General features: G+C 56.0%; 46 protein-coding genes, 1 tRNA gene and 1 pseudogene (1 of these 48 only partly in view). 29 read left to right on the top strand and 19 right to left on the bottom strand.

What is annotated here, in order from left to right:
• On the top strand, positions 1 to 120 hold the 3' portion of the coding sequence (locus GA0061077_RS05375; protein ID WP_091847899.1) for an ABC transporter ATP-binding protein. It extends 675 nt beyond the left edge of the window; 120 of the gene's 795 nt are visible here — the last part of the coding sequence; its start codon lies beyond the left edge, outside the window; its stop codon occupies positions 118 to 120.
• A gap of 42 nt (positions 121 to 162) precedes the next feature.
• Here the strand turns inward: GA0061077_RS05375 and GA0061077_RS05370 are convergent, their stop codons facing one another.
• Together GA0061077_RS05370 and GA0061077_RS05365 are read right to left on the bottom strand one after the other, a co-directional pair.
• Positions 163 to 2,526, bottom strand: coding sequence for a YhgE/Pip domain-containing protein (locus GA0061077_RS05370; protein WP_091847898.1), 2,364 nt, complete (start codon positions 2,524 to 2,526; stop codon positions 163 to 165).
• A complete protein-coding gene (locus tag GA0061077_RS05365) occupies positions 2,523 to 5,102 on the bottom strand; it encodes a YhgE/Pip domain-containing protein (RefSeq protein WP_091847897.1) in 2,580 nt (859 codons plus the stop codon). Before GA0061077_RS05365 ends, GA0061077_RS05370 begins: the two co-directional genes overlap by 4 nt.
• 135 nt (positions 5,103 to 5,237) lie before the next feature.
• Between GA0061077_RS05365 and GA0061077_RS06885 the strand changes: the two genes are divergently transcribed.
• Both GA0061077_RS06885 and GA0061077_RS05360 read left to right on the top strand, forming a co-directional pair.
• A complete protein-coding gene (locus GA0061077_RS06885) occupies positions 5,238 to 5,405 on the top strand; it encodes a hypothetical protein (RefSeq protein WP_159426921.1) in 168 nt (55 codons plus the stop codon).
• Positions 5,406 to 5,433: 28 nt separating this feature from the next.
• The gene (locus tag GA0061077_RS05360) at positions 5,434 to 6,780 is read left to right on the top strand and encodes a putative ABC transporter permease (protein WP_091847896.1); all 1,347 of its coding nucleotides are present in this window, start codon (positions 5,434 to 5,436) and stop codon (positions 6,778 to 6,780) included.
• A 182-nt stretch (positions 6,781 to 6,962) separates the two neighbouring features.
• Here GA0061077_RS05360 and GA0061077_RS05355 read toward each other — a convergent pair whose 3' ends face one another.
• The 5 genes from GA0061077_RS05355 to GA0061077_RS05335 all read right to left on the bottom strand — a co-directional run bounded on the left by GA0061077_RS05355 (position 6,963) and on the right by GA0061077_RS05335 (position 12,578).
• Complete coding sequence (locus GA0061077_RS05355) at positions 6,963 to 8,090, bottom strand: ribonucleotide-diphosphate reductase subunit beta (RefSeq protein ID WP_091847895.1); 1,128 nt, start codon at positions 8,088 to 8,090, stop codon at positions 6,963 to 6,965.
• Positions 8,091 to 8,233: 143 nt separating this feature from the next.
• A complete protein-coding gene (nrdE, locus tag GA0061077_RS05350; protein ID WP_091847894.1) occupies positions 8,234 to 10,420 on the bottom strand; it encodes a class 1b ribonucleoside-diphosphate reductase subunit alpha in 2,187 nt (728 codons plus the stop codon).
• 134 nt (positions 10,421 to 10,554) lie between these two features.
• Complete coding sequence (gene nrdI / locus GA0061077_RS05345) at positions 10,555 to 11,178, bottom strand: class Ib ribonucleoside-diphosphate reductase assembly flavoprotein NrdI (protein WP_260281767.1); 624 nt, start codon at positions 11,176 to 11,178, stop codon at positions 10,555 to 10,557.
• A 60-nt stretch (positions 11,179 to 11,238) separates the two neighbouring features.
• On the bottom strand, positions 11,239 to 11,517 hold the full coding sequence (gene nrdH / locus GA0061077_RS05340) for a glutaredoxin-like protein NrdH (protein WP_091847893.1): 279 nt from the start codon (positions 11,515 to 11,517) through the stop codon (positions 11,239 to 11,241).
• Between the two features lie 275 nt (positions 11,518 to 11,792).
• Positions 11,793 to 12,578: a TetR/AcrR family transcriptional regulator gene (locus tag GA0061077_RS05335; RefSeq protein WP_143249616.1), complete on the bottom strand. Its 786-nt coding sequence runs from the start codon at positions 12,576 to 12,578 to the stop codon at positions 11,793 to 11,795.
• Between the two features lie 290 nt (positions 12,579 to 12,868).
• Here GA0061077_RS05335 and GA0061077_RS05330 point away from each other — a divergent pair, with 290 nt between their 5' ends.
• Positions 12,869 to 14,632, top strand: a complete 1,764-nt coding sequence (locus tag GA0061077_RS05330; protein WP_234696521.1) for an MFS transporter — start codon at positions 12,869 to 12,871, stop codon at positions 14,630 to 14,632.
• 545 nt (positions 14,633 to 15,177) lie between these two features.
• Here the strand turns inward: GA0061077_RS05330 and GA0061077_RS05320 are convergent.
• The gene (locus GA0061077_RS05320) at positions 15,178 to 15,390 is read right to left on the bottom strand and encodes a hypothetical protein (RefSeq protein ID WP_091847890.1); all 213 of its coding nucleotides are present in this window, start codon (positions 15,388 to 15,390) and stop codon (positions 15,178 to 15,180) included.
• Between the two features lie 679 nt (positions 15,391 to 16,069).
• On the opposite strand from GA0061077_RS05320, the gene dnaK reads away from it, so the two are divergent.
• The 5 genes from dnaK (at position 16,070) to GA0061077_RS05290 (ending at position 21,932) form a co-directional block, all read left to right on the top strand.
• Positions 16,070 to 17,938 (top strand): molecular chaperone DnaK, encoded by a 1,869-nt coding sequence (gene dnaK / locus GA0061077_RS05310; protein ID WP_091847888.1) that lies wholly within the window; start codon positions 16,070 to 16,072, stop codon positions 17,936 to 17,938.
• Between the two features lie 230 nt (positions 17,939 to 18,168).
• Positions 18,169 to 18,894, top strand: coding sequence for a nucleotide exchange factor GrpE (gene grpE / locus GA0061077_RS05305; RefSeq protein ID WP_375773985.1), 726 nt, complete (start codon positions 18,169 to 18,171; stop codon positions 18,892 to 18,894).
• Between the two features lie 130 nt (positions 18,895 to 19,024).
• The gene (locus GA0061077_RS05300; protein ID WP_091847948.1) at positions 19,025 to 20,044 is read left to right on the top strand and encodes a DnaJ C-terminal domain-containing protein; all 1,020 of its coding nucleotides are present in this window, start codon (positions 19,025 to 19,027) and stop codon (positions 20,042 to 20,044) included.
• 92 nt (positions 20,045 to 20,136) lie between these two features.
• Positions 20,137 to 20,709: a heat shock protein transcriptional repressor HspR gene (locus GA0061077_RS05295; RefSeq protein WP_091847947.1), complete on the top strand. Its 573-nt coding sequence runs from the start codon at positions 20,137 to 20,139 to the stop codon at positions 20,707 to 20,709.
• Between the two features lie 428 nt (positions 20,710 to 21,137).
• Positions 21,138 to 21,932 carry an HAD family hydrolase gene (locus tag GA0061077_RS05290; RefSeq protein WP_234696520.1) on the top strand — a complete coding sequence of 265 codons (795 nt, stop codon included), beginning with the start codon at positions 21,138 to 21,140 and terminating at the stop codon, positions 21,930 to 21,932.
• A 38-nt stretch (positions 21,933 to 21,970) separates the two neighbouring features.
• Here the strand turns inward: GA0061077_RS05290 and GA0061077_RS05285 are convergent.
• Positions 21,971 to 22,043 (bottom strand) — tRNA-Ala (locus tag GA0061077_RS05285).
• Positions 22,044 to 22,310: 267 nt separating this feature from the next.
• Entirely contained in the window at positions 22,311 to 23,279 is a 969-nt protein-coding gene (locus tag GA0061077_RS05280) for a sugar-binding transcriptional regulator (protein WP_091847887.1), read from the bottom strand.
• Positions 23,280 to 23,604: 325 nt separating this feature from the next.
• On the opposite strand from GA0061077_RS05280, the gene GA0061077_RS05275 reads away from it, so the two are divergent.
• From GA0061077_RS05275 to GA0061077_RS05250, 6 genes are all read left to right on the top strand, one after another.
• Positions 23,605 to 24,594, top strand: a complete 990-nt coding sequence (locus GA0061077_RS05275; RefSeq protein ID WP_091847886.1) for a phosphotriesterase family protein — start codon at positions 23,605 to 23,607, stop codon at positions 24,592 to 24,594.
• Between the two features lie 5 nt (positions 24,595 to 24,599).
• Complete coding sequence (locus GA0061077_RS05270; RefSeq protein ID WP_091847885.1) at positions 24,600 to 25,265, top strand: 3-keto-L-gulonate-6-phosphate decarboxylase UlaD; 666 nt, start codon at positions 24,600 to 24,602, stop codon at positions 25,263 to 25,265.
• The gene (locus GA0061077_RS05265; RefSeq protein WP_200754450.1) at positions 25,265 to 26,119 is read left to right on the top strand and encodes an L-ribulose-5-phosphate 3-epimerase; all 855 of its coding nucleotides are present in this window, start codon (positions 25,265 to 25,267) and stop codon (positions 26,117 to 26,119) included. Before GA0061077_RS05270 ends, GA0061077_RS05265 begins: the two co-directional genes overlap by 1 nt.
• Before the next feature lie 171 nt (positions 26,120 to 26,290).
• Positions 26,291 to 27,241, top strand: coding sequence for a sugar kinase (locus GA0061077_RS05260; RefSeq protein WP_091847883.1), 951 nt, complete (start codon positions 26,291 to 26,293; stop codon positions 27,239 to 27,241).
• A 71-nt stretch (positions 27,242 to 27,312) separates the two neighbouring features.
• On the top strand, positions 27,313 to 28,689 hold the full coding sequence (locus GA0061077_RS05255; protein WP_091847882.1) for an MFS transporter: 1,377 nt from the start codon (positions 27,313 to 27,315) through the stop codon (positions 28,687 to 28,689).
• A 241-nt stretch (positions 28,690 to 28,930) separates the two neighbouring features.
• Positions 28,931 to 29,623: an L-ribulose-5-phosphate 4-epimerase gene (locus GA0061077_RS05250; RefSeq protein WP_091847945.1), complete on the top strand. Its 693-nt coding sequence runs from the start codon at positions 28,931 to 28,933 to the stop codon at positions 29,621 to 29,623.
• A 6-nt stretch (positions 29,624 to 29,629) separates the two neighbouring features.
• Here the strand turns inward: GA0061077_RS05250 and GA0061077_RS06965 are convergent, their stop codons facing one another.
• The 3 genes from GA0061077_RS06965 to GA0061077_RS05240 all read right to left on the bottom strand — a co-directional run bounded on the left by GA0061077_RS06965 (position 29,630) and on the right by GA0061077_RS05240 (position 31,193).
• Positions 29,630 to 29,851 (bottom strand): hypothetical protein, encoded by a 222-nt coding sequence (locus tag GA0061077_RS06965; RefSeq protein ID WP_200754449.1) that lies wholly within the window; start codon positions 29,849 to 29,851, stop codon positions 29,630 to 29,632.
• Between the two features lie 124 nt (positions 29,852 to 29,975).
• The gene (locus tag GA0061077_RS07265) at positions 29,976 to 30,209 is read right to left on the bottom strand and encodes a heterodisulfide reductase-related iron-sulfur binding cluster (protein WP_375773995.1); all 234 of its coding nucleotides are present in this window, start codon (positions 30,207 to 30,209) and stop codon (positions 29,976 to 29,978) included.
• A gap of 273 nt (positions 30,210 to 30,482) precedes the next feature.
• A complete protein-coding gene (locus GA0061077_RS05240; RefSeq protein ID WP_091847881.1) occupies positions 30,483 to 31,193 on the bottom strand; it encodes a DedA family protein in 711 nt (236 codons plus the stop codon).
• Positions 31,194 to 31,657: 464 nt separating this feature from the next.
• Between GA0061077_RS05240 and GA0061077_RS05235 the strand changes: the two genes are divergently transcribed.
• The 7 genes from GA0061077_RS05235 to GA0061077_RS05210 all read left to right on the top strand — a co-directional run bounded on the left by GA0061077_RS05235 (position 31,658) and on the right by GA0061077_RS05210 (position 38,578).
• Positions 31,658 to 31,867 (top strand): LacI family DNA-binding transcriptional regulator, encoded by a 210-nt coding sequence (locus GA0061077_RS05235; protein ID WP_091847880.1) that lies wholly within the window; start codon positions 31,658 to 31,660, stop codon positions 31,865 to 31,867.
• A gap of 37 nt (positions 31,868 to 31,904) precedes the next feature.
• Positions 31,905 to 32,870, top strand: a complete 966-nt coding sequence (rsmI, locus tag GA0061077_RS05230; protein WP_091847879.1) for a 16S rRNA (cytidine(1402)-2'-O)-methyltransferase — start codon at positions 31,905 to 31,907, stop codon at positions 32,868 to 32,870.
• Positions 32,871 to 32,996, top strand: a complete 126-nt coding sequence (locus GA0061077_RS07140) for a hypothetical protein (protein WP_267886421.1) — start codon at positions 32,871 to 32,873, stop codon at positions 32,994 to 32,996. It begins immediately after the preceding gene.
• Positions 32,997 to 33,770: 774 nt separating this feature from the next.
• Positions 33,771 to 34,040, top strand: coding sequence for a hypothetical protein (locus GA0061077_RS06765; RefSeq protein WP_143249615.1), 270 nt, complete (start codon positions 33,771 to 33,773; stop codon positions 34,038 to 34,040).
• A gap of 138 nt (positions 34,041 to 34,178) precedes the next feature.
• Positions 34,179 to 35,135: a TatD family hydrolase gene (locus GA0061077_RS05220; protein WP_091847877.1), complete on the top strand. Its 957-nt coding sequence runs from the start codon at positions 34,179 to 34,181 to the stop codon at positions 35,133 to 35,135.
• 324 nt (positions 35,136 to 35,459) lie between these two features.
• Complete coding sequence (locus tag GA0061077_RS05215; protein ID WP_091847944.1) at positions 35,460 to 37,679, top strand: KUP/HAK/KT family potassium transporter; 2,220 nt, start codon at positions 35,460 to 35,462, stop codon at positions 37,677 to 37,679.
• Positions 37,676 to 38,578, top strand: coding sequence for an HD domain-containing protein (locus tag GA0061077_RS05210; RefSeq protein WP_091847876.1), 903 nt, complete (start codon positions 37,676 to 37,678; stop codon positions 38,576 to 38,578). The genes GA0061077_RS05215 and GA0061077_RS05210 overlap by 4 nt, the downstream gene beginning before the upstream one ends.
• Positions 38,579 to 38,710: 132 nt before the next feature.
• Here the strand turns inward: GA0061077_RS05210 and GA0061077_RS05205 are convergent, their stop codons facing one another.
• Complete coding sequence (locus GA0061077_RS05205) at positions 38,711 to 39,889, bottom strand: ATP-binding cassette domain-containing protein (protein WP_091847875.1); 1,179 nt, start codon at positions 39,887 to 39,889, stop codon at positions 38,711 to 38,713.
• Complete coding sequence (locus tag GA0061077_RS05200; RefSeq protein ID WP_159426920.1) at positions 39,886 to 41,277, bottom strand: ABC transporter permease; 1,392 nt, start codon at positions 41,275 to 41,277, stop codon at positions 39,886 to 39,888. The genes GA0061077_RS05205 and GA0061077_RS05200 overlap by 4 nt, the downstream gene beginning before the upstream one ends.
• Positions 41,278 to 41,719: 442 nt before the next feature.
• Here GA0061077_RS05200 and GA0061077_RS05195 point away from each other — a divergent pair, with 442 nt between their 5' ends.
• Positions 41,720 to 43,564 (top strand): DUF6541 family protein, encoded by a 1,845-nt coding sequence (locus GA0061077_RS05195; protein WP_091847873.1) that lies wholly within the window; start codon positions 41,720 to 41,722, stop codon positions 43,562 to 43,564.
• A gap of 565 nt (positions 43,565 to 44,129) precedes the next feature.
• Here the strand turns inward: GA0061077_RS05195 and GA0061077_RS05190 are convergent.
• Both GA0061077_RS05190 and GA0061077_RS05185 read right to left on the bottom strand, forming a co-directional pair.
• On the bottom strand, positions 44,130 to 44,456 hold the full coding sequence (locus GA0061077_RS05190) for a helix-turn-helix domain-containing protein (protein ID WP_143249613.1): 327 nt from the start codon (positions 44,454 to 44,456) through the stop codon (positions 44,130 to 44,132).
• A gap of 19 nt (positions 44,457 to 44,475) precedes the next feature.
• Positions 44,476 to 45,969, bottom strand: a complete 1,494-nt coding sequence (locus tag GA0061077_RS05185) for an MATE family efflux transporter (protein ID WP_091847871.1) — start codon at positions 45,967 to 45,969, stop codon at positions 44,476 to 44,478.
• Positions 45,970 to 46,242: 273 nt separating this feature from the next.
• Between GA0061077_RS05185 and topA the strand changes: the two genes are divergently transcribed.
• The 3 genes from topA to GA0061077_RS05170 all read left to right on the top strand — a co-directional run bounded on the left by topA (position 46,243) and on the right by GA0061077_RS05170 (position 52,148).
• Positions 46,243 to 49,194: a type I DNA topoisomerase gene (gene topA, locus GA0061077_RS05180; protein ID WP_091847870.1), complete on the top strand. Its 2,952-nt coding sequence runs from the start codon at positions 46,243 to 46,245 to the stop codon at positions 49,192 to 49,194.
• A 1,008-nt stretch (positions 49,195 to 50,202) separates the two neighbouring features.
• Positions 50,203 to 50,817, top strand: a complete 615-nt coding sequence (gene tmk, locus GA0061077_RS05175) for a dTMP kinase (RefSeq protein WP_091847869.1) — start codon at positions 50,203 to 50,205, stop codon at positions 50,815 to 50,817.
• A gap of 179 nt (positions 50,818 to 50,996) precedes the next feature.
• Positions 50,997 to 52,148 carry a DNA polymerase III subunit delta' gene (locus GA0061077_RS05170; protein ID WP_091847868.1) on the top strand — a complete coding sequence of 384 codons (1,152 nt, stop codon included), beginning with the start codon at positions 50,997 to 50,999 and terminating at the stop codon, positions 52,146 to 52,148.
• Positions 52,149 to 52,158: 10 nt separating this feature from the next.
• Here GA0061077_RS05170 and GA0061077_RS05165 read toward each other — a convergent pair whose 3' ends face one another.
• Positions 52,159 to 52,722 (bottom strand): substrate-binding domain-containing protein, encoded by a 564-nt coding sequence (locus GA0061077_RS05165; protein ID WP_091847867.1) that lies wholly within the window; start codon positions 52,720 to 52,722, stop codon positions 52,159 to 52,161.
• 20 nt (positions 52,723 to 52,742) lie between these two features.
• On the opposite strand from GA0061077_RS05165, the pseudogene GA0061077_RS05160 reads away from it, so the two are divergent.
• From GA0061077_RS05160 to GA0061077_RS05150, 3 genes and pseudogenes are all read left to right on the top strand, one after another.
• Positions 52,743 to 53,153: pseudogene (locus GA0061077_RS05160) on the top strand (PTS transporter subunit IIC); the annotation flags it as partial.
• A gap of 204 nt (positions 53,154 to 53,357) precedes the next feature.
• Positions 53,358 to 53,915 carry a YbhB/YbcL family Raf kinase inhibitor-like protein gene (locus GA0061077_RS05155; protein WP_091847866.1) on the top strand — a complete coding sequence of 186 codons (558 nt, stop codon included), beginning with the start codon at positions 53,358 to 53,360 and terminating at the stop codon, positions 53,913 to 53,915.
• A gap of 42 nt (positions 53,916 to 53,957) precedes the next feature.
• Positions 53,958 to 55,574, top strand: coding sequence for a C69 family dipeptidase (locus GA0061077_RS05150; RefSeq protein ID WP_091847865.1), 1,617 nt, complete (start codon positions 53,958 to 53,960; stop codon positions 55,572 to 55,574).
• Positions 55,575 to 55,895: 321 nt separating this feature from the next.
• Here GA0061077_RS05150 and GA0061077_RS05145 read toward each other — a convergent pair.
• A partial coding sequence (locus tag GA0061077_RS05145) for a BspA family leucine-rich repeat surface protein (protein ID WP_143249619.1) occupies positions 55,896 to 57,671 on the bottom strand: 1,776 nt, incomplete at its 5' end.

The following is a 57,671-nucleotide window of genomic DNA, read 5'->3' as shown; positions in this document are numbered from 1 at the left end:
TATGAAGCTGCGGGAGGCAGGCCGGCTTCCACCGGTGCGCAGGTTGAAGGTGCGCAGAGGCAAGGTGACGCCCCGATTCCATTTGCGGATCCAACCAAGGCCGCCAAGGTCAAGGGATAAGCGAGAATGCTTGTCGCTGATGTGCTCGTATGCCGGTTCAGGTCAGATCAGTTTGGTGCGGGAAAGCTGATTGCTAAACCATTCGTTGAACTTCGATGGCTTGGGCAGGATCAGGCCGATGACAAGCATGATGACGGCGTAAAGCACCACAATGCCAAGATGAATCCAGAAGTCACCTTGATAGATACCGGCAATGGCTGCGCGCGCTGCTTGTATCGAGTGGGAGGCGGGCAGGAACGGGTTGATGACCTGCACAAACTTGGGCAGTACCTGCAACGGGTACGTTCCCGATGATCCTGAAATCTGCATGACCAGGATGATGACGGACACAGCCTTGCCGATGGTGCCGAAGCAAGCCACCAAGGTGTATATGACGAAGGCATAGACCAAACCGGAAACCCATCCGGTAAGCATGAAGAGCATCGGATGGACCGCGTGTACCCTTAGGAACAGCAGCGTACCGGCGCAGGAGAAAGTGCTTTGCAGCAGTGAGATGAGCGCGAAGATTCCGAAGCGGCCCAAGAAGAGCTGGTAAGGCTTGGGCTCATCAATGAAACGTTCGGTTTCATCAACGGTGTCGGATTGCATGTCCGTTGTTATGGGCGGCAGAGGGAGGGTATCGGCGAGGTCGTTGTCGATCTCACCGGTTTCGTCGGACACATTGGCTGACATCGCCGCCTCGGCAGCTGGTGCAGATGGTGAAATCTTGCGGACAACACTTCTACGCGGCTGTTGCCGATCCGTGCTTGCCATGCTGAGTTCTCGCCGCGTTTTACGTGAGACATCGGTTTTAATGGTCAAGGCAATCAGCAACGAACTGACCCACAGCGGAATGAACGTGTAGAACGGCGTTAGTGATGCACCGAAACTTTCAACCGGGAACACGGCATTGCGCTGCAATTTTACCGGCGCGGCGAGGGTATCGGCGAGGGTGTCGGGATTGCTGGACAGCAGCTCTTTGACCTTGTCCATGTCGTTGCTGTTCAGTGCCGTGGTGAGTTGCTCGCTAAACGCGCTCAGCCTGCTGCTGGCTTGGGAAAGTGTCGTTGCAGTGTCGCTGAGTGTCTGTCGGGCCAGTTTGAGTTTGTCGTTTGCATTCTTGGACGTGTCATTGAGCGTCGAGAGACTGCTGTTGAGGTCGTTGGTTCCGGTGGTCAGCGCCCCAGAAATAGAGGAAAGCGACGAAGCGATGCTGGTTATTTGGGGCTTAAGCGTGTTATTAAGATCGGTATTAAGTCCGTCGATTGACGTTTTTGATTGGTTGGCAAGGCTGACGATCTGGTCATGCTGCTTTTGAGCGTCTCCGGTTTTGGTGTCGAGATCGTTCGCTGCGGTGTTCAGTGCGGACTGCAGTTTCTGCTGGCGGGTGATGATGCTGTCAATGGTGTTGAGTGTTTCGGAAGGGATACCGGGGAGGGTTGCCAGTAAATCGCGGATTTTCTGATATTGCGTGGCCTGATTGCCGACGGCATTCGCTTGTGAGCGCAAACTCGAAGAAGCATCGGCAGAGGATTTGCCCGCACTGTTGAAGGCGTTGTCGATGTCTGCGGCAATGGAGCCGTTACTGGCGCTGCTGGCCTTCAGCGATGTCGAAAGTGTTGACATCGCTGTGTTGAGTGAGCTGGAGACGTTTTTGAGGCTGCCTCCCGCATTTTTCAAGTCCTTTTTGGATTGATCGGCGGCTTTGGAAGCGTTGCCCAGTAGAGCCGACGAGCTATCGAGCAGGGTTTCCGATACGTCGATGAGGCTGCCGTATGTTTCCACATTCGTTGAGGCTTCGCTCAATTGGTTCGCCAGATCGTTGATGTTGCCGTTGAACGAGGTCAGGCGGTCGCGGGAGTTTGAGGAATCGAGTTGTTTGGACAAACCGGAGGCAACGCTCAGCGCCGTACTGGTGATGGTGCGGGCGAACGTCTCGTTGACCTCTTTTGAAATTTTGTCCGCTCCCTGGCCGGTTACCTTGGGCGCGACGGCATTTTTCTTTTCGTTGGTGTAATACTCGAGTGTTGCATGCTTGGCGTCGTTTGAGAAGAAGGTCATCATGTTGCGGCTGAAATCCTTGGGAATGATGACGGCAGCGTAGTATGTTCCGTTTTTCGTGCCTTCGATGGCCTTGTCCTTGGTGGTGAACGTCCAGTCAAGCTGGCTGTTGGCGCGCAATTGGCCAATGACCTGGTCGCCAAGCTTCGTTTTCACGGGCATGAGGTCGCTGGTGTAGCCCTCGTCGACGCTTGCAACTGCGAATTTGAGGTTTTTGGTGTTTCCGAATGGGTCCCAGCTGGCAGTAACGTTGAACCATGTGAACAGCGCAGGGATGACGACCAAACCGATAAGAATGATGATCGAGATGATGTTGCTGGTGATTCGTCGTACGTCACCAGTGAAGAGTTTCCATATCGTTCTCATCGTGCCTCTCCTCTTTTCAGTAGGCCCGCGGTCTTTTTGCGTGGTTTCTTACGTTCATAAAGCAATGTGCGTACGGCATCGTCATCGAGATTGCCTAGCCGTACCTGCCTGTCAAGGCTGTCGCGGATGGATTCGACGGATACCAGGAAGATGATGATGGCTAGGAACCAGATGACCCAGGCCGCCAGTGCGACTACTTTGGTGCCGGTGGTCAGGGAGAAAGTGATGGCCATAATCGCCGGAACGACGATGCCGGCAATCAGTGCTCCATGCATGAGCTTGGGATACAGAAGCGCGAATTTGCGCGCGCGCTTTTCGATGCTCTTGCGGTATTCCTCTTTGTTTGCGAGCAGGCTCAGGGCTTGTGTCAGGCGGTATTCGTGGCTCTTGTGCGACGGTGGTTCGTTGGTGATGATGTCGCTGGCCTGGAGCTGACGGTCCACCAGACGCCGCAGATTGCCCATGTGTGGCTTGACGGCAAGGCCAAGGATGAAGAACAGGAGTGCAAAGATCATCAGTTTGCCCATGTTGACGAACCAATCGGCATGGTAGAAGCCCGCGATGGTCTCGCGCAACGCGTTGATGGAGTAGGTGAACGGGAAGAACGGGTACATGACGCGGAAGAATTTCGGCATCATTTCGATGGGGTACATGCCCGAAGAGCCGGGAATCTGGATGATGATGAGCGCAACGCACAATGCCTTGCCAACGTGCATGAACGACGTCGAAAGTGCATAGGTGATGCTGACATACACCATCGAGGCGAGTATGGCGGTAATAATGAATACCGGAACATTGTGACATTGCACGCCAATGATGAGTTCGCCCAATACTGTCACGATAGCTTGCGTCGAGGCGATGAGTGCCAGAAGAATCCAACGGCCCCAGTAGCGTTGCCCCGGCGTCGGGTCGCCCTCCAAACCTTCGTCGTCCACTTCCAACTTCAACAGCACGACCAGCATGAACGCGCCTACCCAAAGCGTCAGGTTGGTAAACAGCGGCGCCATTCCGGAGCCGTATGTGCTCACCGGATAGACTACTTTCGTATCGAGGACAGTGGGCGAAAGCATGAAATCAGCTATTTTGGCGGCATCGAGCTTGCCGTCGCCGCCGATGGACTGTGCCAATAACCCTGAATTTTCAAGGGTTGACGAATTCGATAGCGCTGTGATGTCGGTGGTGAGCGTCGATAGGTGGTCCTGCAGCCCAGCTAGTCCCTTGTCGGTGCCGGCCAGCGCTTTCGTTGTGGTGTCGGCGGCTTGGTTGAGTTGGCTGAGCACCAAGGAGGATTGGGTGATCAGCGAGGTCTGTGAAGTCAGATTCGCGGAGGAAGTTGCCGCGACCGTCGACAGACCGTTGAGTCCGGTGTTGAGTTGCGGCAGAGCACCGGTACCAAGGGTTGTGCGGGCATTCGAGAGGTTGTTCAGCGTTGTTTGCGTTGACGTGTTGATGCCGTTGGCGGCGTTGACCGTGCTGTTTGTGGTCGAGCCAAGATTGGTGTTGAGGTCGGTAAGAGCTTTGATTGAGTCGCCGAGGGTCTTGTTTTGCTGTTTCAGATTGTCGATGGCGGTGTCGCTGCCAGGCAGGCCTGCTGACTCCAGTTCGTTGATGAGGTTGGCGGTGTCCTTGTTTATTTGCTGTGCGGTGGAAAGGGCGGAACCGGCGTCACCGTTGGCCTTTGTGAGCCCCGCGGCTATGGAGTTGATGGCGATGTTGGACTGCGAGCTTGCTTGTGAGAGCAGTCCTGAGCCCTGATCGAGGCTCGCTCCGGTGTTGTTAATGAACGCATTGAGGGTGCCCTGAGTCTGGGTAATTGTGCTTGAAGCGTCGTTGAGCTGTTTCGAAGTGTCTGCAGCGGCTTTTTGGGTCTTGTTGAGCGTGTCCTGAGCGGCTTTGGTTTTGTTCGGCACATCGTTCAGTGTCGTCGTAAGGTCCGTGATGCTGCTGCGGATATCGGCAATGGACTGCTGCGCTTTGTTGAGATCAGCGAGGGTATCGGCGGTGGCGGTGTTCGTTTTTGCGTGGATGTCGTCATCTGCTTTGTTGACAATGCCGGAAATCGTTTTGCTTACCGTGGAGACAAAGGTCTCGTTGACCTGGCTGTCAACTGTGGATGCACCGGTGTCGGTCATACGTGAGGCGAGTGCGTTCGCCTTTTCGTTGACGTAATATTCGAGAACGGGTTGTGTGTTGTCTCCATCGATGATATCCGCGACGCGGCTGCTGAAATTCTTCGGTATGACGATGGCGGCGTAGCTCTCGCCTGATTTCACACGCCTCATGGCTTCGGACTCGTCATCGAACCGCCATCCGAGTTTCTTGTTGTTTTTCAGTTGTTTCACGATCTGCTTGCCCAGATCGATGTTGCCGAGGGTTTTGGAATCGGTGCCTTTGTCGTTGTTGACTACGGACACTTCGATTCCTTCGGTATTACCGTAAGGATTCCAGAAACCGGCTATATTGAACCATGCATAGAGCGGTGGGATGAATATGAGCCCGAACAGGACCACCCACGCCGCTGGTACGCGCAGTAAACGTTTAATATCGCGCAGCACGATTTCCAGTACATTGCTCATCCGTGCCCTCCGGGATTCCCTTGCACCGTCTCAGCATCAAAATACGGTGAGAACATCGCTTCCGCGTCCTCACCGCACCGTCTACCGTCATACATTACAAGCAGGCTCAGCCACCGGCGGCCTTATAACGGATCAATGAGCGACAAGCGAACAGAGGTTGAAGGCGAAACGCCGTCATGGTGCGCACTGTTATGGAGACGGTGCATGGATGTACAGGCCAGGCAAGAAGAGACTTTGCACAGTCTGGTTTCAGGAACAGATTTGGATGTCGCTTCTGCGCAGGGTAGCCTTGTGGAGTCGTGAATGTCTGTGTCGGAGGAGGAGTGGAGCCATGAAGACTGCTCCGGATCGCGAAAAGTCCAAGAGCGCAGTGGCTGATGGGCAATCGTCGCATTCTGCGCAGTCGTCGGCAATCGCACTCCATGAAGTCGCAAGGTCCACAGCGGATGCCGTGGCACATTCGGCAACTCGTGCGGCCGAGGGGGTAGGCGGCGTTTCCCGCGACTTGGCGAACCGTGCATCTCGCCATCTCACTGCCATCAGTCGGATTTACGGCGTGCTGGTTCTGCTCGTTGGGCTTGTCGGTGTGCCATATATCGGCTATGTGATTGTTAATGGGATGCATAAATTTTTTACGGGTCTACTTCATGTCGATTTTCTTGATTTGACGTTCCTTCTGACCTGCTCGGGAACCGTGATCTCACTAATCGATGCCGGCGCACTGATTGTGTTCGGAGTGATGCTGCTGCGCGATATGCGTAAGTATGCGGCGCGATGGGCATACGCGCTGATGGCTGTGACTGTGGCACAGGGCATGCTTTCGCTGGCTTTGCAGGGCTTGGGAATCGGTGTTGGCCTTTCCGTTCTGCAGATTGTGATTCTGGTGGCGCTCGCCATTGCGCTCGACCCAGGGCTGATCGGGGAACGTGCCGTACGTCGCAAACTCAAGCGCATGGATGAACATGACGAATATGTCGAGGCGAAAGCACGGGGCATGCTGGGGCGCGATCCAAGTGGTAAAGGGTACATCGAGCTCAATGTTTTCAATGTGTTTTGGCTGTTTATGGTTGGTTGCGTCATTGGTTTGGTCGTTGAGGAAATCTACCATCTCATTTTCTTCAACGAGTGGCAGGACCGTGCCGGACTCGTTTGGGGGCCGTTCTCGCCGATTTACGGTTTCGGCGTCGTGGTGCTGACCATGTGCCTGAATCGGCTTTGGCATGCGAATGCCGTACTGATTTTTTTCGCTAGCGCGCTGATCGGCGGAGCGTTTGAGGCGTTCGTCAGCTGGTTCATGCAGGTGGCGTTCGGCATTATCGCGTGGAATTATGCGGGTGACTGGTTTGCGCTTTTCGGTGGTCGAACAAGTGGCAAATACATGATTTTCTGGGGATTGGCGGGGCTGATATGGCTACGTGAGTTGCTGCCGCGCCTGTTGAAATTCATCAATCTCATACCGTGGAAGTGGCGCTACGCTCTGACGGCCGTGGCGTTGGCGCTGATGCTGATTGATATCGTGGTTACCTTGATGGCCCTTGATTGCTGGTATGGTCGCGTAGCCGGTTTGCCACAGACCTCGCCTGTCGCTCGATTCTTCGGGGAGCATTTTGACGACAGTGTGATGCAGCAGCGCTTCCAGACCATGAGTATCAATCCCAAGTGGTCCGGTCGCGGCTGAACGCGGTGGAATTCGTAGATTGGCTGTGTTTCCGTTATTGTCCGTACCTGGCCAGGTGTGCTCGCTAACTGTTGACGTTTATGGATAAGGGGGGCTCGATGATTGACGAGCCCCCCTTATCCCTACCGATACTGGCAGATTGCCGCGATGGGTCATGTGTACCGCGAGTCACAGTGTATCGCTCAGAAATCCCAGTCGTCGTCGCTGGTTTCCTCGGTTTTGTTGGCGGCGGTGCCGGATGCAGCCGAGGAATCAGTGGTGGCTCCCGTGCCGGCTGCCGCGTTTGTGGTCGATGCCGTGAAGTTGACGTTGGCGTCGAACAGGCTGTTGGACGCCAACGCCGATGACGTCGATTCCATGTCATTGAGCTCGTCGATGACGGCAGGGTTCGGCTCGCTGATCTCGGCGGGGAATAAGGCTGGGTATCCCAGATAGGAGAGTGCCTTGTTGGTGTTGTAGCTCAGGAACTTTTCGGTGTCTTCTTCGAGGCTGAAATCGGCATACGGCAGCGTGTAGCCGTAGTCTTCTTCCGCAAAGTACAGATTGTTTGCGAGATCATAGGTGTATTCTCGCATGGTTTCGCTGGTTTCGCTGTCCAGCTGCTCGATTCCCTGCTGATAGAGTGCGCCCAAATATGAGCTGGAGGTGGCGAGATCGCGATTGATCAAACGAACGATATCGGCGGTTTTCGTCAGCGTTCCGCGGCTGGAAAATCGCATCGGCAGGTAGAATCCGGCTTCGATGGTCAGTGATTGCGCAAGCACCGTCGCCGCGAGGCGTTTGAGGGCATCAAGTTTCGAGCTACCTTCATTTTCGGTGTCAGTCCGATATGCGTCATTGAGCAGCTGCTGTTTCCCCTGCATCGATGCGTTTTGCTCAATCCAGTTGAATGCCAAAGTTGTGGAACCGTTGTTTTTATTGGTGTCTGTGTTTGACCCTTCGCCGGCTTTGCCGGGTAGGTTGCCATCGAGCGCTGTGAGAAGCGCCGAATAGGCCTTCGAGTGTATTGAACTGCTGAATGCAATGGCAGTGAGCACAGCCTGTCTGGTTCCTGCCTTGTAGCGCGCGGCATCCTCGTTTAGCGCGCTTATGGAAGCATTTGTTAGCAACGCCTCGGTGCTTGCCAAACCTGCAAAAATATGGGCGAGTGCGAGTCGCTCGTTGCTGCTCAGTGCGCGGATATCCTCGGCGTCGTTGGCAAGCAAGATTTGCTCGGGGGTCCACAGGTTCGCCGTCATTGTATTGAATGCGGTGCGGTCGATATCGGTGTTCGCATCTGTGCGTGTCCAATCCGCTGCTGCGAAAGTCATGAATGTTCCTTCGTTGATAATTTCTTGTCTGTCGGTATTATGCAACCATTAATCTCACGTGGCTCGTTTATATAAAGTGCCCGCCGATACTAACAAATATCTGGCGGGCACTACCCTTTTCAGTAAGGGTCTGGGGCGCTTCTTTACAGCATGCAGCTGACGCAGCCCTCGACCTCGGTGCCCTCAAGCGCCTGCTGGCGGATGCGGATGTAGTAGAGGGTCTTGATGCCCTTGCGCCAGGCATAGATCTGTGCCTTGTTGAGCTCACGCGTGGTTACGCCAGCGGGGAAGAAGAGCGTGAGTGACAGGCCCTGGTCGACGTGCTGGGTCGCCTCGGCGTAAGTGTCGACGATCTTCTGCCAGCCGATTTCATAGGCATCCTGGAAGTACTCGAGGTTGTCGTTGGTCATGTACGGTGCCGGATAGTAGACGCGGCCGACCTTGCCTTCCTTGCGGATTTCGATCTTTGAAGCGATCGGGTGGATCGAGGACGTGGAGTGGTTGATGTAGGAGATCGAACCGGTCGGCGGAACAGCCTGCAGGTACTCGTTGTAGATGCCGTCCTTGAGAATTTCGTCGCGCAGCGTCTCCCAGTCGGAAACGGTCGGGATATGGATGCCGAAGCGCTCGAAGAGATCCTTGACGGTCTGCGTACGCGGTTCAAGCGAGCGGCTGCCGTCGGTGTACTTATCGAAGTAGTTGCCTTGGCCGGCAGCCTTTGCGTAAGCCGAGGTGTCGAAGGTTGCGAAGGCGTGGCCGCGCTCGACGGCCAGATTGTGCGAGGCCTTGTAGGCGTGGTAGGCGACGGTCATGAAGTACATGTCGGTGAAGTCCAGCGCTTCTTCCGAGCCGTAGAACATGTGCTCGCGGGAGAGGAAGCCGTGCAGGTTCATCTGTCCGAGACCGATGGAGTGACCTTCTCCGTTGCCGCGTTTGATGGAGGGCACCGAATCGATGCTCGTGTGCTCGCTGACGCTGGTCAGTGCACGGATGGCGGTTTCCACTGGATCGGCCAGACCGCCGTCCATCGCCTTCGCGATGTTGAGCGAGCCAAGGTTGCAGGAGATGTCCTTGCCGACATGGTCGTAGCCTAGGTCGGCGTTGTAGGTGGAGGCTTCCTGCACCTGGAGAATCTCGGAGCAGAGGTTCGACATGGTGACACGGCCGTCAATCGGGTTGGCCTTGTTCACTGTGTCTTCGAAGAGGATGTAAGGGTAACCGGATTCGAACTGCACTTCACCCAAGGTCATGAAGAACTCGCGGGCATCGATGTAGGTCTTGTGAATACGGTCATCGTTGAGCATCTCGTCGTACTTTTCAGTGACGGAGATATCCGCGAACGGCTTGCCGTAGACGCGCTCGACATCGTAGGGGGAGAAGAGGGCCATTTTTTCCTTGCGCTTGGCCAGCTCGAAGGTGATATCGGGGATGACGACGCCCAAGGAAAGTGACTTGATTCGCGTTTTTTCGTCCGCATTCTCGCGCTTGGTGTCGAGGAAGCGGAGAATGTCGGGGTGGTGGGCGTTCAGGTAGACTGCGCCCGCGCCTTGGCGTGCACCAAGCTGGTTGGCGTACGAGAAGGAATCTTCAAGCAGCTTCATGACCGGTACGACACCGCTGGACTGGTTCTGTATGTGCTTGATCGGTGCGCCCTGCTCGCGAAGATTGGTGAGCAGAAGGGCCACACCGCCGCCGCGCTTGGAGAGCTGGAGTGCGGAGTTGATGCTGCGGGAGATGGACTCCATGTTGTCTTCGATGCGCACCAGGAAGCAGGAAACCGGCTCACCGCGCTGGGCCTTGCCCAAGTTGAGGAAGGTCGGGGTGGCGGGCTGGAAGCGACCGGAGATGATTTCGTCGGCATACTTGATGGCGTCGGCCTCATCGCCGGCGGCGAGTTCGAGCGCCACGGCACCGGCGCGCTGCGGGAAGTCCTCGAGATACTGCTTGCCGTCGAAGGTCTTCAGCGCGTATGCACGGTAGAACTTGAAAGCGCCGAGGAAGGTTTCGAATTCGAAACCGGAGTTCTCAACGTGGTCGTAGAACTTGTCGAGGAACTCGGGGGTGTACTGATCGAAGACGGACTTGTCGTAGTACAAGTTGTCTTCCAGAAACTTGATACGCTCGGCGGTGGAGGCAAACTTCACGGTGTTCTTGGCGACATGACCGTTGACGTAAGCACGTTCGGCGGCCTGATCCTTGTCAAACTGAATGTTGCCGTCCTCGTCGTAGAGGTTGAGCATCGCGTTAAGCGAATGATAATCGTGTTCCAGATCGAAGTTGGTGTCTTCGCTGGTGTTGTCCATGCTCAGCGTTGTGTCGTTGAGAGCCATTGTTTCCCTACTCTTTCAGTGTCGTCGCGTTGACGGCGTTGGTTATTTACGTAATTTGATACAAAAAATGTGGTTATCCGTAACCGTCCCTGCCTGCTGCGGCAAGGCGGTCTTGGTATCCGTATGGTTAACGGTTACCGGTGTTCAGCCTGGGAGGATTGCGCGTTCAGGAAGAAATTGCGCACTCCGTCGCGCACTTGGCACTGATCGTCGGCCGTGCCCAAAAGCTCGAAATTGTACATGAAAGGCACATGGCACTTTTCTGCAATGATGTCGCCGGCGGCGCAGAACGCCGTCGCGAAGTTCCTGTTTCCCGAGCTGATTACGCCGCGAATGAAGCTGCGGTTCTTGTGTCCGTTCAGGAATTTGCGTATTTGGGGAAGCAGTGCCTTCGAGATGTCACCACCGCCGTAGGTCGGAACAATCAGAATATAAGGCTCGCGTACCTGCAGAGGTGCTTCCTTGGGGCGAAGCGGGATGCGGTAGACGTTGATTCCCTCCTCGGGGAATCCGCAGCTTTCAATGAAACGGGCGGTGTTGTTCGATATCGAGGAGAAGTAGACTACCGCGCCGATATGTTTGCCTTGTGCTTTTCCTTCAGGTTCACTTGGGGTGACGCACTCGTCGTCAAACGGTTCCTGTGTACCTGTGCTGGCGTTTCCGGCTTGGGATGACTGCGAGGCTGGAACGGATGTCGGTTGCGATGCGGTGGCACTTTCCATGCTTACGTCGGTATTTGTGCCAATTGTTTCGTTCATCGCTCGCGTCTTTTCTCCGTGGTCCGTTTCGTCGTTCTTTTGAATCATCACCGGTTTCGCCTATGCGAGAATCTTGGTGTCCTGTTCCTTGGCCGATGCAGGCTGCTCGGAGGTCTCGTCCGCCAGCTGCTTGATGAGGTCAGGGCGATAGCCACTCCAGGAAGCGTTGGGCGTGATGACCACCGGAGCCTGACGGAAGCCGGCCTCAGTGAGCTGCTTGAGTGTTGAGGGGTTCTCCGTCAGGTCGACGGTCTCGAAGGTGATTTGCTGACGTGTCAGTTGACGCTTGGTTGCCTCGCATTGTGGGCAGCGTGGTTTGGTAAAAACTGTGACGGTCATCCCAGCCTCCGGATTCGTGAATTTGTGCTTTCAAGGACAGATTACATGGTTGTGGTTCCAAACGTAACCCCAACTTCTAGTAGCGTGTCGTATATCGAGACACTAGATGTAGTGCTTGTAGTGCTTAAGGCTAGATGGCACAAGGGTCGTCGGATATCGGATCCGAGGGAGGCATTTTGGATGGTGTGGGCTATCTCACAAAAGCTGAAATTCTTGTCCTCAGCGACTTCGTTGAAATGTGGATGGTGGTGGATATTTCGGTGGATGAAGCGTGGTTAGTTTTCGCGCAATTCGTCGACGATCGCACGGATGGAACGGCTGATGTCGGAGATAATTGCGGAGCGGCTTTCCTTTGCTTGTTCTTTGCCGCTCAGCAGGCGCATGCCGTTGGAAACAACGCCTTCCGTAAGCGCGATGCCGACCTGGGGGTTCGCCGGATGCAGTTCTTTCCATGCTGCGACAATCGGTGCCCTGAGCCGTTGGTGCAGGCTTGGTTGTTGCGGTTCGAGCGATTGGTCGGCTGAGGCATCGTAGCGGTGCCCGCAAAAGATGTCGGTTGCCGCCGCGTCTTTATACCATTGTTCGGCGTTGTCGCGCTCGTCGCTCGCCTGTTCCTTGTCGTCCGTGCCGCCTGTAGTTTCCGTGCCGTTTTCGTTTTTCGTGTTGTTGTGCTGTTTCCACAGCTCTTCGCTGGAGTAGAACTCGGCGTCGCTGAGGGGCATCTTGGTCATCCAGTCGTGGCCTTGAAGAATGAACTGTTCGAGGTTGATTTTGACCCATAGCGTCACGATTTGCGCCGGGTCGGTAATGCCACTCAGCCCATCTTCAAGGGCATCGATCCATTGAGGCATCCGCCGTGCCATGAGTTGGTGACGCAAGTCCTTCATGTCCTTGACGTACCGGTAGATGGAGTTGCGTGCGATACCGGCCCCGCGGCTGACGTTGGTCGGAGTCAGGGCGGCGTCGCCCTCTTCCCGCATGATGGTTTCCGCCGAATCAAGCAATGCGTTCATGGTGCGGCGACGGTGTTCCTCAAGGTTCGACCCATTGATGCGTGGCATGTCGTTCTCCTTGTCTGGTTGAAGCGCGGTGCCCCATTGGTCCATGGCGTCGGTTTTCGGCTTTGGTGTTCGGGTGGCCTTCGGGGCTTGTCTATGTGCGGTGTCCGTCGACGAATGCGCTGACTACGGCAAATTCCATGCCGCATGACCATTGATTTGCATCTTTAATCTTAACGTCGTATAGTCAAACACAGTTTGCGACAGCGTGTCGCAAAAGTGCATAGCTGCTGAGACCTTTCTTGTTCGGGCCTTGGCGGCCGAGCATCGCTCTTATTGGAGAAGGACGACTCATGAATCAGCAACAGAACAGCCAGATGGTGGAAGGTCAGGGGAGCGTCGCGTCAGCCGCCGCTCCGGGCGCTTCGAACGTGTCTCGTTCCGGCGAGAAGCCGCCGTGGAACGCCTTGTGGGTGTTGGCGCTGGGGCTGGCGATGATTGTTCTCGACGGTTCCATCGTCAACGTGTCGATTCCAGCGATGATTCGCGAGATCGGCCTTAATCTGACCGATGCGCAATGGGTGACCTCACTCTATAACATCATTCTCGCCGCGCTGTTGTTGCCTTTTGGCAAGCTCGGCGACCTTAAGGGCAGGAAGATGACGCTGCAGGTCGGTGTCGTAATCTTCGTTGCCGGTTCCGTTCTGGCAGCCTCTTCGAACGGTGCCGGCATGCTGCTCAGTGCCCGTGCGATACAGGCCGTCGGCGGTGCTTTGGTGATGCCGTCCACGCTTTCCATCGTTTCTGCTTCCTTCCGCGGCAAGAATCGCGCGATAGCCTTCGGCGTTTGGGGTTCCGTGATGAGTGCGGCCGCTGCGGTGGGCCCGTTCCTTGGCGGTCTGTTCACCCAAACCATCGGCTGGCGCTGGATTTTCCTGGTCAACGCCCCACTTGGTCTCTTTGTGTTCATTGCTGCTATTCCCTTCGTTCCGAAAACCGGTGGCAAGGCCGGTGCCTCCGCGATGGGTGGTGCGGCGCGGGCTGCGGCCGCTGCTCAGTCCGGTGCTGCTGAAGCCAAGCCGCAGGGATTCGACCCGCTCGGCGTTGTTCTTTCCGCTCTTGGCTCGGCACTGCTGATCTTCGGTCTTATCGAGGGCCAGACATATGACTGGTTCAAGCCCAAGTCTGAATTCGCCATCGGTGGCTTCAAGTGGGGTGCCGATTGGCCCGTCTCTGTTATACCGTTCTGCATTGTGCTGGGCATCATCTTCTTCGTGCTGTTCGTTCATACCGAAAACAGCCGCGCTCGTCGTTTGTTGCCGGTGATGCTTGATCTAACGCTCTTCCGCATACCCACGTTCTCGATGGGCAACATCGCGGCCGGCGCTATTCAGGCCGGCCAGTTCGCCATCATGTTCGTGCTGCCGCTGTATCTGATCAACGTCCGTGGTATCAATATGCTTCCTACCGGCGCGCTGATTGCGGTCATGGGCATCGGCTCCATCGTTTCCGGTGGCCTCGCCCGCCCTGTAACCGCGAAAATCGGTGCTCCGCACACGGTGCAATTCGGTCTGATTGTTGAGATTCTAAGCGTCGTGCTGCTGATGGTGATGATGAGGCCCAGCCTTTCCGTTGCCTGGCTGTTGGTGCCGTTCCTGCTCTACGGCTTCGGTCTGGGCTTTGCGGCTGCACAGCTCACCAGCCTGGTTCTTTCCGAAGTTCCGATTGCGGAGTCAGGAGAGGGGTCCGCGACGCAGTCCACCATCCGCCAGCTCGGCACCGGCATTGGTGCGGCCGTCGCAGGTTTGATGCTTTCCGTGATGCTCGGGCATGTGACACCTTCGGCACTCGACGGCATCAACGGCCTTAACGAGGGCATGGTTGCCGGTCTCACCAAGTCACTCGACGCCTCGGCTGGTGCGGCCATCGTCGGTATTCGGGCTCAGGGCACGACCGGCAAACTTGGAGCGCTTGGCCCGCAGGTGGCCGACGCATTGGCCTCCGCGTTCACTCGCGCCAGCCAATGGACGCTGGTTGTCGCCATTGTGATGCTGGGCATCGGCCTTCTTGCCTCCGTCTGGGTGGCTCGTGCCGCCGATCGCAGCAACGACGAGTGATTCTACAGCGCGTGCAACGTCAATGCCTCGCTTCAACCTGATCAGTTGGAGGGTATTTGTTTTTGCCATGCTCGGACTCGTAGTTTTCCCTTTTTGTCGTAGTTTCTTCGGGTTTTGGCGTATTCGTCGAACGCTTTTGGCGTCAGGGAATAAAGCCATCGTTGATAGACTTTCTCGATTTTATCGGCCTTTTTGTTGGCGGTAAGGGTGGGGTTATCCTGGATGTCCCTGATTCTGGCACAGTAGGCTTGCGGGTACCTCATTCGGGTCTCGCTTGTTGGAGGGGGTGGATAGTGTATGTTTTCTCGGTGCGGACAGCCAGCTCATGTCGGTTCCTGGAGGTGATCGATCCGTCCGCTGCGGCGCGTGTACTGTTGATGGCGTTCACCCCTCGCATAGCGTCCTTGAACACCCGTGCACTGTCCTTAAACACAGGGGTGCGGTCTGGCTTTCAAATGCACGAAGTGCGGCCAGTTCCTCGTCGTAGTCTGCCTTAAGCTCTTCGAGAGTACGCAGTTGGTTGTTCATGCTGTCGATGGAAGCGTTCAATCCCTTTGGTCATATAAGCTGTGGGTTTGTTCGGCGAATGACAGGAAGTCCGCTGTGGGCTCTTCGTTGCGCGCATTTTCGCGCCAGCGCAGATTCTCCAACTCCTCCTGCTCGGAGATGATCTCGTGAAGGCGGTTGGCGCGTTCTGAATCGTCGTCGCTGTTTGGGTGATGCGGATGAGAAAGGGAGTCCTCTGAATAATATTTCACGGCCCGTCACCTCCATCGTTGGGCGGCGGCTTCGTCGCGTTTTTCGATGACGTGCGCTATCTGCGGAAACTTGTTGGCCTGGGGCAGAACGCATGAGGCCACATTCGAGACATCTTGCATCAGTTCGTTGCATAGGCCCATACCTGCCGACATTGAAGCCACTGTCGCCGAATGAAAGGATACCGGCTGATTTGCGAAAGACGATGCGTCAAGACCTGTCAGCTCCGCAATCGCCTCCTGCGCATCCACGGAACTTGATCGTATTTCCCGGTGCTCACAATCTCTCCTTTCGGATAATAATACAGCGGAAAGAATACTTGTTCAAATCTGTCATGGAGGGCGAGAATGGCCTATATGCAGATATGAGGACTTGTTTTGTATTGGGGTATTCCCCCTAGCCGGGGCTTGTCAAAAGCGCTCGGAAGGATGTCGTTGCGAAGATTTCTTTTGTAGAGCAGATTCGACGGTTTTGAAACCTGAGCGAAAAAGACTCAAGTTTTTTTCGAAAATCGGGAATAGAGCTTGACAATATAAAGTTGAGTGAAGTAGGCTCAGGTTTTGGAACATCAATGAGGTGCGAACCTGGATGCGGGCCGTGAACGAACGTCGTGAACGTTTCGCAACGGCGACCGGACCCGAGCGAACAGATGTGAAACGAACGAATACAAGGAGAACGAATATGGGACGTGCAGTAGGTATTGATCTGGGTACTACAAACTCTTGCATCGCAACGCTTGAAGGCGGCGAGCCCACGGTAATCGTAAACGCCGAGGGCGCTCGTACGACCCCGTCGGTTGTCGCGTTCAGCAAGTCCGGCGAGATTCTCGTCGGTGAGGTCGCCAAGCGTCAGGCCGTCACCAACGTCGATCGCACGATCAGCTCGGTGAAGCGCCACATGGGTACCGACTGGAGCGTTGAGATTGATGGTAAGAAGTGGACTCCTCAGGAGATTTCCGCTCAGGTGCTGATGAAGCTCAAGAGGGACGCTGAGGCGTACTTGGGTGAGCCGGTGACTGACGCAGTGATCACTTGCCCCGCATACTTCAACGATGCTCAGCGTCAGGCGACCAAAGACGCCGGCAAGATTGCAGGGCTGAACGTACTGCGTATCATCAACGAGCCTACCGCTGCCGCTTTGGCTTATGGCCTTGAAAAAGGCAAGGAAGACGAGCGCATCCTGGTCTTCGATCTCGGCGGCGGCACCTTCGATGTCTCCCTGCTGGAGATCGGCAAGGACGACGACGGCTTCGCCACCATTCAGGTGCAGGCCACGAACGGCGACAACAGGCTCGGCGGCGACGATTGGGACCAGAAGATCATCGACTGGCTCGTCGGGGAAGTCAAGAACAAATACGGTGTTGATCTGTCCAAGGACAAGATTGCCCTGCAGCGCTTGAAGGAAGCCGCAGAACAGGCTAAGAAAGAGCTTTCCAGCTCCACCGAGACCAATATCTCGATGCAGTATCTGGCCATGACCCCCGACGGTACCCCTGTCCACCTGGACGAGACGCTCACCCGCGCTCGTTTCGAGGAAATGACTTCCGACCTGCTTGGCCGTTGCCGCACGCCGTTCAACAACGTGCTGCATGATGCCAACATTTCGGTTTCCGACATTGATCATGTGGTGCTTGTAGGTGGTTCCACCCGCATGCCTGCCGTCAAGGAGCTCGTCAAGGAGCTCACCGGTGGCAAGGCCGCGAACCAGTCCGTGAACCCGGATGAGGTCGTCGCAGTCGGCGCTGCGGTACAGTCTGGCGTCATCAAGGGCGACCGCAAGGATGTTCTGCTGATCGATGTCACCCCGCTTTCACTTGGTATCGAGACCAAGGGCGGCATCATGACCAAGCTTATCGACCGCAACACCGCCATCCCGACCAAGCGCAGCGAAGTCTTCTCGACCGCCGAAGACAACCAGCCTTCCGTGCTGATTCAGGTTTATCAGGGCGAGCGTGAGTTCGCTCGCGACAACAAGCCGCTGGGCACCTTCGAGCTGACCGGCATCGCTCCGGCTCCGCGTGGCGTCCCGCAAATTGAGGTCACCTTCGACATCGACGCTAACGGTATTGTGCACGTTTCCGCCAAGGACAAGGGCACCGGCAAGGAGCAGTCCATGACTATCACCGGTGGATCCGCTCTGCCGAAGGACGAGATTGATCGTATGGTCAAGGAAGCCGAGGCTCACGAGGCCGACGACAAGAAGCGCAAGGACGAGGCCGAGACTCGCAACACCGCTGAAGGCTTCGCCTATCAGATGGAGAAGATGGTCAACGACAACAAGGACAAGCTCTCCGATGACGTTGTCAAGGAAGTGACTGCTGATGTCGACGAGCTGAAGGAAGCGCTGAAGGGCGACGACATCGACAAGATCAAGGCCGCACAGGAGAAGCTGACCACCTCTTCGCAGAAGATTGGTCAAGCCCTCTATGCTCAGCAGGGTGCTGAAGGTGCTGCCGGAGCTGAAGGTGCTGAGGGAGCTGGTGCCGCTTCTGACGACGATGTGGTTGATGCCGAAGTCGTGGACGATGAAGATGACAAGGACAACAAGTAATCGTGTCCGAATTTGATAAGAACAGTTATCTGAAGGATTTGCCGGATCCGGACGACGCATGGCTCAGGTCCCTGGCCGAGTTTGATGCGGCGGCTTCCGGGTTCGGCGGATCCGGAAGAGACGCTGATTCTGTTGCCGACGCCATGAATGACGCATCTGCCGATGCACATGACGACGGTGATGCCGGTGAATCGGAAGCGGTGCAATCCGACGATAAGCATGACTCATCGATGGACGCCGCTTACGGTAGGTCCGACAACACAACAGCCGGTGGAACCGGCGAAAAGGCGGGTAAAACAATGAGCTCCGAACAGGCGAATGACAAGGCTGACAACGAAGCGAAGCAGACCCGAGAGGACGCCACCGCTTCAGCTGTCGAGGACAACTTCGACAACCAGGCCGATGGTACCAACGGTGATGCTGCGCGAGAGGCTACAGGCCAAGCGGAACATCGCGATAGTAACAACGGCGCTGATACGAGTGAAACCGCTGGCAAGGGTGAGGGCAGCGCGGATACGCTGACGCCACTTGGGCAGGCCAAAAAAGAAGCAGCAGAATATCTTGAGGCGCTTCAGCGTGAGCGTGCTGAGTTCGTCAACTTCCGTAACCGCTCCAAAAAAGACCAGGCAACCTTCCGTCAGCATGGCATCATCGATGTGCTGACCGCGTTGCTTCCGGCGCTGGACGATATCGATCGTATCCGCGAGCACAGCGAGATGGATGATTCGTTTGCCGCCGTTGCCAACAAGATTGACAAGACGTTTGAGAAGTTCGGTGTTGAGAAGTTCGGGGAAAAGGGTGAAACCTTTGATCCGACCAAACATGAGGCAGTTCTCCACAAACCGGATGCCGAGGCGACGGAAGAGATTGTGGACACTGTCGTGGAAGCAGGCTATCGCATCGGCGATCGAGTGATTCGAGCCGCGCGCGTGGTTGTGGCTTCCCCGCAGGTCTAGTGGGATTCCGCGATGACGTGACGTATGCGTAAGTGCGATTCCCCACATGACCGGAGAATCGCACTTATTTGTTTATTAGGGTCGTCGCAGGAAATGCTCCGAATCGGTGGCCGAAAAGGATGGCAGTGATATGGCTGAGAATGAATGGCTGAATAAAGATTTTTACAAGGTGCTCGGTGTTTCGAAAGATGCGACGAGCGAAGAGATCACCAAGTCGTACCGCAAGTTGGCACGTAAATATCATCCCGATCTCAATAAGACGAAAGAGGCCGAGGAGAAATTCAAGGACATCTCGGAAGCCTACGATGTGCTCAGCAATGAGGATCAGCGTCGCAAATACGATGCAATCCGCCAATTTGCGGGCGGTGGGGCAAGGTTTGCTGGCGGCTCAGGTCAGGGCGGGTTCGGCGGTTCTGCCTCCGATTTCTCCGATATCTTTGGCTCGATGTTTGGAGGCGGTGCAGACGGGCCCAGCGTTCGTTTCTCCACTTCCGGCGGTGGCCCGACCAACCTGAATGATATCTTCTCGATGTTCGGAGGGGGCGCTGGCGCGGGATCTCCTTACGGAGCGGGTTTCGGTGGTGATTCAAGTGGCTATCGCGAGCCTCAGGAACCGCGTCGTGGGGACGACCGCAACTCGAAGATCACGCTGACGTTCCGTCAGGCCGTGAAGGGGGCCACCGTCTCGCTCAAGGCGGGGGGAGTTCAATTCAAGACCCATATCCCCGCAGGTGTGAAGGACGGACAGAAGATTCGTTTGCCCGGCAAGGGCAAGCCAGGTTCCAACGGTGGTCCCGCAGGAGACATGTACCTGCAGATTTCGGTTAAGAACGATACGAAGTTCAGCTTGGATGGCAACGATATCGTTATGCCACTTCCAGTTACGATCGGTCAGGCAGTGGCGGGTGCTCGCGTCAAGGCGCTTGGCTTTGATGGCGAAGAGGTGACATTCCGTGTGCCGGCTGGAACTTCGAGCGGCACTGAAGTTCGTGTGAGCGGCAAGGGTGTTTCCGGACGCCATGGCGATCTGGTTGGCCGTGTCGAGATCTGTGTTCCGTCGAAACCTACATTGGGCCAGAAGCACGATGCCAAAGAATTTGACAAGAACTCAGGCGAGTTCGTCGATGAGGTGGCCAAGAAGCGCGAATAGTGCATGGTTTCGCCTTGTGCAAATCGATTGCCGGCAAACAAAGCACAACAGTGCCAATGTAGTGATATGTGAATGAAACGGCGGTGAATGTGATGGTTCGGGTTTCACGTGGGGTGCAGGTTTTGTATGGCCTGTGCGCGGTTGCGTTGGTCGAGCAGCGTGCTGACTTGGACGGGGCCGACGAAGTCGGTTTCGACATCGACTTGCCGGTGTTCAGTGTTGGTCGTGCCGCAGAGCTTGCGAACATTCATCCGCAGACCTTGCGGCAGTACGACCGTCAGGGGCTGATCGTTCCGCAGCGTACTGAAGGCGGCGCTCGCCGCTATTCTCTGCGTGACGTACAAAAACTTGTCGAAGCGCAGCGAATGAGCCAGGAAGAGGGCATCAATCTTGCCGGTATTGCCCGTATTCTCGAATTGCAGGAGGAGAATCGACAGCTTCGGCGTGAGGTGAAGCGTTTGCAGAGGCCGCAAGGTTCGAGTGTGTTTGCCGCAGATCGGGATGGCGGTATCACTGAAATCCAGCACTCCAGGCAGGCCCGCCGTTGGCGTCATGAAGTGAGAGCCAGTGCTCCCCAATTGCCCGCGCGGTCGTACTATGCCGATGATTCCAGTCCCTACGGTTCAGCTTTGATTCGCTTCGGTGATGACAATGTCTTGTGGTGACAACAGGAACTCGTTCATAAACCTCAGTATGCGGCAGGTCCACCCTCTGATTCTGAGGATGATGGTCCTGCTAATCCTCGTCCGGTGATCGTTTGAGGCAACTACGTTGACTGATCGCTTCCGTTGTAATTGACGGTTGGGAGTCATTGCCCATGTCGGTCCGTGTAAGCATTCCGCGTAAATATGTTGCGGTGTGAGTTGGTAATGCACGGAAAGTTCGGATGGGCCGCACCTCTCGGCGTTTGCCATCGCCCTTGGCATGCGCCAGCTGCGCAAGGGGAACTGGGCTAAAGCACCCGGTTATGGCATGATAGAGATGTGTAGCAAACGAAAGTAGCCAACGGAACGCGCTATAGCAATTCATGGAAGACTGGCATGTACGGATATGACGAGGTGGAAGAGCTTTGACAGGGCAAGAACGAAATAATATGGCAAATGCGACAGGAATGCTTAAAGCAGTTCTTTGGGACATGGACGGGACGCTGATCGACTCGGAGCCGTACTGGCATGAGGTCGAAATGGAAATAGCGCGCGAAAACGGCGGCCATTGGAGCGAAAGCATTGGTTGGGAGTGCTCCGGCAAGCCGGTCCCTCGGGTTGCGCAGCGGATGATTGACGAGGGTACGAAGCTGTCGATTGAAGAGGTTCAGCAGCAGCTGGTTGCAGGTGTTGGGCGAAAAGAAGCTGCGCGTATGCCCTGGATTCCGGGTGTGCAAGATGTGCTCCGTTTGTTGGCATCAGCGAGAATTCCTTCGGTTTTGGTCACCGCTTCGCCTCGGAATCTGGCTGAGAATCTGGTTCGTCAGGCTCCCGAGGGTGCATTTGTTGGTTACGTCAGCGGTGATGCCAATCTGCCCAAGAAGCCCAACCCTGCACCGTACCTTACGGCTGCAAAAATAGTGGGGATCGAAGTTCCTGAAACAGTTTTGGTTGAGAACGGAATGTTGGAACGTGTGGCTGAGGATTCGATTGATCCGGCAGGCTCCGCAACGCGACTTGCTGATTTCCGTCGGGAAATGGCCCATTGCGTCGCGATTGAAGACTCGATGACCGGCCTTCATTCGGCTGCCGCATCTGGTGCAACCACGCTTGCACAGACCGGTTTCATCAAAACCGACACCTCAGTCGGCCCCCAGTTCGCATCCATCAACGGCTACGACGGTCTAACCGTAGAGGCTCTGGAGCGTTACGTAGAACAGCGGAGCGCGACTCTCGAGGCATGAAAAAAGGGTTTTCGGAGACATTCCGAAAACCCTGCGAGTGGAGCTGATGGTAATCGAAACCACGACCTCTTCGATGCGAACGAAGCGCTCTACCAACTGAGCTACAGCCCCATGTCTTGAGCCAATCCCCCCAGACAACGTTTCATAGTCTAGTACAATCCGCTCCCAAGTACAATTCGGCGGGTTGGTGACATATTCTAAACGGCATCCGTTGGTTCAATGCTTTTTGGTGGAGCGGATTTGGGCTGGTTTGTTCCACTGCTCGGTTCTTTGCCTGTCTTGCGAGTATCGCCGCCCTTTTCCTTCCACTTGTTTATAGTGTCAGGTCTCTAGGTCCAGCCCCGTCCGTTGCCATTTGGCTCATGTCTTTGTGGGCAATCAGACAGCGAGTAGTGCTTCCGCGGTCTTTTGGTCAGTGGTCAGCGCTGAGATTAGGTGTCCGGACAGGCAGGCGTGGATGGCATTGACTTTGACAGTACCCCATGCAACGCCGATTACCATGGGAATTCTACGCAGTCTTTCCAGATTTATGGAGATTGTGCGATTGTAAAGGTCGGAAGGAACAAGGTTGCCTTCCGCATCGATTAAATGACCGCAGATATGGCCAATAACTCCACGTTGGCAGAGGGTGTGTGCTGTAGCCCGATCGACGTATTCATCAAAGATATGTCCCAACCTGTCTTCGGTGGCTGTGCCGACGCCCACAATAGCGATATCGGCACCGCCGCCGAGTGCGAGCGCCGTCGCGATTTGTGGCTCCTTGCGTATGCTGCTCGCGATTTTTGCATTCGATAAGATCATCGGTGCGGGCAGTGAGGTGAAGGTGCCTCCAAGTTTGCTGGCGAGCATGCGGCAAATGTCGGGCGAATCGATCATAGGATTATCCGGACTCAAGGAGCCAATCATTTGCGCCACGTTTGATTTCGGCCATTCACGTATGGGCATTTCATGAACTGTTGCTGCTACGGCCCTGCCGTTGGAAACGGTAATCAGCGAATCTGGCTTGCATAGTTCGCAAAACAGAGCTGCGGCATATTTCGGCACGACTTGGCTCGCGTTTTCGTTGTCGTGTACTGTAGCCACGCGAACATGCTGCAGTCCATATTTGTGTTCCAGCTGACGTTCGATTTTTCGGATGGGTTCCAACTCGTGGCTGATTGAGATGTGAACCATTCCCGAGTCTCTGGACTCCTTGAGCAATCGTGAAACGGTGGGTCTCGAATAACCGATGTCCTGCGCGATTTGTGCCTGTGTTTTGTCCTCGAGATAGTAGGAGCGCGCCACTCGCAGCATGAGTTCGATATGCTGTCGTGATGAGTTCGTTGCGAGTGATTTATCGTTGAACATATGTTCATTTTAACATGATAAAGAGATTCATGTACTGGTATTAAAGCGTTTTTACTGAGGATTTGAAAATAAAAAATAAAAATCTATGAACGTTTGTTCATTAAGGAGTGGATTCTTACCATTTGAACCTCATAGAGTAGTTAATTGAAACGTAGTGGGTCAGATTGCAACGATGCCGCGAACCTGATTTCGGTATTTCGAAAGCTGCGATTCAGGCAGATCTTCTACGTGAAAATTGCAAATAGGCATCTGAGGGTCGTCAATGATTTCGACCGCGGTTGGCTGTGAGCAAGGTAATGGTTAACGAATGAAATAAGGAGCAGCAATGTCGTTTGCACGCACAATTTTGGGCGATGTCGATCCAGGTACTCTCGGTGTGGTTGACTGCCATGACCATCTCATCCGCGTCGGTGCGGGTGAGGTCTACATTGACCGTGATCATCAGCTTGATTCCGTAGAAAAGGCCGAAGAAGAGGCAACACGCTTCGCGCAGGCTTCCAAGAAGTGGAGCCAACATGGAGGCACGGTTGTTGACATGTGCCCCATCAACTGCGGTCGTGATCCATCCAAACTTGCCGAAGTGGCCAAGAACGTTGAGGGTCTGCAAGTCATCGCCGCCACCGGTTTCCATCGCGAACATGTCTATTTGGAAACCCAGTCGCACTGGATTAACCGTTATTCCGTCGACAAGGTTGCTGAACTGGTCATTGCCGATATTCGTGAAGGCATCGATCAGAACGATTACAGTGGCCCGATCGTCAACCGTACTTCGTGCAAGGCTGGCGTGATCAAGGTCGGCACGGCTTACGGCGCGATTACTCCGTTTGAGCACAAGTGCCTCGAGGCTGCCTCGATTGCTGCCATAGAGACCGGAGCTCCAATCAACACCCACACCACTTTCGGTACTTGCGGGCTTGAGCAGGCTCAAGCAATGCTGAAGTTGGGTGTGCCTGCCAACCAGATTGCCATTGGTCACATCCAGCGCAACGCCGATATTTATTACTTGGAGAAGATTCTTGATTTGGGTGTCTATCTTGAGATTGACGGCACCAACCGTATCAAGTATCAGCCGGATTCCAACCGTATCAAGGAACTCGCCGCTTTCAAGAAGGACGGTTTTGAAGACCGCGTCCTGCTTGGCACCGATTCCGGCAAGCGCTCCTATCAGAAGGCTTACGGCTCGGTCTCCGGCGTGGACTACAACCCCGCCGTCGACGGTCCTCGCATGATTGACGAAGGCTTCGATCCCGAGTACGTCGACAAGCTTCTGATCAAAAATGCCAAGACCTTCTTCACCTTCAAGAAGGAAGGCTGATTGACATGGCAGAAACATTGCAACGACCGAAGCTGCAAATTGCGCTTGATACGACCGATATGCCCAGCGCGCTGCGTCCACTGAATGCGGCGATAAGCCAGATTGACGTCATCGAGTGCGGTACCATTCTCATCATTGCTGAAGGTCTGAAGGCCGTGCGTGAAGTGCGGGCGCTGTATCCGAACAAGACAATCCTGGCGGATGTGCGCATTGTGGAAGCGGGTGCTCTGATCGCGCGCAATTGCTTTGAGGCGGGTGCTAGCTGGGTTTCCGTCGTAGCTGGTGCTTCGATGACCACCGTTGAGCAGGTCGTTAAGGTGGCCGATGAGTTTGGTGGTGAGGTTCAGATCGAACTCGGTGAGAACTACGATCCGGAACAAGCCCGTGAATGGCGTCGTCTTGGGGTCACTCAGGTTATCGTCCACCGTTCTCGTGATGCGGAAGTTGCCGGCAAGCTTACCTGGGGTCCTGACGACATCCAGCGCATCAAGGAGCTTCACGATATGGGCTTCATGGTTACGGTAACCGGTGGCGTGAAGGCCGAAGACCTTCCATTCTTCGAAGGTGCTCCGGTTGGTGTCATCATTTCCGGACGAGGCATCGTCAAGGCTGATGATCCGCTTGCTGCGGCCAAGCATCTTCAGGACAACATCAGCGAGGTATGGTCGTAATGAGTACTGTCAGGCTTGGCATCTATGAGAAAGCGCTTAGGCAGACCGACGATTGGGATTCGTTTTTCGCTCAGGTGCGTGACGGTGGATTCATGTTCATGGATCTTTCCGTTGATGAATCGCCTGAACGTATGGCGCGTCTCGACTGGTCAGCGAAGCAGGCGCATGACTTCAGGGATTCGGCCGATCGTTCGGGAGTTCAGGTTGGAGGCATGTGCCTGAGCTGTCATCGTAAGGTCGGTCCGGGTTCCGCAGATCCCAAGGTGCGTCAAGAGGCGGACGACATTTTCCGCAAGGCCATTGATCTCAGCTATGAGGCGGGCATTCCTGTCGTGCAGGTCGCTGGTTATTACGCTTATTACGAGGATCCGGACGACGGTCAGCGCGCGCGCTATGTGGAGTCTCTGCGTCGGGCTGCGTCCTATGCGGCGCAGGCCGGTGTGATGCTTGGCGTTGAAAACGTTGATGGTAACGATGTCACTTCGATCACCAAGGGCCTTGCAATCTGCGATGAGATCCATTCGCAGTGGCTTACGATGTATCCCGATATCGGCAATCTCGCCGAGCAGCAGCTTGATACCACCTCGGAACTCAAGGCCGGGGAGGGAAGGATGCTTGCCATCCATCTCAAGGATGTATTGCCGGGGCAGCCTCGTCGTATTCCTATGGGCACCGGCGTTACCGATTTTGCCGCTGCGTTCAAGGAATTGAAGAGGCAGGATTGGTCGGGCAGGATGATGCTTGAGATGTGGAATGACGATTCGCCTGATTCCAGTGAAATCAGCTCGTCGGCTCGTCAAAAGGTCACCAATTGGTTGACTGATGCCGGAATTGAGATTGCTTCGCGGCTATAAGTGCAGCCCGTGTCGGCCGAGAGATATGGATGAACGGTTTTCGATCCGCGCTTGTGCGTACGACATGGGATGGGTCGGTACAAAATGATTCTGCCAATGCGTCGCAGAAAACGAATCTAATACCTCGGGATGATTCGAGGTGACATAAAATAGTTACAAGGAAGTGCTGTTATGGCAACTTATGATATTTCCACCATCGGTGAGGGCCAAATCCGTTTCACCGTCAACAGTGGCGAACGATTGATGTTCACCCGATCGGTTTCCATGAATCCTGCTTGTTCTGAAGCAAACGTGGCTGGACTGCTGGCACAGCTCGGTCGCAATGCATTGTGGACTAGTTCATTGCCGAAAGGCGATCTCGGTGACTATATCCTCACTGAATATCGTTCCGTTGGAGTCGATATGAAAACCATGGTGCGCAAATCTGGTGGTCGTACCGCCCTCTATTTCATGGAACCAGGAGCGGGTCCTATGCCGGCGAACGTGATCTATGACCGCGATTGGACCTCGTTCCGTTCCACCGGTATCGAGGACTATGACTGGAGCACAATGCTTGATACAAGGCTGATGTTTCTTACGGGCATCACAGCCTCGTTGACCGATACCACGGCTGAAGTGGTTCGTTATGCGGCCGATCATGCGGTCGAGCGCGGTGCCAAGCTGGCGTTGGACGTTAACTTCCGTCGTAAACTTTGGTCCGGGGAACGCGCCCGCGAAGTGCTTACTCCTATCGCCGAAGAGGCCGATGTCCTGTTCTGTTCGATTGCGGACGCCGAAAAAGTCTTTAAGATTACCGGTACGCCCGAAGAAGTGACTGCTGAGCTGATGAAGCGCTTTGAACCGGAGTATGTCGTTTCGACCAACCATATGGAAGGCCCGTATTTGCGTACGCATGAAGGTTTCACTGAGTATCACACCACGCCGGTGCCGGTCATTGATCGTCCCGGTGCGGGCGATTCGTTTGTGGCCGCCACGTTGCACGGCTACCTCTCCGGTGAAATAGAGGAAGGTGTCAAGTGGGGTCAGCGCGCCTCTGAGTTTGCCATCACGCATAAGGGTGATCTGACCCGCATTCGCCCGGATGAGCTGCATATTCCGCTGGGTACCGACATTGACCGCTAGTCCTGGTTGTCTGAGGTGAAACAACAACAGTAATTGTCCATTAGCATTATGGCATGGTAAGGAAAACAATTATGAGCACAGCAACAAATACTTCGGTTTCCCCGGATTTATCGTCGAAACCGGTAAAGGCTTATGAACAAATGGATTCGCGGCCGCTGACTGGCCACCAAAAAAGCATCATCTCGCTGGTAATTGTCGGGAATGTTTCCGAATTCTTCGATATGTTCCTCATTGGCTTCGTGGTTTCCCTGCTGACGACTGCATGGAGACTGACTGGCTTTGAGGCGGGCGTCATCTTGGCGTGTTCCGGACTTGGCACGGTTTTGGGATCCATTTTGTGGGGTCGTCTCGCTGATAAGTTCGGTCGCAAGCGTGCCTTCCAATGGTGTGTGATTTGTTTCGTCGCATTTACCGTCCTTTCGGTGTTCCTTCCCGATCGGGCATGGCTGCTTCTAGCCATTCTTCGCGTTGGTGTGGGTGTGGGAGTCGGTGGTCTCAACATCACATCCATTCCGTATGTTCAGGAATTCGTGCCGGCCAAGAACCGCGGCATGCTTTCCGGCCTTGCTTCGGTCTTCATCCCGCTTGGTCTGTTGCTCGGTTCCGTATCGCAAAGCGTGGTCGGGGATAACTGGCGTATTCTCATTGCGCTTGGAGCTCTGCCGGTGCTGCTGCTCGTTTGGCTGCATTACGTTCCTGAATCCCCTCGTTTCTACCAGTCCAAGGGAGAGGACGGAAAGGCCCGTGAAGCCTTGGCTTGGGCGATGGAGCTTCCAATCGATGAGGTCGGCACGCTTCCTGAGGTCCAGGTGGAGAAGAAGGTGGGCTATGGCGAGCTCTTCAGCAAGCATATGCGCCCGTTGGTCATCATCACGGTTGGCTCCTTCTGCTTTATGATGGGCAGCTTTGCCATCCAGTCTTGGGGGCAGACGCTTCTCAAAGATGCGTTCCACTTCACGCCGCAGGTGGTTGCCTACCTGTTCATGGGCGTGTCCGTCGCCGACTGCATCGGCCGTTTCGGTTCTGCTTGGCTTGCTGATGTCATCGGGCGTCGTTGGACGATGTTCCTCTTCGGTGTCGTCGGCGCTTTGGGCTGCTTCTATGCCGCATTCTTTCACAGCTCGGGCTGGCAGTTCTACATCGCGGTGCTCATCATCATGACCTTCGCGGATGGTGCGTTCGGCATCTTGAACGCCTTCGGCGGCGAGCAGTTCTCCAATGACGTGCGTTCCACTGGTCTGGGCTTGGGCTACGGTCTCGGAGCGATCGCCAAGGTCATCGGCCCTGCGCTTATGGGCATCCTTGTGGGTGGCAGCTTCGTTTCGCAGCACATCGATATCTCCGTGATCACCAGGGCGTTCACTTTCTTCGGTATCTGCCTCGTTATCGGTGCAATCACATATCTCTTTGCCCAGGAGACCCGCGGCAAGGATCTTGAAAGCCTCTAAGCGGAAAATTTTCAGGAAGGCGGCCGTCGGAGTCGTCGCTGCCGACGGTCGCCTTCCTTTTTTTGCCATAGAACTGTTTGACGTCGGATGCTTGCCATTGCGGCTCATAATGACATGTCGTATCTTGTTGCTGCTCGAGATGAAGCGATGATGTAGATACGGCATGTTGGAATTGCGTGTTTGCTCTGACGTGGCCATCAATGATGTATTGGCCGTGTTTAGTTGAAAAGGAATGACGATTATGGTGTCGTTAAACGATTTTGGCCCCGAAGTGAGGGCTGAGGTGAAGCAGGTGCGTGAGGTTGTTGCCAGCCTGCATGAACAGCTAATTAAGTGGAATCTGGTGGTCTGGACGGCGGGAAATGTCTCACAGCGCCTGCATTTCGCAGATCTGATGGTGATCAAGCCCAGTGGATTGCGCTATGAAAGCCTGACACCGGAGTCGATGGTGGTGTGTGATCTGAACGGCGAGCTGGTCGACGGACAGGCATCTCCAAGCTCGGATACGAAGTCGCACGCGTACATCTACCGTAACATGCCGGACGTGTATGGTGTCGTGCATACGCATTCGACGTATGCGACGGCTTGGGCGGCGACTGGACAGGAGATTCCGTGCGGCTTGACGATGATGGGCGATGAGTTCGGTGGATCGGTGCCTGTGGGTCCGTTCAGGCTGATAGGTAGCGAGGCAATTGGCGAGGGCGTGGTGGATACGCTTAAAAAATATCCTCATTCGCCGGCGGTGCTGATGCAGAATCATGGCCCGTTCGCGATTGGCTGTGACGCCGAGGCGGCGGTGAAGGCCGCGGCGATGACCGAGGAGGTGGCGCACACGATGTGGGCCGCTTGTCAGCTTGGTGATATCATCCCGATCGCACAGGATGACATTGACAAGCTCAACGAACGCTACCAGAACGTCTATGGACAGCACTGAGACTCGTCAAGAAACAGATAAATCCGGCACAGCAAAAGTGGCGCGCCTCTTACTTGATGAGGGGCGCGCCACGATTTTGGACTTGCGAATGATGCTCAGATAGTGCACCGGCAGAAAGTGGAAGGTCCGTCCCTGCCCGGGTGTTGCCGGAGTGGTTCCTTCTTGCTTGGTCTTCTCAGGGGTGGCGCTGCCCGTGGCATTGCTGTGCGGGTTGCTGTAGTTGCCCACGCCGGCCTCTTCGTCGATCTAAGCGCCACCGGCATGGTCGCGTCAGACACCAGTGTGGACGGCGGATTCGCCGCCTTGCGTGCCGAAATGCTATTGTCATAGGCTCCGAACGATGTTGCCGTGTTCAGGTTTCTGGACGGGATTTCGGCCTGCGCCTTGGCCTTGTATTCGTCATCGCTTTCCGGCAGATGGAACTGTAGCTCCTTGAGCATGTTGACGCAGGAACCCGCGGTCCGACGATATAGTCGGCATCGACTCTCATCAGTGCGTCGATTTCGTTGTGCATTACCTTGGTGGATTCCTTGACATATCCACTGTTGAACGTGATCTGTCCGCAGCAGATTTGTTGCAGGGGCATGTACGTTTCACAACCGAATCTTTCAGGACTTCGACCATGGCTTTCCCGCGTTGGGGAATATGAGGTCAACCAGACAGGTGGAGAAAATAGCTACCTTCATACTGACTTCTTCGAATGGGCTTCCATCGTTTGATGCGTTCGGCGATGAAGTTACCGTATGTGGCTTCGTTGCGGGCGGCGGTCAACCTTCGACGTACCGTCTAGCGATCATCAAAGATGCACGATAGGCCTTGAACCTTAAAAGAAACGACATTTTGACATATTTAATACCGTTCAGTCAATGTGATATTGGCTGCAACGTATGCATGGGTTACTGCGCAGTGGCTTCTTTTTTCCGAATTTTGCCTTGCACAGGCCAATGATGGTGGGCAGCAGTGAGAGGAGGAGAATCGCGACGATAACCAACTCGAAATTGTTCTGGACCAACGGAATGCCGCCAAAGAAGTAGCCGAGCAATGTGAACAGTGTCGACCAGGTGAGACCGCCTATCACGGAGAACGGTGTGAAGCGAACCCAACGCATGCCTGTAAGGCCGCTGATGAAGGGCATGAACGTGCGAATGAACGGGAAGAAGCGGCCGAGAAAAACGGCGAGTGGTCCCCATTTGTCGATCATGGATTCGGTTTTAGCCAAGCGTTCGGGGGTCATGGCTTTGACCTTGCCGCTTTCGATGATTTTGCGGCCGAAGAAATGCCCGATGAAGTAGTTGCACTGGTCACCGATAATCGGGGCGATCCAGACGATCGGCAGTAGTCCGAAGAGCGGCAGCGCCGACTTGCCGGTGAGGGCGTCGGGAGCGGCGAAGAACCCAGCCGCAAAAAGCAGCGAGTCGCCAGGCAGGAATGGGAAGAACACCACGCCTGTCTCAATGAAAATGATCAGGAAAATGAAGCCCAGAGTGGGGACAATCCCCATCGAAATCCAACCGGCGATGATGGTGCGCGGGTCTTTCAGCAGCTCGATGAGGAAGTGAATGAAACCCATGATGTCCTGTCTGTCGTTCGTCTGCGGTGCTCTGTTTTTGCGGCCGCGCTCGGCACAGGTCGTGAGACCTGCCGAAATATGTAATCTCGACAAGTGTATCAACGCGAATAACGGATCGGGCCGCGGTATTTTAAGTGCTCCATGAATCTGCACAAAATAGTGGGTGGTATGTGGTCTCGTCCTGAGCTTTCAAGGGTGAAGTCGGCTTTTGTGCTATTTTCAAGGGCGCACTTTTGGTTCATGGTGTCGATTACAAGGTTTACGGATCGAAGGTAGAGTTGCCGAAAATAATTATGTGGCAATAAGAAACTTTTGAACTGTGAAAGTTAACAGTTCATGAATGAAGGGAGTAAACCTACAATGGGCATCGAAACGTTTCGAACGTGGAGGTTCGGATTTCGATGAGTTGTTTCGACTGCGCGGTAGCCGGCAATGGGTAACGAAAACGGCGGAAGGGCGCTTATATGACGGGCATCAAAGACGTTGCAGAAGTCGCCGGTGTCGTGGTTTCCACGGTTTCGTATGTGCTCTCAGGCAGGCGTTCAATATCTGCGAAGACCACGAACAGGGTTATGGAAGCCGTTGACATGCTGGGCTATGTCCCCGATGCCAGTGCCAAAACAATGCGCGGCAGATTTAATCATGTGGTTTCGATTGCGTGCAGGTTCTTGTGAACACGTCTGCGTCACCATGCCGTTGGATACTTGAGCTATGGAGACACGGGATATGAAATCTGCTGATGGCGCTTCTGGTGTGCGTGACGTTCATGACGGCGTTGCGATGACTGAGATTCCGCAAGGAACGGTTGTTCTTGCGGCCACGCCGATCGGCAATGTAGGCGATGCTTCGGCAAGGCTTCGGGTGTTGCTCGAAAGGGCGGACATCGTGGCTGCCGAGGATACGCGCCGGCTTTATGACCTGGCCAACCGCCTTGGCGTGCACGTTGGCGGCCGTGTGGTCGCCAACCACGATCACAACGAGCGTGCGAAGGCTGATGGCTTGCTTGACGAGGTCGAACGTGGCGCGACCGTATTGGTTGTTTCCGATGCGGGCATGCCCACCGTCAACGACCCGGGTGTGGCGATTGTTCGTCGTGCCATTGAGCGTGACCTGCCAGTGACCTGCGCTCCCGGCCCGTCCGCAGTGCTCGATGCGCTTGCCCTTTCTGGCCTGCCGACCGACCGTTTCTGCTACGAGGGCTTTGTGCCGCGCAAGCACAACGAACGTGTTCAGCGCTTCCGCTCGTTGCTGGGAGAACGGCGCACGATGGTTTTCTATGAGACACTGCATCGCATTGCCGATACGATGGATGATCTGCTCGACATGTTCGGTCCCGACCGTTCGATGGCGCTGTGCCGAGAGCTCACCAAGGACTATGAACAGGTTCGCCGTGGAACGATCGGCGAGATTCGCCAATCCGTGGTCGACGACCCACCACGAGGTGAAATCGTTCTGGTCATCGCGGGTGCGAGCGAGGGTGAGGTGATGAAGGCCGGGGAAGCTGCCGCAACCGTTCTGAGCATTGATGATCTGGCTGCGCTCGCCATCGAACGTGCCGAAAAAACCGATGAGCGCATCAAAGACGCCATCGTCGAAATCATCAAGCAGCATCCGCTTCCCGACGGTTCATTGCCTAATCGCAAAGCTGTCTACGCCGCCACACTCAACCGCAAGTAGATGGGTTGCGCGGGTTTCGCCTCCGCAGGGTTTATAGGCGACTTCATGTCCGACTATCGCGAGCGGGACTGGATGATTGATGTTCCACTTTGGGCGGTCGGCCCGTATTTGGTGCGCAACGATTGAACGGGGTCGAACAGATGAGAAGTCCGCGGAAGTGCGGCTCTGCCCACTTCGGGGATGAATCGGTCGTTGGGCTGAGCGCATGATCGGGAAACATCGCAATCGTGTTCAAGCCGGCGGCATTCTTGATGATGACCGGTCGTGGTGGTGAGGGTTGCATGTGGCCTCCGTGATCTCCTTTGTGGGTGTCGATCCAGAGGGCGCGGCCGACTGCGAGGGCCATCGCTAAGACGGCCAGGGCTGTGTGTCCCGGTTTGCCTGCTTCTGCCCGCATCGTGTGACTCCTTCCCGTTCCTCAATCTCGGATGAGCGGCGGCGAGCTCGATGACCGAGCTTTTGCAATAGGGTTCGACGAGTATGGTTGCGGAGCCTTTTGACCCGTCCTTGCTTGATATGCCGATCAGGGTCACCGCTATGCCCAGCTGTTCCGAATGCCGCGTTTTGCCGAGTTCGAGTTTCACGTCGCGGTCTAGAACGCCGGTGTTGAATCCCGCATGTCGTGCATCGCTGCCAATGACGGCTAAAATGTTGTATTTTCCCTCGTTGTGATTGCCGCCGATTCCCGGCACCAGAACGATTCAGATGTTGCCAACCCATGTCTGCCCCCGGTCGTAAATGATGACTATGTAGTACGGGGGTCTCATTGATATGGTCCTCAATTCCTTTTCTCAGATCGTAGCCAGCATCCATGAGTGCGTTAAGTGTGGAGAGTGACCAGCAGTCTCCAAGTTCACCTTGTGAGAGATCGCCTGGACTGCACGGGTCGTTAAGAAGTCCTTGTTTAACTTGATTTCATTTGATGGGGACTTCGTCGACTTCGGCTTTTTCCCAGAATTCCCACCACTGATGTTTGTGGAGACCTCCGGAGTCGACGAGTTTGTTGCTGCCGCCGTAGAGGTTTGCGGTTGCCAGGTTGAATTGGTGGAGGCGTTCGATCTTGCCTTGGAGCCATGTCTGGGTGCGGCGATTGTGGTCGCTCCTGCGTCAAAACCGGGGCCGGTCTGCTCGTCGTCTATGGCCTGCGACAGTGCATTCGCATGGTTTTGAGCCGAATCTTCGACGCTTCGGATCTCGTTCATACGAGTGAATTCTATCATAAAATATTTGAAGGTAAGGAGGCTATGCCACGGTGCCCGATGCTGGGTGAAACGGCCTCGAGGGCGGGTTGGTCGCTAGACTGAACGCATGAGCAAGAAACATCGCAATCGGAGTTGGGCGCCGGCGCCGGAGGCATTGCCGGATGTGGTTCGGGTTATCGATGACCACACGCATATCGCCAGTGTGGTGCCGTTCGCCCGCGAAATGAACCGTCAGGCCATTGAGCGCGATCAGCCGCCGGTTCCTGTCTATTCCGTCGATGAAATGCTTGGTCAGGCGCGTGCGGTCGGTGTTGAAGGCGTCATCGATGTCGGTTGCGAGCTGCCGAATCTTGAGGTTGCGGTGCAGATGGCCATCGATCATCCCGGTGTCGTCCATGCGGCACTGGCGATTCATCCGAACGAAGCCGTGCTGCACGGGCATCGGGGGGCGGCTGGACCGGACGGTTTGCCGGTGAAGTATCAACCGTGGCACGACACCAGCTTCGAGGATGCGCTAGCGGAGGTTCACCGTTTGGTGGTTGAACACCCGCAGCAAGTGGTCGCCATTGGTGAGACGGGCATGGATTTGTTCCGCACTGGCGAGGCTGCGAAGGAGATTCAACGCGATGCCTTCCGCGCGCACATCGCCCTTGCCAAAGAGCTGAACATTCCTATGCAGATCCACGACCGCGATGCCCATCGGGAAGTCATTGAAACGCTTCTTAAGGACGGCAGCCCGGAACGGACCGTTTTCCACAGCTGGTCCGGCGACACCGAGCTGGCCCAAATCGCCGAGGCGCAAGGTTGGTATCTCAGCTTTTCGGGGGCTTCAAGCTACAAAGGCAACGAGGAAATCCGCCGATCGGCTGCCGTCGTCGGGCTCGACCACATCATGGTGGAAACCGATGCTCCGTATCTCACGCCGATGCCGTATCGCGGTCGTCCCAATGCGCCGTACATGATTCCATACACCTTGCGGGCGCTCGCGGATGCCCTTGATTTGCCAATAAGTGAAGTTGCAAAAGCGACACGGCAGACCACAAAGGCCGTGTATGGCTTGTAAAGCCGGTTCGTGATGATTTTTGCGAATTATGGTCGAGAACTAATGGATGCTTATTTTTCAACTTGCGGTAGCACCGTTTTCGCGCACGGACGTTTTGGCTTAATAAAACCGTTTTTGGTTTATCCGCTGAACAGGTCTAAACTTGCGCTTTGGTTTGTAAATGAGAGCGCCCGTTAGCGGGGCTTTGAGAAGAACACTATGCGCGGGTAGTTTCCGCTTGGAGGGCAGGTCATGGCGCAATCGCATGATGGCGAATTGAAGCAGCCTAAACGTCAGGGGAATAGGAATCGCACTGACGATGCAGCCAACGCCGAGAGGCAGAGGATGAGCGCGGAAAAGAGGGCGCTTCTGCGTGCCGATACTTTTACCAACGCTCCGAAAGTCGCACAAATCACGTTGACTCAAGAGGAACGTCAGGCTATCGCCCAGCATAAGCGCGAAGAGCAGGAAAAGGCCGAGAAGCTTACCATGGCATCGGCTCACGGCCCGCTTGGTCGTTGGTGGCGCAAGACGCAGATGAGTTCGGACAAGGTGACGCTTGGCATGGCCATTGTCGCTTTGGGTGTGGTTTACGGTGATATCGGCACTTCGCCGCTGTATACCGCTCAGACGTTCCTAGTCGGTCAGGGCGGCCTCGCCAATATCGACAGGCCTGCCGTGCTTGGCCTCTTGTCCCTGGTTTTCTGGTCGATCACGCTAATTACCACCGTCAAGTATGTGCTGGTCGCCATGCGTATCGACAACAATGGTGAGGGCGGTATTTTTGCATTGTTCTCACTGATACGTCATCATGGCAAGTGGTTGGTCATTCCCGCCATGTTGGGGGGTGCGGCGTTCCTTGCCGATTCGGTGCTTACTCCCGCCGTTTCAATCTCCTCGGCAGTCGAAGGTTTGAAGACCATCCCGCTTTTCGAGCCGGCATTTCGTGAGAACGGCAGCCTTTCGCTGGTCATAACCGTGATCATCATCGTTTTACTCTTCTGTGTTCAGTCGCGCGGTACAGAGCGCATCGGCAAGGTCTTCGGCTCCGTGGTTCTGGTCTGGTTCACGTTCCTTGCAATAACCGGTATCGTCAACATCGGCGGGGATTGGAGCATTTTCGAGGCAATCAACCCGATTTACGGTCTTCAGTTCCTCTTCAGCTCGCACAATATGGCCGGCCTTGCGATTATGGGTACGGTCTTCCTTTCCACGACCGGTGCGGAGGCGTTGTATTCCGATATGGGTCACGTCGGTCGCGGTAACATCTACTTCACCTGGCCGTTCATTTTCGTGTCGTTGGTCTTCAACTACTTCGGCCAGGGCGCTTGGATGCTGCGTAACCAGGGCAATGCCACGATGGTGAATGTCAACCCATTCTTCGAGATGATGAGCCCAGGCGTGCGTTATGTAGGTGTGGTGCTTTCTGTGGCTGCCGGCGTGATTGCATCGCAGGCGTTGATTACCGGGGCGTTTACGATGGTTTCCGAAGCGACCGGTCTCAACTGGATGCCGCATCTGCAGGTCCGCTATCCTTCGCGTACGCGCGGCCAGCTCTACATCCCGGTCGTGAATGTTGTGCTGTGTGTTGCGACGCTGTTGGTTTTGGGAATGTTCAAGGATTCCGAGCACATCTCCGCGGCGTACGGTCTTGCGCTCACCATCACCATGATTACCACGACGATTCTGCTTTCGGTCTATCTGTGGTACAGGCACCATCGCGTGTTCGCCGGTGTCTTCTTCCTGGTGTTCATCGCCATTCAGACGCTGTTCTTCATTGCGTCCATGTCGAAGTTCATGCGCGGCGGTTGGTTCACGATGCTGCTCACGGCGCTGATTCTGCTCGTGATGGTCACATGGAATGACGGAACCAAAATCGAACGCAGCCAGCGTCGTCATATGTCTGCAAGTGATTTCAAGCCTGCGTTGGCGCAGCTGCACGACGATTTCCGTATTCCTCACTTCGCGGACAACATCGTCTATCTCACCTCGGATTGCGAGATGCACCGTTTGGATACGGACATCTTCTTCTCCATCTTCGCCGATCATCCCAAGCGTGCCCGTGCATGGTGGGCGGTGTCGGTGCAGACGACGGACGAACCGTACACGCGCGAGTACTCGGTCGAGGATTTCGGCACGGATTACATCTTCCGTGTGCGTATTCGTCTCGGTTTCAAGGTTTCGCAGTCAATCCCGGCCTATATTCATCAGGTGATGCACGATCTGTCGGCCACGGGCGAGTTGCCGGCTCAGAAGTCGGTGTATCCGAAGGTTGACGCCGATCCGGACATTGGTACGGTGCGTTATGTGCTAGTGCATAAGGAACTGATGCCGGAATCCAAGCTCACCGCACGTGAGTCGCTGAGCCTGAAGATGAAGTATGCGATTCGCCACGTCGCAGGTTCTCCGGTGAAGTGGTTTGGTCTGGCTCCGTACAACCCCGTGGTCGAAGTGCAGCCGCTTTTCGTTTCCACTCGTCGTCCGCCGCGCTTGGAACGTGTGCCCATCAGCCACTCCCATGGCAGAAAATCGCAGGGAACCGACGAAAATCGGTCGGATGCATGACCGGATATATTCCCACACTCGCGCAGGTGGATGAGCTGCATCATAGAATTTCGCCTTCACAGGCGGCCTATGGCCTCATCCACACCCATTGCTTCGTTATCGCGACGATTACACGCCAGCTGGTGCGTCGGCAGAATGCGCTGTTTGTGAGGCGTTGTACGTTGCCCGACAACGCGCCTGAGCTCACCGGAAAGTACGATGTTGCAGCGGTTGAAAATGAAGTCGCGGCAAGTGGAAACGATAAAAACACGAATGATGGCGCCGATGGCGGCGTGAGCTCGAAGGGAAACGGTGCGGGTGTGCGCGTCACGCCTGCCACGCTCGCGAAGAGGCGCAAGGATGTCAGTGCCGTGTTCGCAGGTATGGGCGCGAGTGTCCCTCCGACAGATGGTGTTAAAGGTGGAATGGTGCCACCGCGTCTGCTCGACGAAGACTTTGCGGTTGTGGGTGCGATGCTGCATGACATCGGCACCTACCTCGTGCTCAAACATGACGGGTCTGATGGTGAAAAGCTGCAATTCGATGGCCCGCACTACATCCTCCATGGCCTACGAGGCTACGATTGGTTGATTTCACAGGGTGTCGATGAGTCTGTCGCGCAATTCGCCCGCAACCATACGGGCGTTGGGCTTACTCGCGATCAGGTTGTGGCGCAACATTTGCCGCTGCCGCCGGCCGACTACGTACCGCTGAATCTGGAGCAGGAGGTGGTGATGGTAGCCGACAAATACAACAGCAAATCCATTCCGCCTCGTTTTCTTACCGCTGAGGCATATGCCCGCAAAGCTCGACGTTTCGGATCGTCCAACGAACACCAGTGGCTTGATCTGGTGAGGAAATACGGTGTTCCTGATATCCCGGAACTTGCCAGAAAATTTGGAATGAAGTTGGACGAGTAGTCGCGTACTCTCCGGTAAGGATCCATGCCCAGTGTCTGTAAAACTGTAAAACCGATGCCGTTGATGGTAGCAGCATCGGTTTTGCAATACTGACGATTCGATGCACGAGCGAAGGTCGGCATCGGTCGCGGTCTAAAACGAGTAGATCTTGTCGGCTTTGTCCTCGTAATCGGTTGTTGTGTGGTCACCTGACCCGCCAAGCGCCTCCGTGCTGGGCTCCACCATGATGATGCAGCGTTTCGGTTCACGCATATGTGCCAGACGTGCCAACAAATCAAGGATGGTCCTGCGGTCGTCTTCGTCAAGTCCGCCTGCGGGATTGTCGGCGATGATGACCGTGGCTTCACAGCATATGGCACGCGCGATGGCCAGACGGCGCTGGTCCACCGGTTTAAGTTCCGAAACCGGAACGCCTGTGGTCGCCTCATTGAAATCAACGATTTTGAGCATATCTCGTGCTGATTGCGCAATGGGCTTGAGGAAGGTGCGGCCGGAAGCGCGCATGGTGAACGTGACTGTCCCGAGAGCGTCAAGGTCGTCTCGCACGCTGTAGCGCTGTGTGATCAGGCCAATGCGATGGCCTCGAATCTCATTCGTTTCGAGTTCCGGAAGGCTCTGGCTTTTAATCATGACCTGGCCGTTATCGGGGTATCGGAATCCTGAGGCCACGGCAAGCAAGGCTCGGCGCTGTTCCTCATCCGCTTCGGCAATGGCATACAACGAGCCGGCAAAAAATGACCAGTTGATGTCGTCGAGCACGTTGCGGCCACTCTTGCGGTTGATGACGGTGATGTGGTCCAGTGCAAAGGTGGGGTTGGGTTTGAGCAGAATATCGGTCTCCGCGATGACATCCCTGTCGAGTTTCGAGGAGACCACCGTTGCCGGTTCAAGAACAGGTGATTGTTCCTCGTGAGTGTCCAACTCGTTGTCCTCTTCAATCGCCACGCCCAGGGTCTCGTTGGCCCGCTTGGCGTTGACTGTAGCCGATTCGTCGGCAACTGCCTTGCCGGAATCTGCCCTGTCTTCGTCGTCATGGTTCGAGACCGCGGAATCGTTGTCGGACGATGTGCTTTCTTCACTGTCGGACGCGTTCTCGTCGCTGGCATGGTCAGTGGACGACATCGTTCCTGCGGAGGTCAGATCGACAAGATCAAGTGCGTCGTCGTCCTCGAACACCACGTCATATTTGATGGCCGGAGTGGTGGGGTCGGTTCGCTCTGCGGAGGTGTCAGTAGTGTCGTCCGGCGTTTCCCCGTCATTGGACTTCTTGTTCATGGCTTCATCCTTTGGGTCGGTGTTGTTGCCGCTCATGCCTGAGCCTCCGTATCGTCTTCCGGCGTGTCGCTGTTGGGGCGATCGTCATGGTTCTGCTGCTCGTCGTCGTCCTTCGAAGTGGCGCCAGAACCGGAACCGTTATCTGCTTCGGTCTCGCTGCCGGCATCGGTTCTTGCGTCGAAAATCCTTGAGGAACTCGACAGCGCTGCCCTCAGGAATGCAATAAGCGCCAGTGCCACAACGATTTCAATGCAGTGCCACATTGCCATCCAGCAGCCGCTCACGGCCGGTGTCGCAAATCCGTCGGCAAGTGCCCCTCCGAGAGGCTTGGCGCACAACGCTCCGGTCACTGCGCCAACGATGAGACCGGGGATAATGGGTATTAGCGTTTCCAGGAAGAATTGCCAGCCTATGCGGCCACGGGTCACTCCGATGATCATATCCATCCTGATTTCGTCGTCTCGATGCATCAGTGCGAGCACGGTGAGCATAAGCAGAATGACCCCGCCGCCGATGTAGGATGCGATGCGCAATTTGTTCGTCGTCGCATTGAGTTTGTCCAACGGTTTGAGGGAGGCGTTGTATCGATCGAGGTTCGGGGAGCTGACTTCGTAGCCTTTCGGCATCTTCAGGTCCTTGACGGTCTTGACGAAGCTTTGATATTGGTCGGCGTTTTCGAATTTGAAGCCCACATCGAAGTGCGGGGTCGTCCATCCTTCGGGATTTTCGACGAGCAGATTGTTGTCGCTGAAGGCGGCAGGTCCCGTGTAAACGGCGTTGTTGCGGTTGTCTTTGGCAAGTCGTGCGTCATCGCCGTTGCCCTCCGGCACTGGGTCGGTATAGGTGTAAATGCCGCGTACCTTGAACTCGTAGGTGGTTTTGCCGTCCGTGGTGCTGCCGAGCTTGAAGGTATCGCCGACACGCAGCTTGTTCTGTTTGGCGAAGACCTTCGAGACCAACGCGTTTTCGCTGTCCTTGGATTCGTAGTCGAGCGCTTTGCCTTCAACTATTTTGAACTTGCCCATGGCGTTGATTTCGACGCTGCTGTCGTCGTAAAGGCTCTGCAGGAGGATTTCCCCGCCGGTTTTATCGGCGCTTTCGTCATGTTTGCCTGCGATGGCCTTGGTTGTGTCGGTCTGACGCATCGGCAGAGAAGCGCTTATGGTGAACGGGCTTTGCTGTTGAGCGGCGATCTGCTGCGCTGACGTTGCATATGTATTGTATTGCTCTAAACCAAGATATTTCTTGACGGTTGCGGGGTCGTCGCCTTTGAGCTTGGCTTTCATCTGTGTGGTCGGTCTGACGACGGCTATCGGGGCCTGTGCCTGGTAATCATCGCTGTGCGCTTTGTCACTCGCTGCGGCGACGGCCGTGGTGAATACCGCGCCGAACGTCATGAGCACGCAGACAAGTAGGAGCATCATGCTCCGCCATTTGTGGCGTATCGTTGTTGACCAAGCATTGGTGAGCACAAACATACATTTCTCCTGCATTCAGGCCCGCTAGAGCGTCGCTTGGAATCATTTGCCAAGCGCGTGATGGGGCACCACTGTTTCCCCGCCGTTTGTAGCCTGCGTAGCCTTCGACGCTGGGCCGCGGCATGAGTAACAGGTTCAAGTATATGTTGTAGGGCTTAATTTGGGAGGATAAAACCTGAAGATAGGTTAAAAATTTCCTGAGAGCTTCGGTTTTGTGTGCAATGATTCGTAATTCGCAGCGATGTCACATAATCGTTGCGCTTCGTTGTATCGCGTGTTTTCTTCAATTCACGGACGACGTGAATCCGTAGGATATGTTGTCGATTTGGTATGCGATCGGAGCATATACTGGCCGTGCCCGACCGATGAAAGGTAGGATGATCGCGTGATGAATACAACATGGAAACGTCGTCTGAACGCTATGATGCTGCCGTTGTGTGCCGGGGTTGGCGTGCTCGCCGCATTCGGTATCGTACTGGCGTGGTTCCCGCAGACTGCGGATGCGTGGAGTCTGCCGTTGCAGGAGGTCGACGCACCTGCCCACTATTACTTCATTCGCAGGATTCTTCGCGAGGGCGTTGGCGCGGCGACACATCTGTGGCCCAACAACACCTACTATCCGCCCATGTTCCACCTGGCTGCCGCCGCTATCATTGCCGTAGGGCAGTTCCTTGGCATCAATGTCAATATCTACACGGCATTCAACCTCGTCTGGTTGTTCACGTCCGGCTTGGTGTGGCCGGCCGGTGTGGCGCTGTGGGCCAGTTATTGGACCCGCAGGATTGATGGTACATGCGCTCGCAGGCCGTTCTCGTGTGCCATGATGCTCATTGTTCCTTCGCTCGCCGTCGCTTCGGCCAGCCATCCCTTCCAGATGCTCGCTTCAGGCCCGCTCATAGCATTCGGTTTGGCCACAACGCTTTTGCCTTTCTGGCTTTATGCGACGTTGCGTCTTTTCGATGCCATCGCGCAACGCTCCCACATCGTCCGTTGGGTGATTGTCGCTGTGCTTCTGGGTTTGCTCTGTGTTTTTGCGCACCCGCGTATCGCCTTTACGTGGCTGCTTCTGATGGTTCCATTCATCCTGCTCCGGCTGCCGTGGAAACTCATTCTCGGAGCGTTTGCAGCTGTGGCGGTCTGCTGTGTTGCCTTCTTCTTCTACATGACCGGGCATTACCATTCGTCGCGCTATCTTGATCCGTCCAGTTGGTTCCACACCTACGTTCCCAACCGGACCGTGCCGGATGCCTTGCGCGTGCTGATAACGGATAATGTCGGCGGTCCGTCCGGCTGGTTCATGGCTGTGGCAGTTATCGTCGCGCTGTTTGTCGCAGTTGCGCTCATTGTCGTGTTCTTCAAGTCGAGACGTTCGGGTCGCACTGCCGACAGCGGAATGGCCAAAGATGCGGCCTCGCTCATACTGGCGTTCCTGCTGGTCGCTCTGGTCTATGTCTGCTCGACCTCGCTGACCGGCTGGTTCCCCAACATCGTGGCCGGTGCGTGGTATCGTGCCGAAACAAGGCCTCTGACGATGATTCCGTTCGGCATTATTCCGTTGCTGGTCTTCGCGGTGTGTGCGGCCGATTCTTTGGGTGGTCGAGAAGAACAGGTTGACAGGCAAAATGCTGCCCGCTCGGTTCGCTGTTTCGGTGCCAGAAGCGTTGCGGTCGTAGTGCTTGCAGCCCTTGTGGTCGCCTGTCAGTTCGGCAATACGACGCGGGAGACGCTTGGAAGCGGTGTGGCAGCGAATATGACATTGAGCGGCAAACCGGAGGACGAGCAGCTCACGCCAGCCAAGTACGACGTGCTGCGCCAGACCGTTGCCATCACAGGCACCGACGCGCTGATCATCTCGGACCCGCTCAACGGTTCCATGTACGGCTCGGCCATTTTTGACGCGAACATGCTGTTCCCGATCTACAATGCGATGCACGAAAAAGACGGTGCAGTCTTCACAGCCACTGAAAGCGCGTTCAATTCCGGTCTCCCGGTGGAACTCAGCGGGACCGCGTGCCCGATCGACGGATCGACGCCGAAGTACTTCCTCTCGATGGGCCCACAGGCCCCGAGCCTGCAAATGTTCACGTTCCGCCAGCAATACGATCCGTTCCATCGGCAGGATCTTATCGATGGCTATGTCGCGTCCGGCGTGCTCATCAAGGTCAAGGATTTCAGTTCTTATGGCCCATATGCCAAAGACTGGGCCCTCTATCGCATCCAGTGCAGCAAGTAGCCGCCAACACGTATTGCCGGATGTGACTGCGTGGAGTCACCAGTCAAGCACGGTGTCACACCGGCGATTGATGCCTGCGGCGATGCGATTGACCAGTTCCTTGCGGCTTTGTGCGCTGCTGCCGTTGGGTGTTCGCAACGATTGTCGTGAAATCTTGAGATGAGAAACCTCCGCAAGGGCGGTTTTGGCGGTGTCGTTGAACGCGTCCGGGAGAATCTCGGCATAGTGACGCAGCAGGCCCGCGATAAGGCCGGCGTTTCAGTGAAAGCGACAGCTGCGCAGTGCCGACCGATTCGCTGTATATGAAGCTATGGTGTCCTTTTGCGTCTTCATGGAGTATGCCGATGCGCTGACCCTCTAGGAAAACGTGAAGCTCCTTGGCTTGCATGCTATTCCTTTCGACGTAGATGAGATTGATCGGAGCTTGAATTGTCTATTTGCTGGGCCCGCTGTTGAGTTTCGTCAGCTGCTTGTTTGAATGTTTTCAAGATGATATTCATGGATGACTGAATTTCCGGGGGCAGGGGCAGACTTTTCAAAATAGAACTCGGGATCGCCGCTTCCCTTAAAAGGGGGTGGTTAATTTGCTTATTTGGTCAATAGCTTGAGTATGCGCTGCTATTGTCCGTTCGACGGGCTTATCGTTTCGAGATTCGGGCTCTGGGGCATCATAGGCAATGGTGTCGGATATATGTAGGACTTTGTAAACAGACAGGATATCGTTAAAATCGGGGTTCGTGATTTTTCCGGTTTCTAGACGATTGATCCATGAGCGTGATAGTCCTGTTTCGTTCGCCAGTTCCTCTTGGCTTAGGCCTGCCGCTTTTCGGGCATCGTGAATATTGATGGAAAGCTGTTGTACGCTCTGAACCGGAGTTGTGAACTTACGCATGCAGGCGCGTAAGTGTGGCTTAGTTGTGGTGCTCCATGAACCACTTGTCGCCGTAGGCGCGAAGACCGTTGAAGATGCTGCGGCCGCCGATGAAGACGATGTCGAACACGGCCCAGAGCAGCACCATGCGGGTTGCGGCGCTGAGGTTGTAGGTTGTGTCGATGGCATTAAGCAGCAGAACCAGCGGTAGGTAAACGAGCGTTACGATTGAGCAGGTGCCTGCCAGATAGCGGTAGTCGCCCGCGCCGATGAGAATGCCATCAAGCGCCCACATCCACCCCGAAAGCGGTAGGAAGATGGCAACGACGATGGTGCCTATGGCAATCAGATGCTGGATGTCGGTATTTGGGCTGAACATTGGGGCTGCGATAAACCCGAAGCAAACAAGCGCGATCCCAATGCCGATGCCGCTGTATAGTCCGGCTTTTGCTGAGATGCGTGTCATTTCCTTGGCGCGTCCGTAGCGTTTTGCACCGATTTCGGTGGCTACAAGCGCCTGACCTGAAATACCGATGGCGTCGAGCATGTTCACCACAAAATTCCAGTTCGAATTAACCGCCTGATAAGCGGCAAGCACCTGCGTTCCCATATGTGTGGCAAGCACCACCGTGGCCACCAGACAGATGCGCAGTGCCAAGGTTCGCACGAACAACGGCAACCCATCGGCGGCCGTTTCGGTGATGCCCGAGAGTCTTGGTGCCAAGGATGCACCGGCTTCGTGCGACCATTTCAGTGCGGGGATAACAAGGTAGAGGCCCATAAACCATTGTGCGATGAAGGTTGCGAGACCAGATCCCACCACGCCCATGTCAAGCCCGAAAACGAAGAGGAAATCAAGCGCGGTATTCAGTGCAGCTCCGAGAGCCGCGGCGATCAAAGTGACGCGTACCTTCTTGAGTCCGCGGAAAATTCCGTTGGCCGCATACACCAGCAGCATCCCCGGAAGCCCGAAAATAACGGCCTGCAGATAGATTGCGGCATTGTCGGGCACTTCGTTGTGTGCCCCCATCAGGGCACACAACGGCCGCGCTGTAACAAAGAGAGCCACGGAAATAACCGTGCCGATGATCAGTGCAAGCCACAGTCCGTCAACCCCGGTTTCCAACCCTTCCCGCTTACGTCCGGCTCCCATGAGCTGTCCCACGCGTGAGGTGGTGCCGTAGGCAAGGAAGTTGCAAAGTCCGGCGACGGTGAGCAGAACCGTGGATCCGATTGAAAGCCCGGCCAGTGCGCTATCGCCGATATGGCCGACGATGGCCGTGTCGATAAGCACGAAAAGCGGGTCCGCAATGAGCTGCCCGAACGTTGGGATGGCCAACGAAAGAATCTGCCGGGTGACGCGTTTGCGTTCGGTGCTGTCGTAGGTCGGCGTGTTGTCGGCTGTAGGGGTGTCTCGGTCGATGTCGGACGCTGAAGTTTTTTCGCTCACTGTGGTAATGCTCAAAGTGCTTTCATGCTTGTCTGATGTGTTGCGATTGTCATTGTAACGGTGTTCATGGGGCGATGCCAGCATAAGGTCACTGTCATATTCCTGAGAAAACGGGCAGAACGTTTTTCGTAGACTTTGAACCTCGTTGGCGCGTTTCGGCTGCCGTCAACCATGCAACTCGCGTTGATGCCGAACAAGTCGTTATGGACGTTCCACGCGATATGGTAGCCCTTGATACAGTGTTGCTCTGCTGCGCCATTACAGTATGTCGCGTTGCGCGCTACACTGATATTTCGCTGTATGCTGTGATGGGTGGGTATGTGGCGAATGTAACTTCTAGAACGTGAAGGAGCGGTTATGGCGACAGGTAAGAAACTCGTCATCGTGGAGTCTCCCACCAAGGCGAAGAAAATAGGCGGGTACCTTGGTAAGGATTACACGGTCAAGGCCTCCGTCGGCCATATCCGCGATCTGGCGCAACCCAGCCAGGTGCCCGCCTCCAAGAAGGAGAAGTTCGGGCGTTTCGGCGTTGATATCAATGACGGCTTCGATCCCTATTACATTGTGGGGCCAGCAAAGAAGAAAACCGTCGCCGAGCTGAAAAGCGCACTGAAAAACGCCAGCGAACTGTATCTCGCAACTGATGAGGATCGCGAAGGAGAGGCGATCGCCTGGCATCTGGTCCAGACGCTTAAGCCCAAGGTCCCCGTGCACCGCATGGTCTTCCACGAGATCACACCCGAAGCGATCAAGGCCGCCATCGGCAAGACGCGCGATGTGGATGCCAACATGGTCGACGCCCAGGAGACACGACGGGTGCTCGACAGGCTTTATGGCTACGAGCTGTCGCCGGTGCTTTGGCGCAAGGTGGGCCCCGGTCTTTCGGCCGGTCGTGTGCAGTCCGTCGCCACCAGGCTGATTGTCGAGCGCGAGCGTGAACGTATGGCGTTCGTGCGCTCGCCCTATTGGGACGTTATTGCTGAACTGGCCGCTCCTGATACACGGGGCGAGAATGTTGCGTTCAAGTCGCGCATGGTGTCTTTAGGCGGATCGCGTCTGGCCAATTCGCGTGATTTCACCTCCACGGGTGCCCTCACTCCCGCTGCACAGAAAGATGGCGTGTGCCAGCTTGACGCAGCTCAGGCCGAAGTCATCGCGCAGGCGTTGGAACATGCGCCGTTCACCGTCGTGTCGATGGAATCCAAACCGTATCGTCGTCGTCCGGTGCCGCCGTTTACCACCTCGACCATGCAGCAGGCCGCTGGCAACAGGCTTTCGATGAGCTCGCGTCAGACGATGCGCGCCGCCCAAGGTCTTTATGAAAACGGCTATATCACTTACATGCGTACCGATTCGGTGACGCTTTCTCAGGAGGCCATCAGTGCGGCCCGCAAGTGCGTTGCGGAGCACTTCGGCAAGGAATACCTGGCTGATAAGCCCAAGCAGTACGCTACCAAAACCGCTGGTGCGCAGGAAGCGCACGAATGCATCCGTCCCGCCGGCTCGAAGTTCCACGATCCTTCTGAACTGGCCGCGAAAGTCCCGCCTGATCAGCTCAAGCTGTACACCTTGATTTGGCAGCGCACATTGGCGTCGCAGATGGCCGATGCCACCGGGTCCACCGCCACGGTCAGGCTCTCCGCGCCAACAGGCGACAAGGGTGAGGCGATTTTCCAAGCTTCCGGCACCGTTATCGAGTTCCCCGGATTCCTCAAGGCTTCGGACTGGTCGCGTTCTGGCTCCTCCGCATCTTCCGGCACCGCCGCCAAAGACGGCAAGACCAGCGCTAAATCAGGTGATTCCGACGACAATGAAGCGTTGCCGCCGATGAAAACCGGTGAAGTGTTCAACGCAAGCGAAGTCAGTGCGGACGGTCATGAGACCCAGCCTCCGGCCCGTTATACCGAGGCATCACTGGTCAAGACACTCGAAGCCAAGGAAATCGGCCGTCCGTCGACCTATGCCAGCATCATCTCCACCATCATCGACCGCGGTTATGTCTACGAACGAGGCCGCGCGCTCATTCCTTCATGGCTTGCTTTCGCGGTGACCAAATTGCTTGAGACCAACTTCCCGAAATATGTGGACTACCAGTTCACCGCCGACATGGAGAATGGGCTCGACAGGATTGCACAGGGCAAGGAGACCAGCAAGGAATGGCTTACCCAGTTCTACTTTGGCGATGGGAAGGGTGCTGCGCAGTCGCAGGACGAGGTGCACAAGGGCTTGCAGCAGCAGGTGGAACAGCTCGGCGATATTGATGCGCGCGCCATCAACACCATTGAGATCGGCGACGGGCTTCAGGTTCGCGTCGGTCGTTATGGCCCGTATCTCGAGGATACGAAGAATCTGGATGCCGAAGGCAATCCCAAGAGAGCCTCGATTCCCGAAACGATGGCGCCTGACGAACTGACTGTCGAGGCCGGGCACGAGCTGATTAAAAACAATGCTGGCGGCCCGCGTGTACTTGGTCAGGATCCGCAGACCGGCGGCACTGTCGAGGTACGCAATGGACGGTTCGGACCGTATGTGGCATTGGTGGCTCCTGAGGCTGCCGCGGATGACGAAAGTGCCAAGGAGTCGGGTGCGGCCAAAAAGACCAAAACGGAAAAGGCCGCTACAACTCGAGCGAAGAAAACCGCCAAATCTGAGGTCCCAAAACCCAAGATGGCGTCCCTGTTCAAGACCATGAGCCCGGACACGGTCACGCTTGACGAAGCGTTGAAATTGCTGAGTCTGCCCCGCGAGGTCGGTAAATACGAGGAAAACGACACGAAAACTGGCGAGGTTGGCGAAGTTGTGGTTGCCGCGAGCAACGGGCGTTATGGTCCTTACCTCACCAAGACGGGTGCCGATGGCAAATCGGAGACCCGTTCGCTGGCGAGCGAGGACGAGATTTTCACGGTCGATCTGGACAAGGCCAAGGAGCTGTTCGCCCAGCCGAAGTACGGTCGTGGACGCGGCAGGGGAGCGGCCAAACCGCCGTTGCGCGAGCTGGGTGCCGATCCGGAGAATGGCAAGAACGTGACAATCAAGGACGGTTTCTACGGTGCCTACATCACCGATGGCGAGACCAACCGCACGTTGCCGAAGCAATACACCTCGGAGTCCATCGACCCGGTCACCGCCTTCCAGCTGCTTGCCGAGAAGCGTGCCGCCGGCCCTACAAAGCGGCGCGGTCGCAAGTCGGCCAAGACAACCAAGTCGACAACCGGCAAGACCAGCACGCGTAAGTCGCCAGCAACTAAAACAACAGCGCGAAAGACGAGCGCCAAGAAGACCGCAACTCACAAATCAACCGCTAAGTAGCCAACGCTGAACCTCTAGGGCGCAGGCAACGCATTTCGTAGATGCGTTGCCTGCGTCGTCTTGTTTTCAATGATTCTTCTCTGAGTGCACTAAAAATCATCATTCGGAAGCCTTGGGGGGGGGGTGATGTGGAACCATTGCGTCATTGAATGTAGATAACCTCGGCCATTCGACCACATTGTCCTGTTTTTCTTCGGTTCTTGGCTTATTTGTGTTTCGATAGTGTCAATGAAGTCGCATCGAGATGAAAAGAGCAAGTCATGGCGATTCAATCAATAGCAGAGAGCAAACGCCGACCTGCAGCAAACAGGGCCGGCGACGCAGACTGCGGCACTCGAATCATTTTCCGACCTGCTGCGTTGTCGCTACAATTGGCGGTATCGCAGAAGGAAAGGAGGTGCAATCTGCAGTACGACAATTACTGTGAATAGGATGGTATTCGTTTGGGATACACCGCAGACACCGTGACGATTACAGAGATTGGTTATGACAGAAAGCGGTCCTCGATACCGCAGGAACCATCCTGTCATCGACTTTTCCGAACGATAGCTTGGATCTTGTTCATCGGTATTTTCGTGAGAACTATGACATGATCGAGTCTGCCCGAGAGATAGATCGGAAGTACGGGCATGGCTGAAATATTTTAGGTGATGGGTTATTCCGTATTTTTCAGTTCTCAAGTTATGCACCATGGCATTCATGTCCATGTTGGAAAGGACGAAAACGTGATCTCAGCAAGTACGTGCTGGCTCGGGATGGGCGCGTGTTTTTGGCACACAACCGGGGTGGTCTTATGCAATAAGCTTTCAAAAATTCAGAAAGCTGTAGAAAAGCGATACGGAAAGATAATTGGTACTTGGACATAACAATTTGGCGGTGACTATCACTTCGATAAGTGAGCATTAAAGAACTGGCGACCATTTATTGTTAATGACACAGCTGGAGTATGGTCACACCGGATGACCGATAATGGATTCCAAAGATATTGAATCGCTGGATTGAGGGTTTATGAGCGGGATATTTGTTTCGTTTGAAGGTGTTGACGGCGTGGGGAAAAGCACGCAGGTTGAGCGGTTGAAGGAGTATGCCGAGGAGCGGGGGCGTGAGGTTGTGGTGACCCGCGAGCCGGGCGGCACAACGTTGGGTGTTGCTTTGCGGCAGTTGCTTCTGCATGATGGAGGCGATATTGCGCCGCGTGCCGAGGCTCTGCTATTCGCGGCCGACCGTGCGCAACATGTTGCCGAGGTTATTCGGCCAGCGCTCGCACGCGGGGCACTGGTCATTTCCGACCGTTATATCGATTCTTCGCTGGCCTATCAAGCAGGAGGACGGGAACTTACTCAGGACGAGGTGCGCAATCTAAGCCTGTGGGCGACGAACGATTTGTTGCCCGACCGCACATATCTGCTCGACATGGACCCAGCGGCCTCCCATAATCGACTGGAACACAGTGAGGATCGCATGGAATCGGCGGGGCAGGAGTTCCAAAAGCGCACTCGTCAGGCGTTCCTTGATTTGGCTTCGCACGAGCCTTCGCGTCTCATGGTTGTCGATGCGGCCAAACCCATCGAGAAAGTGTGGAATCAGATTCGCGGTGACGCCGACGGTCTGCTGGCCAGCTGAAGCTGTTAATAGGACGGCTTTCATTGCACGCACTTCATAAACGCTGCCACAAAAGACATAGTTGCATCAAGGCTTAACGGCTCCTGGAACAGTCGGATGGCGACTGTGTGTGGGATGCAAATTCGACTCGCTATCCGCGGTGGGCAATAGTGTGGTGGTAACAAATCAGTGGAGGAACAATGAGCGTATGGGATTCGATTGTAGGCCAGGATCAGGCGGTGGCCAGGCTACGCACCATTGCATCCGGCAATCCTAAGGCGATTGCCCAGTCGTGGCTGATTTGCGGCCCTCCAGGATCCGGACGATCCAATGTGGCACGCGCATTTGCGGCGGCTCTGGAAAGCCCGACGCACGGGTTGAGCGATGAGCCGGAACGTTCAAGCGAACAAATTCTGGCGGGATCGCATCCCGACGTGACCGTGCTGGCCACCGACAAGGTCACCATCGGCATCGACGAGGTGCGTGAGCTGATCGAAACTTCCGAGCAGACCCCTAGTATTTCACCGTGGCGTATCATCATCATCGAAGATGTCGATCGCATGCTCGAGCGCACCACAAACGTGCTGCTCAAGGAGATCGAGGAACCCAGCCCCCACACCATCTGGCTGTTGTGCGCGCCGAGTGCCCAGGACGTGTTGCCTACCATCCGTTCTCGCACCCGCATCGTCAACCTCACGGTGCCGTCCACGCCGGCAGTGGCGAACTTCCTTGAATCGCGTGACCATATAGAACCGGAGACAGCCGAGCGTGCCGCGCGTCTGGCTGAGGGGCATATCGGCGTGGCTCGGTTGTATGCCATCAATGAGCGGGTTATGGCCGACAGGGATGAGTTGGTGGCGGGGGTGGTGAACCTTGCCCTAGCATCGGATGCAGTGCTGCTGGCCGGTCGTCTCATCGACAACGCCAAGGCGCAGGCCGAAGCCGAAGTCGAGGAGCGAGCCACCGAACAGGAAAAGGAATTCCGTCGCATCAACGGCTTGGGTGAAAAGGACCGCATACCTCCCAAACTGAGAACCGCGTTCAACCAGATCGGCAAGAAAACCGAACTCAAACGTCGGGCGACCCGTCGGAGCCGTGATGTGCTTGATCGCGATCTCAACACCATCGCCAGCATTTACCGCGATGCGGCCGTGTTGCAGAACAATGCCGAAGATTCCGTCGGCCTGATCAACCGCGAAAACCGCGCAGCAATCGCGCGTCTGGCCGATCGTCTCACTCGCCAAGGGGTAGTTGACCGACTCGATTCGGTGTCCACCGCCCGCCGCCGACTCAATGGCAACGGCAACCAGACCCTCCTGTTCGAAGCGCTTTTCTGTGCCCTGATGGTTTAAGATCGGCTTTCTATCCGAGTCTCGTCAGCGAGGATCGGCCATGTCGCTGGTGCCGATGCGTGGCGAAGAAGTCGATTCTCTGCGAACGACCTGAGGGGGGGGGGGAAGCGGTGTGCGCGGGAAGGTGGCGTCGACCGGTGCGTTTGAGCTCGATCAACAGCAACGCCTCTTCCGCTATCGATTCGTATAGTGGTTTGAGCGATGTGATAGACGGACGGTAGGCGGCAGCGAGTGGGGAGTCGCCAAAGCCGATGACCTTCACATCGTCTGGAACCGCGATGTCAAGCTCTTGTAATGCCATCAGCGCACCGACTGCAATTTCGTCGGAAGCGCAGACGATGGCATCGGGACGGTCTTCTTCGTTGGAGAAGATCTTCATCACGTCGTTGTAGCCGCGTTCGATTGTGTAATTACCGAAGGTCGTCCATTCGGGTTTATGAAGATAGCCCGTGATCTGGTCGGAATTCTGGAAAGAAACAAAGGCCTCAGAGGCTGTATCTGAGCCTATGTCAGGACTCATGAACATGATTGAGGTCCCGTTGTGATCGGTTATGTGTGTGATGGCCTCACGCATGCTGGCGACGATATCTATGTGGTGCCGGCGTATTCGGTAACGCAACCGGTGGCCGTATCGGCGCTGTTGTAGGCGGTTTCGTCAACGGTCTGCTGGTCACCTTCCTCCCCGCCATGCTGATGACCGTTATGGGCAGCTTCGGCCTGTCCAACGCCACCTTCGGCGATGCGGACTTCTGCTGGTACGGCACCATCGCCGGCAAGCTTGCAGGTTTCGGCCCCGTGGCCGGCGGCATCTCCCTAATCGTCTTCGCGATCGTTCTGTTCGCTGTGGCTTGTATCTGGCAGGTCAAGGTTGTCAACAAGGGTTGGCTGCCCGGTGCTCAGCATGCAGAATTCATCGCTGAGGTCAAGAAGCAGGAAGAAGATGCCAAGGCTGCTGCCAAGGCCGCTGCCAAGGCCGCAAAGAACGCTGCTGCCGCCAAGGCCTGAATGTATCCGGCAATCCGTCACATCGGCAAGGCTGAATTTCTTCTACTCACTGCGTCGCTGTCGTCGGCTTAACGGATCCCATTTCAATAATTGAACAGCTGGGCTGAAACTGGAAGATGAATCTTTTGGTTTCAGCCCTTCCTGTATGTGTATGCTTTCATGCAAGACGCCTATTTGGTCACAAGTCCGAGGGATAATTGGTGTATGAAGATTTCTGCTGATTTTACGACAATTCCCGAGGACTTCACCGGGGCTGCGGCGGCGGAGAACAAGCTTGAGGGCACACCGATCGTATCCTACCCGTTTTACATCGATGAGATGCAGCCGGAGGTCCGCTACCTCCATTGGCAGCTGACCGACCCCGATTCCATCCCCGTCTGCGGTTTTGAGTGGATTCACTGGTCCGCCACCAACGTGCCCGTCGATGCGCTGATGTTCGATTTCAACGATTCGCACGCCCTGCAAATCCCGACGGACTTCTCTCGCGCGATGCCGGCGATGATTCCCGAGGCCGCGCAGGGTCGCACCAGCGCCGCAAGCAAGTTCGTCGGCTCGACCAACCCCGCGGTGACGATGCGCTACAATGGCCCTACTCCACCCGATCAGCCCCACGGGTACGTGCTGCATGTGTGGGGCACGGCCACCCCACTGCCGCAGATGAACCAAGGCTTCTGGCTCAACGAGCTCTACCACAAGATTCGCGCGCACGAAGGCCCGATCGACGAAGCCGAAATCACGCTGATGGCCAATCCCGCCGAGTGATAAGAGAATCCAAAAAAATCAACGATAGGAATACAGAACAATATGGCATGCACCACTATTTTGGTCGGTAAAGACGCGAGTTATGACGGATCAACCATCATCGCCCGCAACGAGGATTCCGCAAACGGGGAGTTCGACCCCAAGCGTTTCGTCGTCGTCAAGCCCGAGGAGCAGCCAAGGCTCTACAAAAGCGTTCTGAGTCATCTTGAGATCGAGCTGCCCGACAACCCGCTGCAATACTCCTCGATGCCCAACGCCGACACCGAGGTGGGCATCTGGGGCGAGGCGGGTGTCAACGAGGCCAACGTAGCCATGAGCGCCACCGAAACCCTGACGACCAACGAGCGCGTGCTTGGCGCCGACCCGTTGGTCGAGCTTCAGCCGGCCAAAGGCGCGAAGGGCGAGGAAGGTTATGTCGCTGAAGTCCCCGGCGGCATCAGCGAGGAAGACTTCCTCACCATCGTCCTGCCGTACATCAAAACCGCGCGCGAAGGTGTGGAACGGTTGGGTGCGTTGCTGGAACAGTACGGCACCAACGAAATGAATGGTGTCGCCTTCAGCGATGTCGATGAAATCTGGTGGCTGGAAACCGTCGGCGGCCATCATTGGATCGCCAAGCGCGTGCCCGACGAGGCGTACGTGACCATGCCAAACCAGCTGGGCATCGACGGATTCGACCTCGAAGACGCGCTGGGTGAGCAGGAGGAGCATATGTGCTCGGCCGACCTGGGCGAGTTCATCGAGGCGAACCATCTCGACCTCGCCGTCGAGGCAAACACCCCGTTCAACCCGCGTGAGGCCTTCGGTTCGCACTCCGATTCCGACCACGTCTACAACACCCCGCGCGCCTGGTACATGCAGCGCACACTTAACCCGTACGACGAGGTCTGGGACGGTCCGGACGCCGACCACACCCCCGAATCCGACAACATCCCGTGGGCACGCCAACCCGAGCGCAAGATCACCATCGAAGACATCAAGTACGTGCTTAGCTCGCACTATCAGGGCACACCATACGATCCGTACGGCCACCTCGGTGACGAACGCACCCGTCACATGTATCGCTGCATCGGCATCAACCGCCAAAACCAGCTTGCCGCCATCCAGATTCGCCCGTACCGCCCGCAATCCGACCGTGCAATTCAGTGGATTTCCTACGGCTCGAACCCGTTCAATGCCCTGATTCCCTTCTACCCGAACGTCGACACCACGCCGGCCTATCTTGAAGCCACCACCACACGCGTGACCTCGGAGAACTTCTACTGGCAGAACCGCATCATCGCGGCGCTGTGCGACTCGGCATTCGGCGAAACGTCAAACGCCATCGAGCGCTATCAGGAAAAGCTCGGCGGCATGGCCCACCGCATGATTGCGGCCACCGACGAACAGGTTGCCAGGCTGGGCGGCGACAAGGAGGCCACCGCCGAGTCCTTGGCACAAGCCGAACTCGAAGCCGGCAATCCCGAGTGCGACGTCGAGCCGATGGACCCCGACGAGATTATCGAAGCCACCCGCAACGCACAGGTACGCGAGATCCTGCGCGCCGCCAACCAAACGATGGCCGACCAACTAAAAGAGGAAACCGACGCGTTGCTCGACACCGTGCTCTACACAGTCTCAATGAAGATGTCCAACGGTTTCAACCGCTCCGACCACTGAGTCGCAATTCGCGAGTTGAAATCACTGGGCTTGGGTGTTTAACGGCACTTTACGAGAAAACCGGTGGCCGCAAAGCAAGTAACGCTATTCATAGCAGTTACTTGCTTTGCGGCCACCGGTTTTCTTCAGGCGCTCGATAAAATGCGGATCCTGCTCTGTTTTCCACATCATCCCGATGCATCTGCCATTGGTTAACTGCACTGCGATGACGGAAGCCCGTAGATAAATATTTGCAGGGCAAGTCTGTGCGAGAGTCAGACCGGGTGTCGCTATCTGGGTCTGACGCGCCTCGGTTGTTGAAGTATTGCAGGCGATGGGTGTTTATTGAGCATTCGGTTGTCCTGTGGTATTGCGGTGGCGGGCCTTGCGCCTGTGTGCGCTCAGGCGGGTGGCCGCGGCGACCAGGATCATGGCGGTGGTCAGCGTGGCGGCGAGGGCGAGCAGTGTGGGTGTGGCGCGTCCTCCAGTCAAAGGGAGTGACTGGAGTGAGAGGGGCGGCACCGGGGTGCTTGTGGTGGGGCTTTGCACCGGTTGCCCAGGTGCGGGATAGGCTGTGTCGATGGTGTTCAACGTCGCGTCGATGGTGCCTTCGTCGGTGGGTGTGTCCACCGGCAGAGTGATGGTCCATGGGTGTTCGGTGGCGCCGTCGTAGGGCAGGGTGTTGCCGCCCGGTCCGGAGGCATCGGGGGTGATGTCCAGGCATCGGGGCGTGCCGTTGGCGGCGGGGTGGCAGACGTGCACGGTGTCGGTGCCCCGCCGTGGTTTGCTGGTGCCGGTGACGCTGATGGTCCCGTTGTTGGCGCGCGCGGCGCTGAGCCCTGGCGCGGCCAGCAGCGTCCAGAGGGCGGTGAGCTCGAGGACGGTGCGTCCTTTTGTGTCGGTGTCGCCCATGCTGACGGGCACCGGCGTGACGCCGGGCTCTACGGTGCCGTGGCTGGACCGCCAGGTGTCGAACAGGCTGTGCGCGGGTCTTGTGATCGGCGAGGGGCCGGCCACGGTGAGCCAAGCCCTTCGGCTGTTGGTGTCGGTGAGGGCCTTGTCGGTGGCGGGAGGGGTCCCGGTGCCGACACCCGGATGGTAGTTGATGGAGGTGTACGGCAGGATGCCCTGTTGCTCCGTGGTCGGGCCGGTGGCGGTGCCCGCCGGGTCGGTGCGGATGTCGGTGGCGCTGACCGCGGCCGTCAGCCGATAGGCGGCCTCGAAGTCTGCCGGGTCGCGCACCTGCCCGACGGTGAGGTTGAACGTGCAGGTGTCCGCGGTGGGGGTGCAGGTGCCGTTGTATCCGGTGCCGTTGGCCGATTGGAGCGAGATGGCGTCGCCCGCGCGTCGGCCGGAAGGCAGGGTCGTGGTGACCTCGACCCAAGGGTCAGTGCTGCCCCAGGGGTTCGTCCTTGCGTCGGCATGCACGTTGAGAGAGATAGCGGGTTGCCCCAGAGTGCGCCATTTAGCCGTAACCTTGGCGTCCGCATCCAGATAGTTGGCGGCGGTCCAGCTGACGGTGTTGCCGGAGACGGTCAAATGGTCGGGATGGTTGGTGGCCAGATCCCATCCGTCAAACAACTTGCCGTCGGGTGCCGGTACGGGGGCGCCCTGCCGGGACCATGGGATCTGTTTCGAGCCGGCTCGGGCGGTGTTGATGCTTATGGTATCGACGTGGTCGGCCAGCCCGTTGTTGTAGTCGATGGTGAGGGCGAGCACGGGCATCACATAGTGTCCTTGAGGGTTGCGTCCCGAGCTTACCGAGGTGCGTGAGCGCATGTCAGGCACCGGTATGCCGCGACCGGTGGCAGGCACCTCCACCCAAGTGTCATATGGCAAATTGGTGGCAGGGTCTCCTGCGGTCGAGTCCCAGAAGACACGGCTGTCGTTGTCGTTTTTGGCAAGGTGGGTGTGGGGGCCAAGCCAAAGCTCACGCAAGCTTGGATTGTCAGCCAGCATACCCTGTACGCCGTAACCCATGACAGTATCGAGATCATACGTAAGTGACAGGCGGGTGTCGAACGAGGAAAGATCCAATGAAGTTAATTTCTTGCAGCCTTTGAACATCCACGCCATGTTGGTGACGTTGGCGGTGTTGAACTTGGTGACGTCCAGCGA

Source organism: Bifidobacterium commune, assembly GCF_900094885.1.
GTDB lineage: Bacteria > Actinomycetota > Actinomycetes > Actinomycetales > Bifidobacteriaceae > Bifidobacterium > Bifidobacterium commune.
This window is presented reverse-complemented; position numbering and strand designations above follow the sequence as displayed.

Coding starts and splice junctions, on each gene's coding strand:
- GA0061077_RS07140 (WP_267886421.1), top strand. CDS start 32,871: ATGGGTTGCGCGGGTTTCGCCTCCGCAGGGTTTATAGGCGACTTCATG.
- GA0061077_RS05205 (WP_091847875.1), bottom strand. CDS start 39,889: ATGAGCGGCAACAACACCGACCCAAAGGATGAAGCCATGAACAAGAAG.
- GA0061077_RS05165 (WP_091847867.1), bottom strand. CDS start 52,722: ATGCGTGAGGCCATCACACACATAACCGATCACAACGGGACCTCAATC.
- GA0061077_RS05155 (WP_091847866.1), top strand. CDS start 53,358: ATGAAGATTTCTGCTGATTTTACGACAATTCCCGAGGACTTCACCGGG.
- GA0061077_RS05335 (WP_143249616.1), bottom strand. CDS start 12,578: ATGCCACGCATCAATGGGTCGAACCTTGAGGAACACCGTCGCCGCACC.
- GA0061077_RS05300 (WP_091847948.1), top strand. CDS start 19,025: ATGGCTGAGAATGAATGGCTGAATAAAGATTTTTACAAGGTGCTCGGT.
- GA0061077_RS05200 (WP_159426920.1), bottom strand. CDS start 41,277: ATGATGCTCCTACTTGTCTGCGTGCTCATGACGTTCGGCGCGGTATTC.
- GA0061077_RS05150 (WP_091847865.1), top strand. CDS start 53,958: ATGGCATGCACCACTATTTTGGTCGGTAAAGACGCGAGTTATGACGGA.
- GA0061077_RS05330 (WP_234696521.1), top strand. CDS start 12,869: ATGAATCAGCAACAGAACAGCCAGATGGTGGAAGGTCAGGGGAGCGTC.
- GA0061077_RS05195 (WP_091847873.1), top strand. CDS start 41,720: ATGAATACAACATGGAAACGTCGTCTGAACGCTATGATGCTGCCGTTG.
- GA0061077_RS05170 (WP_091847868.1), top strand. CDS start 50,997: ATGAGCGTATGGGATTCGATTGTAGGCCAGGATCAGGCGGTGGCCAGG.
- GA0061077_RS05255 (WP_091847882.1), top strand. CDS start 27,313: ATGAGCACAGCAACAAATACTTCGGTTTCCCCGGATTTATCGTCGAAA.
- GA0061077_RS05210 (WP_091847876.1), top strand. CDS start 37,676: ATGACCGGATATATTCCCACACTCGCGCAGGTGGATGAGCTGCATCAT.
- nrdE (WP_091847894.1), bottom strand. CDS start 10,420: ATGGCTCTCAACGACACAACGCTGAGCATGGACAACACCAGCGAAGAC.
- GA0061077_RS05260 (WP_091847883.1), top strand. CDS start 26,291: ATGGCAACTTATGATATTTCCACCATCGGTGAGGGCCAAATCCGTTTC.
- dnaK (WP_091847888.1), top strand. CDS start 16,070: ATGGGACGTGCAGTAGGTATTGATCTGGGTACTACAAACTCTTGCATC.
- GA0061077_RS05275 (WP_091847886.1), top strand. CDS start 23,605: ATGTCGTTTGCACGCACAATTTTGGGCGATGTCGATCCAGGTACTCTC.
- GA0061077_RS07265 (WP_375773995.1), bottom strand. CDS start 30,209: ATGCCCCTGCAACAAATCTGCTGCGGACAGATCACGTTCAACAGTGGA.
- GA0061077_RS05355 (WP_091847895.1), bottom strand. CDS start 8,090: ATGACTTTCGCAGCAGCGGATTGGACACGCACAGATGCGAACACCGAT.
- GA0061077_RS05265 (WP_200754450.1), top strand. CDS start 25,265: ATGAGTACTGTCAGGCTTGGCATCTATGAGAAAGCGCTTAGGCAGACC.
- GA0061077_RS05360 (WP_091847896.1), top strand. CDS start 5,434: ATGAAGACTGCTCCGGATCGCGAAAAGTCCAAGAGCGCAGTGGCTGAT.
- nrdH (WP_091847893.1), bottom strand. CDS start 11,517: ATGACCGTCACAGTTTTTACCAAACCACGCTGCCCACAATGCGAGGCA.
- nrdI (WP_260281767.1), bottom strand. CDS start 11,178: ATGAACGAAACAATTGGCACAAATACCGACGTAAGCATGGAAAGTGCC.
- GA0061077_RS05220 (WP_091847877.1), top strand. CDS start 34,179: ATGAGCAAGAAACATCGCAATCGGAGTTGGGCGCCGGCGCCGGAGGCA.
- tmk (WP_091847869.1), top strand. CDS start 50,203: ATGAGCGGGATATTTGTTTCGTTTGAAGGTGTTGACGGCGTGGGGAAA.
- GA0061077_RS05185 (WP_091847871.1), bottom strand. CDS start 45,969: ATGCTGGCATCGCCCCATGAACACCGTTACAATGACAATCGCAACACA.
- GA0061077_RS05240 (WP_091847881.1), bottom strand. CDS start 31,193: ATGGGTTTCATTCACTTCCTCATCGAGCTGCTGAAAGACCCGCGCACC.
- GA0061077_RS05235 (WP_091847880.1), top strand. CDS start 31,658: ATGACGGGCATCAAAGACGTTGCAGAAGTCGCCGGTGTCGTGGTTTCC.
- topA (WP_091847870.1), top strand. CDS start 46,243: ATGGCGACAGGTAAGAAACTCGTCATCGTGGAGTCTCCCACCAAGGCG.
- GA0061077_RS06885 (WP_159426921.1), top strand. CDS start 5,238: ATGAGCGACAAGCGAACAGAGGTTGAAGGCGAAACGCCGTCATGGTGC.
- GA0061077_RS05370 (WP_091847898.1), bottom strand. CDS start 2,526: ATGAGAACGATATGGAAACTCTTCACTGGTGACGTACGACGAATCACC.
- GA0061077_RS05290 (WP_234696520.1), top strand. CDS start 21,138: ATGGCAAATGCGACAGGAATGCTTAAAGCAGTTCTTTGGGACATGGAC.
- GA0061077_RS05270 (WP_091847885.1), top strand. CDS start 24,600: ATGGCAGAAACATTGCAACGACCGAAGCTGCAAATTGCGCTTGATACG.
- GA0061077_RS05295 (WP_091847947.1), top strand. CDS start 20,137: ATGGTTCGGGTTTCACGTGGGGTGCAGGTTTTGTATGGCCTGTGCGCG.
- GA0061077_RS05250 (WP_091847945.1), top strand. CDS start 28,931: ATGGTGTCGTTAAACGATTTTGGCCCCGAAGTGAGGGCTGAGGTGAAG.
- GA0061077_RS05215 (WP_091847944.1), top strand. CDS start 35,460: ATGAGCGCGGAAAAGAGGGCGCTTCTGCGTGCCGATACTTTTACCAAC.
- GA0061077_RS05280 (WP_091847887.1), bottom strand. CDS start 23,279: ATGTTCAACGATAAATCACTCGCAACGAACTCATCACGACAGCATATC.
- GA0061077_RS05365 (WP_091847897.1), bottom strand. CDS start 5,102: ATGAGCAATGTACTGGAAATCGTGCTGCGCGATATTAAACGTTTACTG.
- rsmI (WP_091847879.1), top strand. CDS start 31,905: ATGGAGACACGGGATATGAAATCTGCTGATGGCGCTTCTGGTGTGCGT.
- grpE (WP_375773985.1), top strand. CDS start 18,169: ATGGACGCCGCTTACGGTAGGTCCGACAACACAACAGCCGGTGGAACC.
- GA0061077_RS05190 (WP_143249613.1), bottom strand. CDS start 44,456: ATGCGTAAGTTCACAACTCCGGTTCAGAGCGTACAACAGCTTTCCATC.